Annotated in this window: 52 protein-coding genes (1 of these 52 running past the window's edge); 26 read left to right on the top strand and 26 right to left on the bottom strand. The window is 69.8% G+C overall.

Features of this window, described 5'->3' with window-relative positions:
* Positions 1 to 96 precede the first annotated feature (96 nt).
* Genes galT through ACWEPG_RS24255 form a run of 4 tightly spaced genes read left to right on the top strand, consistent with a single transcriptional unit; the run spans position 97 to position 6,595 of the window.
* Positions 97 to 1,251, top strand: a complete 1,155-nt coding sequence (gene galT / locus ACWEPG_RS24270; protein WP_452595520.1) for a galactose-1-phosphate uridylyltransferase — start codon at positions 97 to 99, stop codon at positions 1,249 to 1,251.
* A complete protein-coding gene (gene galK / locus ACWEPG_RS24265; protein WP_452595519.1) occupies positions 1,248 to 2,435 on the top strand; it encodes a galactokinase in 1,188 nt (395 codons plus the stop codon). Before galT ends, galK begins: the two co-directional genes overlap by 4 nt.
* Positions 2,436 to 2,492: 57 nt before the next feature.
* Entirely contained in the window at positions 2,493 to 3,806 is a 1,314-nt protein-coding gene (locus ACWEPG_RS24260) for an MFS transporter (RefSeq protein WP_450114630.1), read from the top strand.
* The gene (locus ACWEPG_RS24255; RefSeq protein ID WP_450114631.1) at positions 3,803 to 6,595 is read left to right on the top strand and encodes a DUF2804 family protein; all 2,793 of its coding nucleotides are present in this window, start codon (positions 3,803 to 3,805) and stop codon (positions 6,593 to 6,595) included. Before ACWEPG_RS24260 ends, ACWEPG_RS24255 begins: the two co-directional genes overlap by 4 nt.
* 47 nt (positions 6,596 to 6,642) lie before the next feature.
* Here the strand turns inward: ACWEPG_RS24255 and ACWEPG_RS24250 are convergent, their stop codons facing one another.
* The 4 genes from ACWEPG_RS24250 to ACWEPG_RS24235 form a co-directional block, all read right to left on the bottom strand.
* Positions 6,643 to 7,155, bottom strand: coding sequence for a hypothetical protein (locus ACWEPG_RS24250; protein ID WP_450114632.1), 513 nt, complete (start codon positions 7,153 to 7,155; stop codon positions 6,643 to 6,645).
* A gap of 197 nt (positions 7,156 to 7,352) precedes the next feature.
* Positions 7,353 to 8,609 carry an MFS transporter gene (locus ACWEPG_RS24245; protein WP_450114633.1) on the bottom strand — a complete coding sequence of 419 codons (1,257 nt, stop codon included), beginning with the start codon at positions 8,607 to 8,609 and terminating at the stop codon, positions 7,353 to 7,355.
* Positions 8,610 to 8,637: 28 nt separating this feature from the next.
* A complete protein-coding gene (locus ACWEPG_RS24240) occupies positions 8,638 to 9,111 on the bottom strand; it encodes a MarR family winged helix-turn-helix transcriptional regulator (RefSeq protein WP_450114634.1) in 474 nt (157 codons plus the stop codon).
* Between the two features lie 73 nt (positions 9,112 to 9,184).
* A complete protein-coding gene (locus ACWEPG_RS24235; protein ID WP_450114635.1) occupies positions 9,185 to 9,784 on the bottom strand; it encodes a phosphoribosylanthranilate isomerase in 600 nt (199 codons plus the stop codon).
* Between the two features lie 65 nt (positions 9,785 to 9,849).
* Between ACWEPG_RS24235 and ACWEPG_RS24230 the strand changes: the two genes are divergently transcribed.
* Positions 9,850 to 10,530 (top strand): lysoplasmalogenase, encoded by a 681-nt coding sequence (locus ACWEPG_RS24230; RefSeq protein WP_450114727.1) that lies wholly within the window; start codon positions 9,850 to 9,852, stop codon positions 10,528 to 10,530.
* On the opposite strand, the gene ACWEPG_RS24225 is transcribed toward ACWEPG_RS24230, so the two are convergent.
* Complete coding sequence (locus ACWEPG_RS24225) at positions 10,527 to 10,973, bottom strand: hypothetical protein (protein WP_450114636.1); 447 nt, start codon at positions 10,971 to 10,973, stop codon at positions 10,527 to 10,529. The genes ACWEPG_RS24230 and ACWEPG_RS24225 overlap by 4 nt on opposite strands.
* A gap of 45 nt (positions 10,974 to 11,018) precedes the next feature.
* Between ACWEPG_RS24225 and ACWEPG_RS24220 the strand changes: the two genes are divergently transcribed.
* The 5 genes from ACWEPG_RS24220 (at position 11,019) to ACWEPG_RS24200 (ending at position 14,753) form a co-directional block, all read left to right on the top strand.
* The gene (locus ACWEPG_RS24220; protein ID WP_450114637.1) at positions 11,019 to 11,807 is read left to right on the top strand and encodes an SDR family oxidoreductase; all 789 of its coding nucleotides are present in this window, start codon (positions 11,019 to 11,021) and stop codon (positions 11,805 to 11,807) included.
* A 68-nt stretch (positions 11,808 to 11,875) separates the two neighbouring features.
* Positions 11,876 to 12,457, top strand: coding sequence for a DUF6636 domain-containing protein (locus ACWEPG_RS24215; protein ID WP_452595518.1), 582 nt, complete (start codon positions 11,876 to 11,878; stop codon positions 12,455 to 12,457).
* Positions 12,458 to 12,592: 135 nt separating this feature from the next.
* Entirely contained in the window at positions 12,593 to 12,730 is a 138-nt protein-coding gene (locus ACWEPG_RS24210; RefSeq protein ID WP_450114639.1) for a hypothetical protein, read from the top strand.
* Positions 12,731 to 12,856: 126 nt separating this feature from the next.
* The gene (locus tag ACWEPG_RS24205) at positions 12,857 to 13,561 is read left to right on the top strand and encodes a TrmH family RNA methyltransferase (RefSeq protein ID WP_450114640.1); all 705 of its coding nucleotides are present in this window, start codon (positions 12,857 to 12,859) and stop codon (positions 13,559 to 13,561) included.
* A 34-nt stretch (positions 13,562 to 13,595) separates the two neighbouring features.
* Positions 13,596 to 14,753: a glycoside hydrolase family 76 protein gene (locus tag ACWEPG_RS24200; RefSeq protein WP_450114641.1), complete on the top strand. Its 1,158-nt coding sequence runs from the start codon at positions 13,596 to 13,598 to the stop codon at positions 14,751 to 14,753.
* 15 nt (positions 14,754 to 14,768) lie between these two features.
* Here the strand turns inward: ACWEPG_RS24200 and ACWEPG_RS24195 are convergent, their stop codons facing one another.
* Entirely contained in the window at positions 14,769 to 16,628 is a 1,860-nt protein-coding gene (locus ACWEPG_RS24195) for a glycoside hydrolase family 15 protein (protein WP_452595517.1), read from the bottom strand.
* 159 nt (positions 16,629 to 16,787) lie between these two features.
* On the opposite strand from ACWEPG_RS24195, the gene ACWEPG_RS24190 reads away from it, so the two are divergent.
* Both ACWEPG_RS24190 and ACWEPG_RS24185 read left to right on the top strand, forming a co-directional pair.
* Complete coding sequence (locus tag ACWEPG_RS24190) at positions 16,788 to 17,273, top strand: DUF6194 family protein (RefSeq protein ID WP_450114643.1); 486 nt, start codon at positions 16,788 to 16,790, stop codon at positions 17,271 to 17,273.
* On the top strand, positions 17,266 to 18,009 hold the full coding sequence (locus ACWEPG_RS24185; RefSeq protein ID WP_452595516.1) for a MerR family transcriptional regulator: 744 nt from the start codon (positions 17,266 to 17,268) through the stop codon (positions 18,007 to 18,009). Before ACWEPG_RS24190 ends, ACWEPG_RS24185 begins: the two co-directional genes overlap by 8 nt.
* Here the strand turns inward: ACWEPG_RS24185 and ACWEPG_RS24180 are convergent.
* Together ACWEPG_RS24180 and ACWEPG_RS24175 are read right to left on the bottom strand one after the other, a co-directional pair.
* Complete coding sequence (locus ACWEPG_RS24180; RefSeq protein ID WP_450114645.1) at positions 17,994 to 18,644, bottom strand: DedA family protein; 651 nt, start codon at positions 18,642 to 18,644, stop codon at positions 17,994 to 17,996. The genes ACWEPG_RS24185 and ACWEPG_RS24180 overlap by 16 nt on opposite strands.
* Positions 18,645 to 18,647: 3 nt before the next feature.
* A complete protein-coding gene (locus ACWEPG_RS24175; protein ID WP_450114646.1) occupies positions 18,648 to 19,397 on the bottom strand; it encodes a VTT domain-containing protein in 750 nt (249 codons plus the stop codon).
* Between the two features lie 154 nt (positions 19,398 to 19,551).
* Here ACWEPG_RS24175 and fbaA point away from each other — a divergent pair, with 154 nt between their 5' ends.
* Both fbaA and ACWEPG_RS24165 read left to right on the top strand, forming a co-directional pair.
* Positions 19,552 to 20,589 carry a class II fructose-bisphosphate aldolase gene (gene fbaA / locus ACWEPG_RS24170; protein ID WP_450114647.1) on the top strand — a complete coding sequence of 346 codons (1,038 nt, stop codon included), beginning with the start codon at positions 19,552 to 19,554 and terminating at the stop codon, positions 20,587 to 20,589.
* Positions 20,590 to 20,682: 93 nt separating this feature from the next.
* Complete coding sequence (locus tag ACWEPG_RS24165) at positions 20,683 to 21,525, top strand: NAD(P)H-binding protein (protein ID WP_450136382.1); 843 nt, start codon at positions 20,683 to 20,685, stop codon at positions 21,523 to 21,525.
* A 12-nt stretch (positions 21,526 to 21,537) separates the two neighbouring features.
* Here ACWEPG_RS24165 and ACWEPG_RS24160 read toward each other — a convergent pair whose 3' ends face one another.
* Positions 21,538 to 22,152, bottom strand: coding sequence for an Rv0361 family membrane protein (locus ACWEPG_RS24160; protein WP_452595515.1), 615 nt, complete (start codon positions 22,150 to 22,152; stop codon positions 21,538 to 21,540).
* Between the two features lie 148 nt (positions 22,153 to 22,300).
* Between ACWEPG_RS24160 and ACWEPG_RS24155 the strand changes: the two genes are divergently transcribed.
* The 3 genes from ACWEPG_RS24155 (at position 22,301) to ACWEPG_RS24145 (ending at position 24,860) form a co-directional block, all read left to right on the top strand.
* Positions 22,301 to 22,717 (top strand): DUF3151 domain-containing protein, encoded by a 417-nt coding sequence (locus tag ACWEPG_RS24155; RefSeq protein ID WP_450114650.1) that lies wholly within the window; start codon positions 22,301 to 22,303, stop codon positions 22,715 to 22,717.
* A 37-nt stretch (positions 22,718 to 22,754) separates the two neighbouring features.
* Positions 22,755 to 23,846 carry an FUSC family protein gene (locus tag ACWEPG_RS24150; RefSeq protein ID WP_450114728.1) on the top strand — a complete coding sequence of 364 codons (1,092 nt, stop codon included), beginning with the start codon at positions 22,755 to 22,757 and terminating at the stop codon, positions 23,844 to 23,846.
* Between the two features lie 84 nt (positions 23,847 to 23,930).
* Complete coding sequence (locus ACWEPG_RS24145) at positions 23,931 to 24,860, top strand: cation diffusion facilitator family transporter (protein ID WP_450114651.1); 930 nt, start codon at positions 23,931 to 23,933, stop codon at positions 24,858 to 24,860.
* 146 nt (positions 24,861 to 25,006) lie between these two features.
* Here ACWEPG_RS24145 and ACWEPG_RS24140 read toward each other — a convergent pair whose 3' ends face one another.
* The 8 genes from ACWEPG_RS24140 to ACWEPG_RS24105 form a co-directional block, all read right to left on the bottom strand.
* Complete coding sequence (locus ACWEPG_RS24140; RefSeq protein ID WP_450114652.1) at positions 25,007 to 26,824, bottom strand: sigma-54-dependent Fis family transcriptional regulator; 1,818 nt, start codon at positions 26,822 to 26,824, stop codon at positions 25,007 to 25,009.
* Positions 26,825 to 26,903: 79 nt separating this feature from the next.
* Positions 26,904 to 27,716, bottom strand: a complete 813-nt coding sequence (locus tag ACWEPG_RS24135; protein WP_452595514.1) for a hypothetical protein — start codon at positions 27,714 to 27,716, stop codon at positions 26,904 to 26,906.
* Positions 27,717 to 27,791: 75 nt separating this feature from the next.
* Entirely contained in the window at positions 27,792 to 30,113 is a 2,322-nt protein-coding gene (locus ACWEPG_RS24130; RefSeq protein WP_450114654.1) for a hydantoinase B/oxoprolinase family protein, read from the bottom strand.
* A 25-nt stretch (positions 30,114 to 30,138) separates the two neighbouring features.
* Positions 30,139 to 32,265: a hydantoinase/oxoprolinase family protein gene (locus ACWEPG_RS24125; protein WP_450114655.1), complete on the bottom strand. Its 2,127-nt coding sequence runs from the start codon at positions 32,263 to 32,265 to the stop codon at positions 30,139 to 30,141.
* A 30-nt stretch (positions 32,266 to 32,295) separates the two neighbouring features.
* A complete protein-coding gene (locus ACWEPG_RS24120) occupies positions 32,296 to 32,715 on the bottom strand; it encodes an acetone carboxylase subunit gamma (RefSeq protein ID WP_450114656.1) in 420 nt (139 codons plus the stop codon).
* 46 nt (positions 32,716 to 32,761) lie between these two features.
* Complete coding sequence (locus tag ACWEPG_RS24115; RefSeq protein WP_450114657.1) at positions 32,762 to 34,681, bottom strand: hydantoinase/oxoprolinase family protein; 1,920 nt, start codon at positions 34,679 to 34,681, stop codon at positions 32,762 to 32,764.
* A gap of 685 nt (positions 34,682 to 35,366) precedes the next feature.
* Positions 35,367 to 35,717, bottom strand: coding sequence for an enoyl-CoA hydratase-related protein (locus tag ACWEPG_RS24110; protein ID WP_452595513.1), 351 nt, complete (start codon positions 35,715 to 35,717; stop codon positions 35,367 to 35,369).
* Positions 35,623 to 35,880 (bottom strand): enoyl-CoA hydratase-related protein, encoded by a 258-nt coding sequence (locus tag ACWEPG_RS24105; protein ID WP_452595512.1) that lies wholly within the window; start codon positions 35,878 to 35,880, stop codon positions 35,623 to 35,625. The genes ACWEPG_RS24110 and ACWEPG_RS24105 overlap by 95 nt, the downstream gene beginning before the upstream one ends.
* A gap of 53 nt (positions 35,881 to 35,933) precedes the next feature.
* Between ACWEPG_RS24105 and ACWEPG_RS24100 the strand changes: the two genes are divergently transcribed.
* Complete coding sequence (locus tag ACWEPG_RS24100) at positions 35,934 to 36,083, top strand: hypothetical protein (RefSeq protein WP_450114660.1); 150 nt, start codon at positions 35,934 to 35,936, stop codon at positions 36,081 to 36,083.
* A gap of 93 nt (positions 36,084 to 36,176) precedes the next feature.
* Here the strand turns inward: ACWEPG_RS24100 and ACWEPG_RS24095 are convergent, their stop codons facing one another.
* On the bottom strand, positions 36,177 to 36,641 hold the full coding sequence (locus ACWEPG_RS24095) for a pyridoxamine 5'-phosphate oxidase family protein (protein ID WP_452595511.1): 465 nt from the start codon (positions 36,639 to 36,641) through the stop codon (positions 36,177 to 36,179).
* A gap of 63 nt (positions 36,642 to 36,704) precedes the next feature.
* Here ACWEPG_RS24095 and ACWEPG_RS24090 point away from each other — a divergent pair, with 63 nt between their 5' ends.
* Complete coding sequence (locus ACWEPG_RS24090; protein ID WP_452595510.1) at positions 36,705 to 37,661, top strand: helix-turn-helix transcriptional regulator; 957 nt, start codon at positions 36,705 to 36,707, stop codon at positions 37,659 to 37,661.
* Between the two features lie 4 nt (positions 37,662 to 37,665).
* Here ACWEPG_RS24090 and ACWEPG_RS24085 read toward each other — a convergent pair whose 3' ends face one another.
* Positions 37,666 to 38,628 (bottom strand): DUF389 domain-containing protein, encoded by a 963-nt coding sequence (locus tag ACWEPG_RS24085; RefSeq protein WP_450114663.1) that lies wholly within the window; start codon positions 38,626 to 38,628, stop codon positions 37,666 to 37,668.
* A 98-nt stretch (positions 38,629 to 38,726) separates the two neighbouring features.
* Between ACWEPG_RS24085 and ACWEPG_RS24080 the strand changes: the two genes are divergently transcribed.
* Together ACWEPG_RS24080 and ACWEPG_RS24075 are read left to right on the top strand one after the other, a co-directional pair.
* The gene (locus ACWEPG_RS24080; protein WP_452595509.1) at positions 38,727 to 39,638 is read left to right on the top strand and encodes an aminotransferase class IV; all 912 of its coding nucleotides are present in this window, start codon (positions 38,727 to 38,729) and stop codon (positions 39,636 to 39,638) included.
* A 131-nt stretch (positions 39,639 to 39,769) separates the two neighbouring features.
* The gene (locus ACWEPG_RS24075; protein WP_450114665.1) at positions 39,770 to 40,645 is read left to right on the top strand and encodes an alpha/beta fold hydrolase; all 876 of its coding nucleotides are present in this window, start codon (positions 39,770 to 39,772) and stop codon (positions 40,643 to 40,645) included.
* Positions 40,646 to 40,654: 9 nt separating this feature from the next.
* Here ACWEPG_RS24075 and ACWEPG_RS24070 read toward each other — a convergent pair whose 3' ends face one another.
* Positions 40,655 to 41,428 carry a site-2 protease family protein gene (locus tag ACWEPG_RS24070; protein ID WP_450114666.1) on the bottom strand — a complete coding sequence of 258 codons (774 nt, stop codon included), beginning with the start codon at positions 41,426 to 41,428 and terminating at the stop codon, positions 40,655 to 40,657.
* A 115-nt stretch (positions 41,429 to 41,543) separates the two neighbouring features.
* On the bottom strand, positions 41,544 to 42,272 hold the full coding sequence (locus tag ACWEPG_RS24065; RefSeq protein ID WP_450114667.1) for a hypothetical protein: 729 nt from the start codon (positions 42,270 to 42,272) through the stop codon (positions 41,544 to 41,546).
* A 126-nt stretch (positions 42,273 to 42,398) separates the two neighbouring features.
* Between ACWEPG_RS24065 and ACWEPG_RS24060 the strand changes: the two genes are divergently transcribed.
* The 3 genes from ACWEPG_RS24060 (at position 42,399) to ACWEPG_RS24050 (ending at position 44,715) form a co-directional block, all read left to right on the top strand.
* A complete protein-coding gene (locus ACWEPG_RS24060) occupies positions 42,399 to 42,899 on the top strand; it encodes a hypothetical protein (protein ID WP_450114668.1) in 501 nt (166 codons plus the stop codon).
* Between the two features lie 94 nt (positions 42,900 to 42,993).
* The gene (locus tag ACWEPG_RS24055) at positions 42,994 to 43,305 is read left to right on the top strand and encodes a hypothetical protein (protein ID WP_450114669.1); all 312 of its coding nucleotides are present in this window, start codon (positions 42,994 to 42,996) and stop codon (positions 43,303 to 43,305) included.
* A 120-nt stretch (positions 43,306 to 43,425) separates the two neighbouring features.
* A complete protein-coding gene (locus ACWEPG_RS24050; protein ID WP_450114670.1) occupies positions 43,426 to 44,715 on the top strand; it encodes an adenylosuccinate synthase in 1,290 nt (429 codons plus the stop codon).
* A gap of 33 nt (positions 44,716 to 44,748) precedes the next feature.
* On the opposite strand, the gene ACWEPG_RS24045 is transcribed toward ACWEPG_RS24050, so the two are convergent.
* The 3 genes from ACWEPG_RS24045 to ACWEPG_RS24035 are packed head-to-tail and all read right to left on the bottom strand — an operon-like array spanning position 44,749 to position 48,655.
* Positions 44,749 to 45,291: a DUF305 domain-containing protein gene (locus tag ACWEPG_RS24045; RefSeq protein ID WP_450114671.1), complete on the bottom strand. Its 543-nt coding sequence runs from the start codon at positions 45,289 to 45,291 to the stop codon at positions 44,749 to 44,751.
* A 38-nt stretch (positions 45,292 to 45,329) separates the two neighbouring features.
* Positions 45,330 to 46,856 (bottom strand): LVIVD repeat-containing protein, encoded by a 1,527-nt coding sequence (locus tag ACWEPG_RS24040; RefSeq protein WP_450114672.1) that lies wholly within the window; start codon positions 46,854 to 46,856, stop codon positions 45,330 to 45,332.
* Positions 46,857 to 46,876: 20 nt separating this feature from the next.
* On the bottom strand, positions 46,877 to 48,655 hold the full coding sequence (locus ACWEPG_RS24035) for an alpha/beta fold hydrolase (RefSeq protein WP_450114673.1): 1,779 nt from the start codon (positions 48,653 to 48,655) through the stop codon (positions 46,877 to 46,879).
* A gap of 44 nt (positions 48,656 to 48,699) precedes the next feature.
* Here ACWEPG_RS24035 and ACWEPG_RS24030 point away from each other — a divergent pair, with 44 nt between their 5' ends.
* A complete protein-coding gene (locus ACWEPG_RS24030) occupies positions 48,700 to 49,341 on the top strand; it encodes a TetR/AcrR family transcriptional regulator (RefSeq protein ID WP_450114674.1) in 642 nt (213 codons plus the stop codon).
* Between the two features lie 22 nt (positions 49,342 to 49,363).
* Here ACWEPG_RS24030 and ACWEPG_RS24025 read toward each other — a convergent pair whose 3' ends face one another.
* Complete coding sequence (locus ACWEPG_RS24025; RefSeq protein ID WP_450136366.1) at positions 49,364 to 49,897, bottom strand: methylated-DNA--[protein]-cysteine S-methyltransferase; 534 nt, start codon at positions 49,895 to 49,897, stop codon at positions 49,364 to 49,366.
* A gap of 55 nt (positions 49,898 to 49,952) precedes the next feature.
* On the bottom strand, positions 49,953 to 50,180 hold the full coding sequence (locus tag ACWEPG_RS24020; protein ID WP_450114676.1) for a hypothetical protein: 228 nt from the start codon (positions 50,178 to 50,180) through the stop codon (positions 49,953 to 49,955).
* 85 nt (positions 50,181 to 50,265) lie between these two features.
* Here ACWEPG_RS24020 and yczR point away from each other — a divergent pair, with 85 nt between their 5' ends.
* A protein-coding gene (yczR, locus tag ACWEPG_RS24015) for a MocR-like transcription factor YczR (protein WP_450114677.1) crosses the window boundary here: on the top strand, positions 50,266 to 51,043 show its 5' portion. 701 nt of this gene lie beyond the right edge of the window; 778 of the gene's 1,479 nt are visible here — the first part of the coding sequence; its start codon is at positions 50,266 to 50,268; the stop codon falls past the right edge of the window.

The following is a 51,043-nucleotide window of genomic DNA, read 5'->3' as shown; positions in this document are numbered from 1 at the left end:
GCTGTCCCCCGCCCGGGTTCGGGTGGGGTGTGGGGGGCCCGGCCGGCCCGCAAACCACGCACGAGCGCCGGAGGCGCCTATCGTGGGCCGGTGCCGATCCGGAAGACCACGACCACCCTCGCCGACGGGCGCGAGCTGATCTACTTCGACGACACCGAGCCGTATGCCGGTGGTGTCGCCACCCGCGAACTGCGTGACGGACGCGACCTCGCCCCGGTCGCGGCGACGTCCACGATGCGCTACGACGTGCTCACCGGCGAGTGGGTGACGCTCGCCTCGCACCGCAACAGCCGCACCTTCCTACCCTCCGTCGCCGAGTGCCCGCTGTGCCCGACCCGGCCCGGCGGGCCGGCGACCGAGATCCCCGCCGACGACTACGACGTCGCGGTGTTCGAGAACCGCTTCCCGTCGTTCGCGCGTACCGCCGAGCCGGTGACCGACCACGTCGACGGGATGGACCTGTGGCCGCAACGCCGCGCGGCGGGCCGGTGCGAGGTGGTGTGCTTCACCAGCCGCCACGACCTCGGCTTCGCGGACCTGCCCCTGTCCCGGGTGCGCACCGTGCTCGCGGCACAGGTGGACCGGACCCGCGCACTCTCCGCGCTGCCGGGCATCGCGCAGGTGTACTGCTTCGAGAACCGCGGCGAGGAGATCGGGGTGACCCTCGGCCATCCGCACGGCCAGATCTACGCCTACCCCGAGCTACCCGCGCGGACCGAGGCACTGCTGCGACAGTCGCGCGCCCATCACGCGCGCACCGGCCGGGTGCTGCTGCGCGACGTCCTCGACGCCGAACGCAAGGCCGGCACCCGGATGGTGATCGAGGCGCGCCACTGGAGCGCGTACGTCCCGGCAGCCGCCCGATGGCCGGTGGAACTGCACCTGGCCCCGCACCGCGACGTCGCCGACCTCACCGAACTGACCGAGGACGAACTCGACGAACTCGCCGTGGTGTACCGCGACATCCTGGCCCGGCTGGACCGGTTCTTCGAGGGGGTCGACAAGCTGCCCTACATCGCGGGCTGGCACCAGGCCCCGGTGGGGGAGGGCAGGGAGCTGGGACGGCTGCACCTGCAGGTGTTCTCTCTGATGCGCGGGCCGCACCGGATGAAGTTCCTTGCCGGCTCCGAATCCGGGATGGGGGCGTGGATCTCCGACGCCACGCCCGAGGCGGTCGCCGCCCGGTTCCGCGCGATCGCGCCCGGGGCGGCCGCGTCCGGAGCCGGCGCACGGGAAGCGGGGGAATCGTGATCGACTGGCTGACACCGGCTTCCGACGCCGAGCTGGCGGCGGCGGTCACCGCACGGTTCGATGCCGAGTTCGGCGGCCTGCCGGACGGGGTGTGGACGGCGCCCGGACGGGTGAACCTGATCGGCGAGCACGTCGACTACGCGGACGGGCTGTCGCTTCCGATCGCGTTGCCGCACCGCACCGCCGTCGCCGTCCGCGGTCGCGGTGACGGCAGGCTGCGGTTGCGGTCGGGGCTGGATCCGTGGGACGGCGCGGTCGCGGACGTGGCGCCCGGCGTACCGTCCGGCTGGGCGGCCTACCTCGCCGGGGTGGTGTGGGCCATGCGCCGCGACGGGCTGATCGGCGGCGAGTTCGGGGTCGACGTGGCCGTCGAGTCGTCGGTCCCGATCGGGGCCGGGCTGTCGAGTTCCGCGGCGCTCGAGTGCGCTCTGGCGATCGCGGTCGCGGACCTCGCAGGCCTGCCCACCGACGATCTCGGCCGGGCCCGGCTGGCGTCCTGCTGCGTGGCCGCGGAAAACGAGATCGCGCTCGCCCCGACCGGTGGGATGGACCAGGCGATCTCCCTGCGCGCCACGGCCGGTCACGCACTGCTCGTCGACTCGGCCGACGGCACGGCGGCGCCGATTCCGTTCGACCTCGCCGGCTCCGGGCTCGCGCTGCTGGTGATCGACACCCGCGCCCCGCACCAACTGGTGGACGGGCAGTACGCGCAGCGCCGGAAGTCGGTCGAGGCGGCGGCGGCGTCGCTGCGCGTTCCGTCCCTGCGGGTGGCCGCCGACGAGGGTCTCGAGATCGGCGGCCGCGGCGACCAGGAGCTGGTGCGCCGGGCCCGGCACGTCGTCACCGAGATCGGCCGGGTGCGAGAAGTGCTGCCGCTCCTGGAATCCGGACGGCTCCGCGAGATCGGTCCGCTGTTGACGGCCTCGCACCGGTCGCTGCGCGACGACTTCGAGGTGAGCTGCCCGGAACTGGACAGTGCCGTCGACGCCGCGCTGGCCGCGGGAGCACACGGCGCCCGGATGACCGGTGGTGGCTTCGGCGGCTCCGCGATCGCCCTGGTCGAGGCGCCCGAGGTGGACCGGGTTGCCGCAGAGGTGCTTTCGGAAGCCCGCTCGCGCGGGCTCGGCGACCCCGCCTTCCTGCGTGTCGACGCCGGCGGTGGTCCCGCCCGTCGCATCGGCTGATTCCGGGAAGTGGGAGTTCGGGCCACCGCCGTGGCACGCGCCACCTATTGTCGCGTGATGCACGAACGCCCGGCGGACCGCCGCCTCTGGACCTGGGTGGTCCTCCTCGGCCTGACCGGCCAGCTGGCCTGGACGGTCGAGAACATGTACCTCAACGTGTTCGTCTACGACACGATCACCGACTCGCCGACGGCGCTGGCGACCCTCGTCGCGACCAGTGCCGTCGCCGCGACGATCGCGACGTTGCTCGCCGGAGCCGCGTCGGACCGCACCGGCCGGCGCCGCGAGTTCATCGCGGCCGGCTATGTGCTGTGGGGCGCCTGCACCGCGGGATTCGGACTGGTCAGTGTCGACTCCGCCGCGTCGATGCTGCCGATGCTCGACGCCGTCGTTGTCGCGGTCGTCGCCATCGTGCTGCTCGACTGCGTGATGAGCGTCCTCGGGTCGACCGCGAACGACGCCGCCTTCAACGCGTGGGTCACCGACTCCACCCACCCCGGCAACCGGGGCAAGGTCGACGGCGTCCTCGCCACGATGCCGCTGCTCGCGATGCTGGTGGTCTTCGGGGCGCTCGACCCGATGACCCAGGACGGCCAGTGGAGCCTGTTCTTCGCGATCATCGGCGGCGTCACCGCCCTCGTCGGCGTCATCGCGTGGTTCGGACTGCGCGAGCCGCGGCACCCGAAACCCGGTGGCAGCTACCTGTCCTCGGTCGTGCACGGACTGCGGCCGAGCACCGTGCGCGACAACCCGCGCCTGTACGTGGCCCTGCTCGCCTGGGCCGTCCTCGGCACCAGCACCCAGGTGTTCCTGCCGTACCTGATCATCTACGTCCAGCGGTACCTCGACATCGACGGGTACGCGATCGTGCTCGCCTCGGTCCTGCTCGGCGCGGCCGTGATCAGCGTCGTCGGCGGGCGGGTGCTCGACAGGGTCGGTCCCTCGCGGGCGATCCTGCCGGTGGCGGTGATGTACGCCGTCGGGCTCCTCCTGATGTTTCCCGCGCGCGGCATGCTCACCGTCATCGTGGTGGGGATCGTGATGATGTCGGGGTTCATGCTCGGGGTGGCCGCCATCTCGGCGACCGTCCGCAACCTCACGCCGCCCGACCGGGCCGGGCAGGTGCAGGGTCTGCGGATGATCTTCGCCGTCCTCATCCCGATGGTGATCGGCCCGTTCCTCGGCGCCGCCGTGATCGCCGGCGCCGACGAGACCTACGTCGACCTCGGCGTCGTGAAGCAGGTGCCGACCCCGTGGATCTTCCCGGCCGCTGCCGTCGTGGTGGCGCTGATCGTCATCCCCGTCCTGCTGCTGCGGACGATGGGTACGGACCCGACCCCCGAGCCGAAGTCACTGGAGGCCACCTCGTGAAGACCGTGTGGGGCGACGCCCTCGACCCCGACAACGTCCTGCCCGAGTACCCGCGCCCGCAGCTGGTGCGCGACTCGTACCTCAACCTCAACGGCCGGTGGGAGCACGCCTTCACTTCGGTCGGGGTCACCGCGCCGCCCGGCCGGTGGGACGGCGAGATCGTGGTGCCGTTCTCACCCGAGGCGCCGCTGTCCGGCGTGAACCGCACCCTGCAGCCGGACGAGGCGCTCTGGTACCGCCGCACCGTCATCCTGCCCGACGGTTTCGTCCGCGACCGGGTGCTGCTGCACTTCGGCGCGGTCGACCAGGACTGCGAGATCTGGGTCGACGGCACGTCGGTCGGCGGGCACCAGGGCGGCTACCTGCCCTTCGCGCTCGACATCACCGACGCCCTCGACAGCGGCGACACCCACGAGCTGGTCGTCAGGGTCCGCGACGTCACCGACACGTCCTGGCGCAGCCGGGGAAAGCAGAAGCTCGATCGTGGGGGCATCTGGTACACGCCGCAGTCGGGGATCTGGCAGACCGTCTGGCTCGAGTCGGTCCCGGAGCGGTGGATCGACCGGCTCGAACTCGTCCCGCACCTGGAGACCGGTGAGGTCGAGGTCTGCGTGGTGGCCGGCGGGACAGGCGCATCCGTGGCCGAGGTCGCGGTCGGCGCCGGCGGGCGCGAGGTGGTCCGCGAGACCGTCGCGGTCGGTGCCCGGACCCGGCTGCGGCTCGGGGAGGACGTGCGCCGGTGGTCGCCGGACGACCCCTTCCTGTACGACGTGGAGGTGACGCTCGCCGCCGACCGCGTCTCGAGCTATGTCGGGATGCGTTCGTTCGGGCTCGGGCCCGACGCGTCCGGTCGCACGCGGCTGCTGCTCAACGGTGCGCCCTACCTGCACGCGGGCCTGCTCGATCAGGGCTACTGGCCCGACGGCCTGTACACCGCGCCGTCGGACGAAGCGTTCGTGCACGACATCCGGACGGCCAAGGAACTCGGTTTCACGATGCTGCGCAAGCACATCAAGATCGAGCCGATGCGCTGGTACCACCACTGCGACCGGCTCGGAATGCTCGTCTGGCAGGACATGGTCAACGGCGGCCGCAGCTACCGGACCGCCGTCGTGACCGCGCCCGTGCTCCTGCCGGTGAAACTGGACGACTCGCGGTACGCGCTGTTCGGACGGCAGGACGCCGCGGGCCGGGCCGAGTTCCTCGAGGAAGTCGACGCGACGGTTACACTGCTGCGCTCGGTTCCCAGCATCGCGGCATGGGTGCCGTTCAACGAGGGCTGGGGGCAGTTCGACGCCAACGCCACCACCGAGCGGGTCAAGGCGCTCGACGCGACCCGGCCCGTCGACCACGTCAGCGGCTGGCACGACCAGCGCGGCGGCGACATGGCCAGCCGGCACGTCTACTTCCGGCCCTACCGGCTCTCGCGCGCCGACGCCGAGGACGAGCGCGCCGCCGTGCTGTCGGAGTACGGCGGCTACTCCCACCGGGTGCCGGGACACGTGTGGAACGACAAGGAGTTCGGCTACCGCAAGTACGCCGACCGCGGGGCCTTCGAGCGCGCGTTCCTCCGGCTGCAGCACGCGCAGGTCGGGCGTGCCGTCGAAGAGGGCCTGACGGCCTTCGTCTACACCCAGCTCGCCGACGTGGAGGACGAGACCAACGGTCTGATGACCTACGACCGCCGGGTGCTGAAGGTCGACGCGGAGGCGGTCCGCGCCTCGAACCGGCGTCTGCGCCAGCGGCACGACCACGCGTCCGGCGGGCCGGCGCTCCCGCTCGCCGTGTCCGAACGCGAGATCACCGAGCCGGTCCCGCTGACCCTGCCCGACGGGCGCCTGAACCCCGACGCGGTCGGGTGGACGCGGACACCCCTGATCACCACGGACGGGATCGGCCGCGGCCGCGTGGGGAAGGGTCGCAACAAACGGTGGGAGTACTGGGCGGTGACCACGCCGACCCACGTCGTCGCGCTCGTGCTCTCCGACATCGACTACGCGGCCGTGCACGGCATCTGGCTGCTCGATCGGACCACCGGACAGGCGATCTCCTACGACGCGATCGGCGTGGGCGGACGCAGCGCCACCCTGCCCGGGACCCTCGGCGCCGGCCCGGCCCGCTCCCGCACCAAGAAGGTGCGGATCGACATCGACGAGGTCGACGGCGGGACCCGGCTGCGGGCCCGAGGCGAGCGGGTGGAGATCGACGTGATCGCCCACCGGCCCGACGGACACGAATGCCTCGGCGTGGTCGTCCCCTGGACCGAGCGGCTCTTCCAGTACACCGTCAAGGACGTCGCCCGGCCCGCGACGGGAAGCATTCGCGTCGACGGTGTCGCCCACGATGTGCCCGAGGGCGAGTCCTGGGCGACCCTCGACCACGGTCGGGGCCGCTGGCCGTATTCGGTGCGCTGGAACTGGGGTGCCGGATCGGGCCGCACCGACGGCCGGGTGATCGGCATCCAGGTGGGCGGCCAGTGGACCGACGGCACCGGATCGGTGGAGAACTCACTGCTCGTCGACGGACACCTGTCGAAGATCAGCGAGGAACTGGTCTGGACCTACGACCGGGGCGACTGGATGGCCCCGTGGCGAATCGCCGGGGAGACAGTCGATCTCACGTTCACCCCGTTTCACCTCAAGGAGTCCGTCACCGACCTCAAGGTCTTCGCGTCCAAGACACACCAGTGCTTCGGCCACTGGTCCGGGAAGGTGCGGGACGACTCGGGCGCCTGGGTGCGCGTCGAGGACGTCGTCGGCTGGGCAGAGGACGTCCACAACCGCTGGTGAGTCGCGTTCGGTAGCCGGCTCCGGCGTCTCGGCCGGAGACAGGGGAATCAGGGGATCATCAGGTTGCCCTTGACCGTGACACCGAATTGGGGTCGCAGCTGGGTCCAGCTCGCGTTGGTGAAGGTCGCCTGAACGGAGATCACGGCGAGTCCGGAACCGGGAACGACCTCGCTGCGCACCGTTTCTCCCGGCCTCTCACCGAAACGCAGGGGGACCGATGCGACCTGGGCGACGCCGAAGGCGGTTCCGTAGACGATTTCGGCATCCAAACGGCAGTACGGATCGGCCGCCCAGTCCGGGGTCAGGCCGTGCATGCCGCGCGAGGTGAACACGACGGTTGCGACACCCGGGCGGGCGGGGTCGGTTTCGATCGACGTGTCGATCAGCCCGTGGCAGAACGAGTTCTGGCCGATCGCCGCCAATGTCGGGCCGGCCAGCGTCGAGTACACGACCGGCGCGGGCGTCGGCGCGGCGGTCGCGGTGGCGCCGGCGCCCGTGAAAGCAGTGGCGGCGATGGCAGTGGCCCCGAACGCGCGCACGGCACAGCGACGGATGTTCATGGATTTCCCCCTGTATTCGTCTGTCGATTCCCCCGGCCGAGCGAGTGGACGAGTCGGTCCGCCGTCGGCGCCGGCTCATGCTGCCACACGTTCGATCGCAAGCCCAACCGGGCGGTGCACCGGGAAGAATGCGGAAGGGGAGGTCCGTGGCCGGGTTTCACGCGAAACCGGGCCGCGGACCTCCCCTCCACAGGCGGTCAGTCGGCGGCGCCGACGGCGACCGCGGTCGCCTCCTCGACGCTGTGTGGCGCGGGGTCGCGGTCGTCGACGTGCGCGAGGATCTTTCGACCGGTGGACAACACGAGGATCGCGGCCACCGTGCATGCCGCACCGACCCAGAACGGCAGGTTCGCGTGGTGCTCACCGAGCCTGCCCGCCACCCACGGGGCGGCGGCGCCGCCGACGAAGCGGACGAAACTGTAGGCCGCGGAGGCGGTGGACCTCTCGACCGGCGCGGAGATCATCACGGTCTCGGTGATCAGCGTGTTGTTCACGCCGAGGAACAGGCCGGCGAGGACGACGCACACGATCAACACGGCCTTCGTCTCGGTGAACATCGCCATCACCGCGAGGTCGGCGGCGAACAGTCCCAGCGCCACCATCATCATCGGGAGCGTGCCGAACCGGCGCTGCAGTCGCGGCGCCAGGAAGACGGACGAGATCGCCAGTGCCAGGCCCCATCCGAAGAAGATGAAACCGATCGGGTACGCACCCATGTCGAGCGGGAACGGCGTGTACGCGAGCAGGGTGAAGAAGCCGTAGTTGTACAGCAGTGAGGTGATGGCGACGGTCAGCAGTCCTCGGTGGCGCAGTGCGAGGAACGGCGCCGCGAGCGAGGTGTGCCCGGACTTGGGGACCGGGGTCGCCGGGAGCATCGCCACGATCAGGATGAACGCCACCGCCATCAACGCGGCGACGCCGAAGAACGGTGCACGCCAACTGATGTCGCCGAGCACGCCGCCGACCAGAGGGCCCACCGCGATGCCGACGCCGAGTGCCGCCTCGTACAGGATGATCGCCTTCCCGACACCGCCGGACGCGGCGCCGACGATCGTCGCGAGGGAGGTGGCGATGAACAGGGCGTTGCCCAGGCCCCAGCCGGCGCGGAAGCCGATGATGCCGCCGACGGTGTCCGAGGTGCCCGCCAGTGCGGCGAAGACGACGATGATCGCCAGACCGGACAGCAGCGTCCTCTTCGAGCCGATGCGACTGGAGATGGCGCCGGTGACCAGCATGGCGACGCCGGTGACGAGCATGTACGAGGTGAAGAGCAGTGAAACCTGGGACGGTGTGGCGTGCAGGTCCTCGCCGATCGGCTTGAGGATCGGGTCGACCAGACCGATGCCCATGAAGGCGATGACGCTGGCGAAGGCGACCGCCCACACCGCCTTCGATTGATGCAGGATGCTGGTGTCCTCCGCTTCGGATGCGGGGGCCGTGGCGGTGGTGGTCACGGACACCTCCTTTGTGTGAAATCGTGTGCTATTGCTGTTTTCTCGACTCCTTCACGACCTCGCGGAGATCGCGAAGGCTGAGGGAGAGTCGTTCGATCTGCCCGGCGTCGATGCCCGGCAGATGCTCGGCGAGGGTGGCGCCGATGTTGTCGCGTGCCTCGGCCAGCCATGCGCGTCCGGCATCGGTCATCTCGATCATCACGGCCCGGGAATCCTCGGGATCACGTTGCCGCCGAACCAGTCCCGCCGCGCCGAGTTGCTTGAGCAGGGCGGTCGCCGTCGGCTGCGAGGAACTGTCCAGTCGGGCGACCTCGCTGACGCGCAGCGCGCCGTACTCCTCGAGGAGGGACAGCGCGCGCATCCACGGCCGGGACCACGTGTCGGCGGACATGGACGAGGCGAGTCGGGTGAAGCGGGACGAGTTGGTCACCAGTTCCGCGAGCACTCGGCGCAGGTGGGCCTCGGTGTCGCTGACTGCCTCCGGGTCGCCTGTCGTCGCCATGAGTCAAGATTATTGCATAGGTAAACTATGTATGTAAACCGTGTGTGAGACCCAGAGCAGGGTCGGAAATGGGTCAGGTGCCGGAGCGGACCGCCGCCGCGAAGGCCGACATCAGCGCGGGATCCTTGACGCCACGGCTCGATTCGATGCCACTGGACACGTCGACCCCCCAGGCCCCGGACGTTGTCACCGCCCGCGCGACGTTCTCCGGGGTGAGTCCACCGGCCAGGATCCACCGGCCGGACGGCAGGGCACTGCGGTCCTGCCAGTCCCACGTCACCCCGGCACCCGCGACGGCGCCGTCCACCAGCAGCAGGTCCGCTCCGAGATCGTCGGCCAGATCCTCCGCGCCGCCGGTGTTGACCGCGCGGATCACCGTCAGCCCGGCGTCGTGCAGCGCCGACACATCCGCGGCCGAGCGCAGGTCGTGCACCTGCACGTGGTCCAGATCCGCGGCCGTGGCGGCGGCGACGATCTCGTCCAGGCCCATCCGGACGAACACCCCGACCGGGAGAACCGCCTCGGGAACCCGGATCCGCAGCTGCGCCGCCTGCTCCGGCGTCACCTTGCGGGGGCTGTCGGCGAAGACGAACCCGACGGCGTCGACCCCGAGCCCGACCGCCAGATCCACGGTGGCCTCGTCCCGGAGTCCGCACATCTTGATGAACGTCATGATCCGAGGATATGGCCATCGCCCGGCAGCTACCCTCACCGCAGTACCCGGATCCGGAGGTGGGGATGAAGCTCGAACATGCGGTGTTTCTCGGTGCGACCGCGGCGACGGTCGTCGGTGCGGTCGTCGAGAACGAGAAGCTGCAACTGGTCGCGAAGCCGTTGATCGCGCCGGCGCTGGCCGCGCGGGTGCTGCGCCGGCGCGGCAACATCGACCGCGTCGACACCGCCGTCCTGCTCGGCTCCCTGGCCGCGGCCACCGTCGGTGACGTGTTCATGATCGACCCCGACGACGACACCCGGCTGATGAACGGTGCGCGCTCGTTCGCGGTCATGCAGGTCGGGTACTCGACCGTGCTCGCTCGGCGGGGCGCCCGCCCGACCGCCCCGGCGCTGGTGCCGCGGCTGCTCGGGTGGCTCGGCGCCGCCGGGTTGCTGCGAGCGCGGGCGCGTCGGGTCGCGCCGACGCTGACCGCGTACGGCGCGGTGCTCGGCACCACGTCGACGCTGTCCGCGGATCCGTCGCTGGCTCCGGGCGCGCGAGTCGTCGCGGGCAACGTGGTCCCGAACGCGGACCCGCGCAGCCGGCTCGGTCTCGGCGGGCTGCTGTTCACCGGATCCGACGCGCTGATCGTGGTGCGGCGCCTCTTCGTGCGCGGGACCGCGGGCCGGCGCGCCGCCGAGGGCGTCATCCTAGCCAGCTATGCCGCAGCACAGGCACTGCTCGTCGAGGGGATGACGTCCTAGGGGAACAGGACGATGCGATCGCGGTCGCGGGGGTCGACGCGGATCGACACGACCTTGCCGGGGGCGAACCGCTTGTCCATGCCCTCGGGTACCTCGTAGACGATGCTTCCCGAGTACGACTGCTCGCCGGGCACCGTCAGCTGCAGGTGCAGAGAGGTGAGGTGCCCGTGGCGCGGCGTAACGGCGAGGAACCGGGAGCGGTCGATGGTCGCCCAGCCCTCCAGACCGCGACGCTCGATCCGGCGATCGGCGCGCGGTGGCCGATCCGCCCAGATCATGCCGAGACCGAGCGCCGAACCGTATGCGGCGAGCAGTCCGCAGAGCTGGAACGGGATCGTCGCCGGCGGGGTGTGCGGCAGCAGCCAGCCGAGCCAGAACCCGAGGATCACGAGATACCCGGCGGTGACGGCCAGCACCACGCGCGCGATCCGTTCGTGGAACATCGAATCCTCCACCTCCAGGGTAGGCGCGCGAACTACCCTCGCGACATGACGAAGCGAGCGGTGGTCATCACCGGTGCGGCAGCCGGTATCGGACGTGCGACGGCTCGACGATTCGCCCGCGACGGGTACCTCGTCGGGGCGTTCGACGTCGACCGACCGGGGTTGGCGGTGCTCGCCGACGAGATCCGCGCGCACGGTGGTGCGGTGCACACCGGCACCCTCGACGTCACCGATGCCGCGCAGTGGCGGCAGCGGCTCGCCGAGTTCACCGCGGACTCCGGAGGCCGGCTCGACGTCCTCGTCAACAACGCGGGCGTGCTGTCCTCGGGCCCGTTCGCGGAGACCGACCCGGCCGCGCACCGGGCGATGGTCGACGTCAACGTGGGAGGGGTGGTCGCGGGATGCGCGGCCGCCCACGAGTATCTCGCGGCAACGCCGGGCGCGGTCGTGGTCAACCTGTGCTCGGCTTCGGCGATCTACGGGCAACCCGAACTCGCCACGTACAGCGCGACCAAGTTCGCCATCCGCGGGTTGACCGAGGCCCTCGAATTGGAGTGGCGGGCATCGGGAATTCGGGTGCTCGCGATCTGGCCGCTGTTCGTGCGCACCGCGATGACCGACGACATGGACACGCGGGCGGTGGCCTCGCTCGGCATCCACCTGACCGCTGACGACGTCGCGGACGAGATCGCGTCCGCCGTGCGCCGACGGCCCCGGGTGTTGCCGAAGGTTCACTATCCCGTCGGGGCTCAGGCCCTCCTGATGCTGCTCGCGTCCCGGTTCGCGCCGGCATGGGCGAGCCGGGCCCTCAACCGCCGGATCACGCACACCTGACAGTGGGTTTCGCCCGACCGACGGCAGGCCGTAGGGTCGTTCGCGATCCGTACGGAAGGGGAGTGCTGGTGGGTTCGCGTCGAGTGCTGGCGGTACTGGGAACGGCGGCCGCGGCAATGGTGGTGACGGCCTGCGGCGCCTCCGATGCCGACGAGGCAGCGCCGACGACCACGACCACCGCGCCGGTGGCCACGGCCGCGCCGACAACGACCGCGGTACCGACCACGACGACCACCGTCACCACCGCGCCGCCGACCACCACCACCGCGCCGCCGACCACCACCTACCGGCGCAACGAGGCGGTCTACTTCACCGCCCCGGCCGGTGGATTTCAGTGCGGCATAATCGAATTGGCCACCCGCACGGAGGCGGGCTGTCAGGGGACCACCACTCCCGTCCCGCCGCGACCGGAGAACTGCATGGTGAACTGGGGCAGCGGCATCCGGGTGACCGGCACCGGCCCGGCCGAGTTCCTGTGCTCCGGCGGGCTCGTGTACACCTCCGGCGGCACCGACCCGGTGCTGCCGGTCGGGCAGACCGTGGCGTCGTTCGGATTCACCTGCGTGTCCGCGGCGGACGGGATCACCTGCCGCAAGGACGACACCGGGCACGGCTTCCGGATCTCGTCGAACTCCAACGAGACCTTCTGACCGACCGTGTGGGTCAACTCACCTTCGAGCGTGTTGAGGTAAGCCTATCCTTGCCCTTACTGTTCAACGCGTCGTCGTCGCCATCCGGTGATGCGAAACCTCCACGGCCCAGCCGTGCTGACGCGAAGGACGCTCATGGACATCGATCAGATCATCGGCCTGCTCTCCGCTCTCGGCGATTTCGGCAACCTGCTCACCGGTTTCGGTGACGCCGCCTCCGGCCTCGTCGAGCTGGGCGGCTCGGTCGCGAGCCTGTCCGCCGACGCCGCCTGAGACCAGGCCGGGTAACGCCCCCCTCTCGACTGTGGGCGGGTGTCGCGACTGCGCGGCACCCGCCCACAGTCGTGTCTCCGGGTGCCCGGACTTCGGCGGGTGCGAGGCGGGCGGGACAATGAACCCATGAGCACGAGCGGTTCCGACGGCGTCGACGGCAATCGGCCCGAACACGGCGACGAGCCCGGACCCACCGAATGGGGCGAGCACCCGCACGGTGTCGGACCGTGGCTGGTCGAACGCGGCGAGCCGCTGCCGGACGACCCTCGGTACGACCCCGAACTGCTGATCTCGGGGGACCGGCGAAACGTGGTCGACGCCTACCGGTACTGGAGCCGGGACGCGATCATGGCGGACATCGACACCCGGCGGCACCCGTTCCACGTCGCGATCGAGAACTTCGGGCACGACGCCAACATCGGCACGGTGGTCCGCACCGCCAACGCCTTCGCCGCGGCCGCCGTGCACATCGTCGGTCGGCGACGATGGAATCGGCGCGGCGCCATGGTCACCGACCGCTACCAACACATCGTCCACCACCCGACCGCCGAGGAACTGTTCGAGTACGCCGCCAGTTCGGACCTCGCCGTCGTGGCCGTCGACAACGTGCCCGGTTCGGTCCCGCTGGAGACGGCGAACCTGCCGCGCGAGTGCATCCTGCTGTTCGGGCAGGAAGGCCCGGGCGTCAGTGACCATGCGAAGCGGTCCGCCGCGATGACTGTCTCGATTGCGCAGTTCGGTTCCACCCGAAGCATCAACGCCGGGGTGGCCGCGGGGATCGCGATGCACGCCTGGATTCGGCAACACGCCGATCTCGGCCGGTCGTGGTAGCGAATCGTCCCTCGAATAGGCAAGATCGGTTGTCATGCAGCACGAGTGGTCGGCGCGGGCGGACGCCGCCGAGGAGGCGGTGGTCACCCGGCATCTCCGGCGACTGTGGGCGCTGCCCGGCACGAGTCTGGCGGTGGTCGCGTGGCCGCCGGTTCGCCGGGAGCGGTTGTTCTTCACCTGGCACTACTGGTGGCAGGCCCATCTGCTGGACTGCGTCATCGACGCCGCCGACCGGAACCCGACCTCGCGCCGTCGTCGCAGGATCACGAAAATCGGTCGTGCCCACCGGATCCGGAACATCACCGGGTGGACGAACCAGTACTACGACGACATGGCGTGGCTCGGTATCGCGCTGGAACGGGCGCAGCGGCTGCACCATCTCGACTTCCGGGTCGCGATCGGCGACCTCGAAACGCAGGTGTTCAGCGCGTGGGCGCCGGAGTCCGGGGGCGGCATCCCGTGGCGCACCCGCTCGGACTTCTACAACGCGCCGGCCAACGGTCCCGCCGCGATCCTGCTCGCCCGCACCGGTCGCCTGCTGCGGGCGCAGGCCATGGCCGACTGGATCGACGACACGCTCAAGGATCCCGCGACGGGCCTGATCCTCGACGGGATCCGGTTCCCCTCCGGCAGACCGGTGCCCGCCGGCGTCCTCGACCGCGCCGTCTACACGTACTGCCAGGGGGTCGCGCTCGGCATGGAAACCGAGCTGGCATTGCGTCTGGACGAGCCACGGCACCGGCGACGGGTACACGATCTCGTGGACGCGATCGACAAGCACCTGACCGTGGACGGGGTGATCGCCGGCGGTGGGGGCGGCGACGGCGGCCTCTTCGACGGCATCCTCGCCCGGTACCTCGCACACGTCGCCGCGCGGCTGCCCGGCGACAGCGAGCCCGACCAGCGGGCACGGCGCATCGCCGCCCAGATCGTCCTCGACTCCGCGGAAGCCGCGTGGGACAACCGGCTGCAGATCGAGGGCCAGCCCCTGTTCGGCTGCGACTGGACCCGAACGGCGCGGCTGCCCGGCCTCGGCGCCGGGATCGCGACCTTCTCCGGCGGAACCGTGCACGCCTCCGACATCGCCGAGCGGGACCTGTCCGTCCAGTTGGGCGGGTGGATGCTCATGGAGGCCGCGTACGTCGCGGCCGGCACGCTCGAGCCGCGGCCGACCCGCCGGTTCCGGGTCTGAGCAGCTCGGACCCGGTCACGCCTCGGCCCGGATCAGCCGGGTCACGGCCTCGATCAGCGCGAGGTGGGTGAACGCCTGGGGGAAGTTGCCGAGCTGTGCGCCGGTGAGCGGGTCGATTTCCTCGGCGTACAGCCCGAGCGGGCTGGCCAGGGACAGCAGTCGCGCACACAGCCGGTGCGCTCGCTCGGTCTCGCCGATCATCGTCAGCGTCGACACCAGCCAGAACGAACACATCGTGAAGGCTCCCTCCGGGTCCGTGAACCCGTCGTCGGTCCCCGCCCGGTAACGCAGCACGAGCCCGTCCGACGTCAGCTCCCGTTCGATCGCCGTCACCGTCGCCCGGACCCGCGCGTCCTCGGGCGGCAGAAACCCCATCAGCGGCACGAGCAGCGCGGACGCATCCAGCGCGGTGGCCCCGTAGTACTGGACGAACACGCCGCGGTCGTCGACGCCGTGCGCGCACACGTCGGCGTGGATCTCGTCGGCGATCGCGCGCCACCGCGCCGCATCGGTGGCGTCGCCGCGGTCGGCGGCGAGCCGGGCGCCCCGGTCCAGGGCCACCCAGCACATCACCTTCGACGCGGTGAAGTGGTGTGGCTCGCCCCGCATCTCCCAGATCCCGCGGTCGCGTTCCCGCCAGGCCGCGACCGCACCCTCCACCAGACTCGTCACCAGGGTCCAGGCGGGCGGACCGAGTCGGCTGGCGTGCCGGACGTGGGTGGCGATCGAGTCGAGCGTCAGACCCCACATGTCGTGCTGGCGCTGCGCGTAGGCGCCGTTGCCGACGCGGACGGGGCGGGCTCCGTCGTAGCCCCCGAGGTGGTCGAGGGTGCGTTCGGTCAGGTCCCGTTCGGTGTCGATGCCGTACATGATCTGCAGTGCGGCCCCGGATGAACCGTCGCCGGGCGAGCCGCCGGTGATCGCGTCCATCAGGAACTCGAAGTACTCGACCGCCTCCCAGTCGTGTCCGAGATCGAACAGTGCCCGCAGGAGGAACGACGAGTCGCGGATCCAGCAGAATCGGTAGTCCCAGTTGCGTTCTCCACCCGGAGCTTCCGGCAGGGACGTGGTCGCCGCGGCCATGATCGCGCCGGACGGCGCGTACGTCAGCCCCTTGAGGGTCATGACGCTGCGCTCGAGGTGCGGCCGCCACGGGTGATCGGGCAGCGCGGCGTGCCGCAACCACGCCCGGTGGAGTCGCCCGGTGGTCTCGATCCGCTCTTCCGCCTCCTCGAACGTCCGCGGCGGTGCCAGGTCGCCCCATGACAGCGCGACGAACGCGTGCTCTCCCGCCATCAGGTCGGTGCGCCCGCCCGCCCTGGCGCCGCCGATCGCGAACCGCAGGTTGCTCGTCAGCGTGAGCGTCGGGTCGGGCGCGGCGCCCACGGCACGGCACCGCAGGTGGCCGTAGCCCTCGTCGACGTACGCCCACGATCCGGCGTCGCGACCGTAGTCGAACAGGGGCAGGCAGTTCGCCGTGGTCTCGACCGTGCCCTCCACGCACTCCGCGGTGCGCACCATCATGCCGAGGGCGACGAAGTTGCCGGGCGGCCGCCGGTGCCCGGGGATCCGGCGCGCACCGGACCACGTCCCGATGGCGAGGGCGTCGCGGACCACCAGGCACCCCGTCGGCGTGCACCACGTCGTCTCGACCACGAGCGTCCCGGGCAGGTACCGGCGCTGCGACGGCACAGTCATGTTCGCCGGCGACAGCCTGAAGAACCCCGCGGATCGATCCAGCAGCGAGCCGAACACACTGGCCGAGTCGGGGCGGGGCAGGCACAGCCACTCGACGCTTCCGTCCGGGGCGAGTAGTGCGACGGTCCGGCAGTCGGACAGAAAGGCGTACTCCGCGATCGGCGGGAATTCGGACATCGGTGACGTCCCTTCGTGGTCTCGTCGTCGCGAGGAGACGGCGACCGGGAACCGTTGCCGGGGAAACCCTTGCTGCGCAGCCAGTTTATCGAGGGAGCCCGGGACCCGTCCCGGGAAACGCTTGCACCCCACGCAGCGTGAGGTTCTACCGTGGCCGGCATGAGCACATCGCAGAACACCTGGACACTCGACGAGGCCGTGGCCCGGGCGGCCGCGATGGACGGGGTCCGGATCCTGGTCGCGGGAGCGGAGAACGGCGCACCGGAGGTCGCGTGGGGGGACGTGTTCGTCTACGCCGATCGCGGACCGGCCGACGGAGCCCCCGACGACCGGTCCCCGTTCGCGACGATCGTCACCGGTGACTACCCCGGGTTCGACACCGCGTCCGACCTGGACCGCCCCGGCGTGTACCGGCTCAACGTCCACGTCGGCCGAGACCGGTTCCGGGACCTGCTCGGCCACGGACCGGAGGAGCACGCCGACCATCGCCGCGAGTACGACTACCGGGAGGCGGACCGGCTGCTGCCGCATCCGGTGTACGCCGCGCAGTCGTGGATCTCGATCCTGAACCCGGGTCCGCGGTGCGGGCAGCTCGCGGTGGACCTGCTCGCCGAGGCACTCGAGCGAGCCCGTCGCCGTGGGTGAGTACCCGGTCGGGCAGGTCGCGAAGCTGTCCGGGACGTCGGTGCGCACCCTGCACCACTACGACGAGATCGGGCTGCTGACTCCGCACGCGCGCACCTCGGCGGGCCACCGCCGCTACACCGACACCGACCTGGACCGGTTGCGGCGCATCCTCTACTACAGGGCGCTCGACTTTCCCCTCGACGCGATCGCCGCGCTGATCGACTACCCGGACCCGGACACCCACCTGCGCCGCCAGCACCGCCTGCTGCGACAGCGGCAGGCCCGGACCGCGCACCTGCTCACCGAACTGGAACGGGAGATCGAGGCCCGGCGCCTGGGCATTGCACTCTCACCGGCACAACAACTCGAGATCTTCGGCACCGACCGGTTCGCGGATCTGTTCGCCGCCGCCCGCGGCACCGGCGGCGAGTGGCGGGCCACATCGGCGTACACCGCCGAGGACTGGCACGAGATCAAGGCCGAGGCGGAGAGTGCCATCGCCGCGTTCGCCGAGGCGATGGCGGCCGGCGTGCCCGCCGACGGCGAGCAGGCGATGGACGCCGCCGAGCAGCATCGTCGGCACCTGGAACGCTGGTTCCACGACTGCGCCGCCGACCGTCACGTCGAAGTGGCGCGGGAGTACGTCGCCGACCCCGCCGTCGTCGATCAGTGGGACGGGATCGCACCCGGATTCGCGTGGTACGTCCACGACGCGATCCTCGCGAACACCCGGCGGGCTCACTCGACCGCGTAGTCCTCCGGCGGCTTCTCGAGTTCCTGGCGGTACTGCCGCACCCCGACGACCGTCCCGACGACGAGCGCGGTGACCAGCACCGCCAGCACCGCGGGCATCAGCCACGGCACCTGTTCGAGGAACTCGCCCGCGTAGAACCCGAGCAGCAACAGCACCGGCGCCCACGCGAGCGCCCCGAGCGTGCTCGCGACGGTATAGGCGCGGTGATTCATTCGGGCGGCGCCGGCCACGAGCGGGCACAGGGTCCGCACCCACGGGATCCACCGGGCGACGAGTACCGACCAGAACCCGTGCCGATCGAGCAGCGCGTTGACCTTGTGCAGGTTCGTGGTGTTGAGGTACTTGCCGTCACGGCGGGCCGCCAGGTGGTGTCCGCTGCGGTGCCCGATCACGTAGCCGACCTGATTGCCGGCGATCGCGGCCGCGGCCGCGCCGGCCGACAGCGACCACACGTGCGCCGTCCCCGCAGAGTGCCCGGCGAGCACGATCCCGGCCGTCAGCAGCATCGAGTCACCGGGCAGGAACAGTCCGACGATGAAGGCGCACTCGAGGAAAACGAAGGTCACGACGAGCAGCCACACCACGACCGGCCCGACACTGTCGAACGGTCCGAGGTCGGCGACGGCCAGCGGCATCGACTACGGCGTGCGTTCGTCGGCGACGGTGGTCGCCGGGGCGTCGGCGGCGGGGGCGCGACGCGACGCGAGGTAGCGCTTGCCGACCTCGACCGCGATCGGGATGACGGAGACGAGCACGATGACGATGAAGATCAGGTCCACGTTGTCGCGGATGAAGCCGATCTGGCCGAGCAGGTAGCCGAGCAGGGTGACGCCCGCGCCCCAGGCGATGCCGCCGACGATGTTGTAGGTGAGGAACACCGAGTACTTCATCTTCGACGCGCCCGCCACCAGCGGAGCGAAGGTGCGCACGATCGGCACGAAGCGGGCGAGGAGAATGGTGATCGGGCCGTGCTTCTCGAAGAACGCGTGCGACTCGTCGATGTAGCTCTTCTTGAAGAACTTCGCGTCGTCCGACTTGAACAGGGCGGCGCCGCCCTTCGCGCCGATCCAGTAGCCGACCTGGTCGCCGAGGATCGCGGCGATCGGGATCGTCACCAGCAGCACCCACAGCGGCGCGAACGGTTCCACCTCGGTGGACTTCGACGCGGCGATCAGGCCCGCGGTGAACAGCAACGAGTCACCCGGCAGCAGCGGGAACAGCAGGCCGGACTCGATGAACACCACCAGCAGCAGGCCGACCAGCACCCAGGTGCCGAACGAGTTCAGAAGGTTCACCGGATCCAGGAAGCCCGGCAGCAGTGCCAGGTTCGTCACGGAGTCCCGGCCATCGGTCACGAGGTCAGCGGCTGCCTGCACAATCACGCGCATCAGCGTACCGGCGGTGTCTGAGAGGGGGCTTAGTGCCCGATCTGCGGACTCGCACGAGACGTCGTGGGTCGCAGTTGCCATACTGCTAGGACCAGGTGCGCACCGACACGACCGACTGCGCCCATCCGACACGCCGACATGGAGGTCAGCTGCCGTGCCCATCGCAACTCCCGAGGTTTACGCCGAGATGCTCGGACGGGCCAAGGAGCACTCCTTCGCCTTCCCCGCCATCAACTGCACCTCGTCCGAGACGATCAACGCGGCCATCAAGGGCTTCGCGGACGCCGGCAGTGACGGCATCATCCAGTTCTCGACCGGCGGCGCGGAGTTCGGCTCGGGCCTCGGCGTCAAGGACATGGTGACCGGCGCGGTCGCACTCGCCGAGTTCGCGCACGTGATCGCCGCCAAGTACGACGTCACCATCGCGCTGCACACCGACCACTGCCCCAAGGACAAGCTGGACACCTTCGTCCGCCCGCTGCTGGCCATCTCGCAGGAGCGCGTCAACGCCGGCCGGAACCCGCTGTTCCAGTCGCACATGTGGGACGGCTCGGCCGTGCCGATCGACGAGAACCTGCAGATCGCGCAGGACCTGCTGAAGCTGTCGAAGGCCGCGAACATCATCCTCGAGGTCGAGATCGGCGTCGTCGGCGGCGAAGAGGACGGCGTCGAGGCCGAGATCAACGACAAGCTCTACACCTCCCGTGAGGACTTCGAGAAGACCGTCGACGCGCTCGGCGTCGGCGAGAACGGCAAGTACCTGCTGGCCGCCACGTTCGGCAACGTGCACGGCGTCTACAAGCCGGGCAACGTCGTCCTCAAGCCGGAGGTGCTCAAGGAGGGCCAGGAGGCCGCGACCGCCAAGCTCGGCCTGGCCGCCGGCTCCCAGCCGTTCGACTTCGTCTTCCACGGCGGCTCGGGCTCGCTGAAGTCGGAGATCGAGGACTCGCTGCGCTACGGCGTCGTGAAGATGAACGTCGACACCGACACCCAGTACGCGTTCTCCCGCCCGATCGCCGGCCACTTCTTCACCAACTACGACGGTGTCCTGAAGGTCGACGGCGAGGTCGGCAACAAGAAGGTCTACGACCCGCGCAGCTACCTGAAGAAGGCCGAGGCCGGCATGACCGCTCGCGTCATCGAGGCCTGCAACGACCTCAAGTCCGCGGGACGCTCGGTCTCCGCCGGATAGTTCTTCCCCCCGAAAGTGCAGTTCCCGTCGCGGCCACCCGGCCGATGCGACGGGAACTGCACTTTCGTCTTTTCGCGGCCGTAGGGTGGGGACATGAGCGAGCGGATCGCCGTCTCCGGGGCCGGCGGGCACATCGGTGGGGGAGTTGCGGATCTGCTCGCCGAGGCCGGGACGCAGGCCACGCTGATCACCCGCGACCCGTCCCGCCTCCACGGCAGGCAGGGCGCGACCGCGATCCGGGCGAGCTTCGGCGACCCGGCGCTCGTCGACGCGCTGCGCGGCGCGGACACCTTCTTCATGGTCTCGGCGACCGAGAGCCCCGACCGCGCCGACCTGCAGCGGCGGGCCGTCGACGCGGCGGTCGCCGCCGGGGTGCGGCGCATCGTCTACGTCTCGTTCGTCGGCGCCGCACCGGACTGCACGTTCACCTTCGGGCGCGACCACTGGCACACCGAGCAGGCCATCCGTGACAGCGGCCTGGTGTTCACGTTCCTGCGCGACAACCTGTATCTGGACCTGATGCCCGCGCTGGTCGGTCACGACGACCTCATCCGCGGTCCGGCCGGACACGGACGCGCCGCGATGGTCGCGCGCGCCGACGTGATCGAGGTGGCCGCCGCCGTGCTCGCCGGCGACCGCCACGACGGGCACACGCTGAACCTGACGGGCCCGGCGGCGCTGTCACTGGCCGACGTGGCGGAAGCGCTGACGGCGGCGCTGGGCCGGCCGATCCGCTACCACCGCGAGACGCTCGACGAGGCGTACGCCTCGCGTGCCCGTTACGGGGCGCAGCAGTGGGAGGTCGACGGCTGGGTCAGTTCCTACACCGCGATCGCGAACGGTGACCTGTCCCGGGTCAGTGGTGACGTGCGGCGGGTGCTCCATCGCGACCCGGCAGGTGTCGCTGCCGTCTTCCCTCCGCTGTCGGACCTGTGACGGCCCACGTTCTCAGCTGCACACCTTCCACACGCCGTCCTGCCGCTCGAGCGCGAACGAGCGCACCGAACTCGAGCCCGGATCGTTCGCGGTGTGGACGGTCACCTGGGCGAGGGCGGTGTCGTCGGTGACGGACACCGCGTCGATGCTCGTCACGACGGGGACCGCACGATCGGAGTTCGCCGACCGGTACACGTCCGCGAAGTCGGCGTCGGTGACCTGTCCGTAGTAGGCGGCGAGTTCGCCGCAGCTGCCCGCCCGCAGCGCCGCGAGGTCGCCGCGGTCGAGGGCGTCGACGAAATCGGTGATCGACGCTCGGACCGCGGTCTCGGTGCCGTCGCCGGAGACGCGGTTGTAGAGCAGTGCCGCGCCGGCCGCGAGCGCCCCGAGCGGCACGAGCACGCCGAGAACCAGCGGCCACCGGCGCCGCCGGGACGGTGCCGGTGGCGGTTCGGGGATCCGGGCCGCCACAGGCGCCCCGCCCGCGGCCGTTCCGGGGCCGACCCGGGTCGGCGTGGCGCGGGTCGCGTGCGGGATGACGGTGGTCGCGGCGTCGGACGGATCCGGGGCAGCCTCGTCGGGGGTGTCCGCCGGGTCCTGCCCGGACTCGGGTTCGTGGTTCGGCACGGCCTTCGCCCCCTGGTTCTGTGACGGTCTCGGGTGGCGCGGACCTCGCGCACGGTCAGCAGCCTACGACGTGAGCGACCCGGTCCGAGGCGTCGTACGCGGGGTGTCGGGGCGCAGCCGAAGTTGGGCTGCGCGCACAATGGTCGGCATGACCTCTTTCGGTGATCTGCTCGGCCCCCAGCCCACTCTGTTGCCCGGCGACGAGGACGCCGAGTCCGAACTCCTGAACAAGGCCGACCCCAAGCAGGTGGCCGCCGACCACCCGACCGCGTCGATCGCCTGGGCGTACCTGGCGGAGGCGGCGCTGGCGGACGGCGAGACGATCACGGCCTACGCCTACGCGCGCACCGGCTACCACCGCGGGCTCGACCAGTTGCGGCGCAACGGCTGGAAGGGCTTCGGTCCGGTTCCGTACAGCCACGAACCGAACCGCGGGTTCCTGCGCTGCGTCGCCGCCCTGGCCAGGGCCGCGCAGGTGATCGGCGAGTCCGACGAGCACGCCCGGTGCCTGGACCTGCTGGAGGACTGCGACCCGCGGGCTGCCGAAGCACTTGGCGTCGAATAGATTTCCCGTCTACAGCCGTGACCGGGCGCGGAAACGGCTGCGGGCCTCCGCTGCTCGTGTCCGCGCCTCCGCGTTCCCGGTGCTGCAGTGCGCGTTGGCGGCGGGCCTGGCCTGGTTCGTCGCCAACGACCTTTTCCACCACCACAATCCGTTCTTCGCGCCGATCGCCGCGGTGGTGTCCCTCGGGCTCTCGCTCGGGGCCCGGGTGCGGCGGTCGGCCGAGCTGATCGCAGGCGTCACCGTCGGTATCGGTGTCGGTGACACCCTGATCTCGATCATCGGCACCGGAGCCTGGCAGATCACCCTCGTCGTCGCCCTGGCGATGTCGACCGCGATCTTCCTCGACGGCGGCCCGATCATCTCCATGCAGGCCGGGACCTCCGCGGTGCTGGTGGCGACGTTGATCCCGCCACAGCAGGGCGGCGGGGCGGACCGGATGATCGACGCCCTGATCGGCGGCCTCGTCGGTTTCCTGGTCGTCACCCTCGTGCCGTCGCATCCGGTGCTGCGAGCCCGCAAGAACGCCGCGGACATCCTCGGCACCGCGTCCGAGGTGCTGCAGCTGGTCGCGGACGGACTCGTCGCCAACGATCCGAAACCGATCAAGGAGGGCTTGAAGAAGGCCCGTGCCACCCAGTCCTCCATCGAAGGGCTGCGGTCGAGTCTGAGCGGTGGGCGGGAGATCAGCCGGCTCTCGCCGCTGTACTGGAACTCGCGGTCCCGGTTCGACCGGCTCGCCGCGGCGGCGGACCCGATCGACAACGCGATGCGCAACATCCGCGTCCTCGCCCGCCGGTCGCTGACCCTGGTGCGGGACGACGAGATCCTCGACCCGCGGCTGGTGGACGAGGTGGAGAAGCTCTCGCACGCGGTCGACGTGCTGCGGCGGGTGGTGCTCGCCGACCCGGGGCAGCAGCCGGACCGGGCGGAGGCGGCGCGGGTGCTGCGCTCGGTCGCGGTCGGCGCGAAGGCGGAACTGGTGGAGAACGCGGGCATCTCGGCGACCGTGGTGTTCGCGCAGATCCGGTCCCTGATCGTGGACCTGCTTCAGGTGGCGGGGTTGAGCCGGATCTCCGCGATCGCGACCCTGCCGCCGACCGTGCCCAACCCCGCCTACCCGCCGGAGTAGCCCTTTCGATATATGCGAATATGTGCATATGATGGCTCCGGGTCCGGAGAACACGGGCCGACCGAACGAGCGAGGAGCCGGGTGATGGGCGTCGGACACGGACACGCGCACGGCCACGGCGCCGTCGAACCCGGCATCGCGGGACCGCCCGCGGCGCGAATCCGCCGGATGGTCCTCGCTCTCGGCATCCTCGTCGGATTCCTGGTGCTCGAGGTCGTCGTCGGTCTCGCCATCGGATCGCTGGCGCTGCTCGCCGACGCGGGCCACATGCTCACCGACGTGGTCGGCATGTCCATGGGTCTGGTCGCACTGCTGCTCGCGCGGCAGGGGTCCAAGGCCGCCGCCCGCACCTTCGGCTGGCACCGCGCCGAGGTCCTCACCGCGATGGCCAACGCGGTCCTCCTGCTCGCCGTCGCGGCGTGGGTGATGTACGAGGCGATCGGGCGGATCGGCGACGCCCCCGAGATCCCCGGGCTACCGCTGATGCTCACCGCCGCCGCCGGGCTGGCCGCGAACCTCGTGGTGATGTGGCTGCTGCGCGGCGACGCGGAGGACTCCCTCGCCGTCCGCGGCGCCTACCTCGAGGTGCTCGCCGACGCCGTCGGCAGCGTCGGCGTCCTGATCGCAGGCGCCCTGGTGTTCGCCTTCAACTGGACCTACGCCGACATCGTCGTCGGCGTGCTGATCTCGCTGTGGGTGGTGCCGCGGGCCGTCAAACTGGCCGCCGCCGCCCTCCGCATCCTCACCCAGGCGTCACCCGCGAACGTCGATGTCGACGCCGTGCGCGCCGACCTCCTCGCCCTACCCGGGGTCACCGACCTGCACGACCTGCACGTGTGGACGCTCACCACCGGCATGGACGTGGCGACCGTGCACCTGACCACCGACACCGACACCCAGTCCGTGCTGCGGGCAGCGAAGACGGTCCTCGACGGTCACGGGCTCGGGCACGCCACCGTGCAGGTGGAGTCCGCCGCCGACGGCAGCCGCTGCGCGGAGAACCTCACCTGGTGACACGGGCGGCGGACGACCGAGCCGAAGTGGGTCAAAATTCGGCCACCTCGACGTCGCCGTGGACAACATCAAACCGGACACCGATCGTCCCGACAGATCGCCGACACACACCCGGAACCGGGCACTGCCCGCTCCCGGAAACGTCTTCACCCGATGGGGTCGGCCCCGTCCGCGAGCCCGAACTTCGTCAGCTTCCGATACAAAGACGATCGTGAAATTCCGAGCGCACGAGCAGTTTTCGCCCTGTTCCCGCCGGTTCCTCGCAGTGCTTTGGTCACCACGTCACGCTCGGCCGCTTCGACGGCGCTCAGTTGGCGTCGCGGCCCGTGGTGACACCATTCGGGCAGATCGTCCCGCGTGATGCGTCCAGCCGGTCGTAGCGCGACGGCACTGCGTAGCGCAGCCTCGAGCTCGTGGATGTTGCGCGGCCACGGGTAGCTCACGAGCAGGCGCATCGCGTCGGGCGTGAGCTCGCGGCTCGACGATCCGGTGATCACCCGAAGCACCTGCTCGGCCACCACGGGGATGTCGTCGGTGCGGTGCCGCAGCGCGGGCACGTGCACGGTCCGTTCAAGCGCGTCGAGCAACGGCACGAGGAACTCCGGCGCTGGATCATCCGAATCCTGCATGGTGGCAACAACGAACACGTGGTCGGGACCGGGCTGAGCCAACACCGCCGCCAGGGTCGCCACAACCGGCTCGGGCATGGATCGAAGGTTGCGCAGCACGTACAGAGTTGGCGTCGCGGAGTCGACGGCGAGCCCGGAGAGGTCGGCGCCGCTGCCGTCCACGAGGATGCTGCGCCCGCCCGGCACCACCGAATGGAAGATCTCCGATGCCAGCGACGCCTTGCCCGTGCCCGGCTCCCCGGTGACCAGAATCCGTTCCCCCGCGCGCACCGCGTCCTCGATCTCGCTACAGGCCCGGGTCCAGAGGGCCGAGCCGCCGCCGGCCCGCAGCGTGTCGGTTCCTGCGGCGGCCAGGCCGGCAAGATACGGGCGCATCCGGGGCGAAGCGACGGGGCGGACCGCAGCCGGGATCGTGGCCGCCGCGGCGGTCGATTCGGACACGTCGATCAGGTATCCGGCGGTGTCCTCTCCGGCTCGGATCCGGGTGGCCCGCACCCGGACGAAGACGCCGTCGGGCAGTTCGACATTCTCGTCGATACGGTCGCGATGCCCGATCATGTAGTCGACGTGCTCGCCCACGCGGCGCTGGTTCGCCGGCCCCAGGATTGCGTGGGCGAGGGGATTCGCCAGCGACATCGCGCTGCCCGTGGCGAGCAGCGCCGTCTCACCCCGCGCGTCGGCGCGCACGAACGCATCGAACAGCGCGTGCTGGCGGGCACTGCGGTCACGGAACAGGTTGAGTTCGATCTCGGATGCGGCGCTGCGCACGACGCTCGCGAGCAGCGGCGAGGAATGCTCGGCGAGACAGCTCAGGTCGACGACACCCGCGATACGACCGCTGAAGGGGTCACGGATCGGGGCACCGGAACACGCGAACGGTTGGAATCGGTCGTGGAAGTGCTCGGCGCCCTCGATCTGGACGGCCTGTCCGGATTCGAGCACGGTGCCCACGCCGTTGGTGCCGATCTCGCCCTCGCGATAGTCGAAACCGGGGGCGAGTGAAACCCGATCGAGGAGACGCCCGATACTTCGGGCACCGTCGATCCTCATCAGCACCTGCGCCTTGGCGTCGGTCAGTGCGATGCTGACGGGAACGTCGACGATGTCCGCCGCGAGTTTGTCGAAAACGGACATCGCACATTGCACCAGCCGGGATTCGCGATTCACATCACCGACGAAGCCGACGTCCCCGCCGGAAGGCTGCACCCCGGCCGCCTGCGACCGCTGCCACGACGCGGACACGACCGAAGACACCAGAGAGTCGTCCGACTCCCCGGATTCGAGGAACCCGGCACGGGCGACGGCCACCTGCAGCCGTCGGTCTGCATTCTTCATCGCGTTCCCCTCGCCCGTACCGTTGTGGCCCGACTCACACGAGGGTATCCCGCGGGGTCCGCGGGATACCGGGCCGTGGTCACACCGTCGCGGTCCCGTCACCGACCCGGTCGAGGTCGGACAGCCTGGCCAGCACCGTTTCGGGCACCGCTTCCGCGGGGAGCCGGGCGAGCCGGAACGTCCCGGACGCTGCGGGCACGGCGGCGTTGTCGGCGAGCCAAAAGCCTGCGCCGAGCACGTCCCCGCCGTGTTCACCGAACGTCACGCTCGGGTCATCGCGCAACCCGAGCTCCCACCGGTAGTGCACGGCGACGTTGGCGATCGGCGCATAGGCGTCGGCGGGCACGTCGGGCACACCTCCGGCCATACGCTCGTCGAGCAGCAGCGCCGCGACGGGCACGTCGGCGAACCCGCGAAGCCAGTCCGCGACGTAGATCGCCGCGTTCTCCACCCGGTCGGCGTCGAGATCGTCCGTCGTTCCCGGGTGCGTCTGCTCCAGCCATGCCCGCGGAGACGGGATCTGCAGGACGAGCGGCAGCCGTGTCGTACCTGCCACGGTGGCAACCAGCGTCACCGCCGCCCGGCCGGCGTCCGCGTCACCGAGCAGTACGCGCAGCGCGTATCCGGGACGCGACCGTGCGGTCATCGCCTCATGCAGACGCAGCTCCCGAGCGAGGATCCGGTAGTAGGCGCCGAGGTCGAGCAGAGTGACGTCCGGGCGCAGCAACCCGTGTGCCTGGTTGAGCAGGTTCGACAATGCAGTGGGGTCGTCCCAGGGAATCGGGTTGCCTCGCAACAGGACCTGCCGACTGTAGTCGAGATGATCGACGATCAAGGGGGTCCTGCGCCCCGAGGCCGGTGCATCGAGAAACTCGGGCTTCGAAGTGGTCATCGTGTCGTCTCCGGGTTGAAGGGGTGCCCGCACTCACAGAGTGCGGGCACCCGGGCGGACGGGTCAGAGGGGTGATCAGGACTTGCGGTGGACCACCTCGCCGTGCTTGGCCTCGAGTTCCTTCACCCGCGCGGTCAGCTCGGCAATCTTCAGTTCGCGACGATCGGGCATCATGATGATCGGCATCTTGTCGATCGTGGTGGTGACCCGCTGCGCACCGTGGACGGTGAAGTGGGTAGCGGTCAGTTCCTCGGTGTCACCCCAGGCGCCGTAGTAGAGCAGTTCCTTCGGAGGTTCCGGGGTGACGAACTGCTCGACGAACTGCGCATAGGGAACGCCGCGGGCGATCCGCGCACGGCGCATCGAGGCTCGCAACTCCTCAGTGGCCGCGACGTCGACGACGAAAGTCTGCGGCTCGTACACGACGCCGTAGATGTCGTGGGCCACCTTCCCCGAGATGCGGTCGATCTCGAGATCGGCCACCACATCCTCCGGGGCTCGTTCGAGCGGGTCTCCGTATCCGCCGCCGGTGCCCTGCGACATCATGTACAGCTCACCGTCCTTGGCCACGTCGAACTGCAGACCCATGTGGCTCGTGATGTACTCGGCCCCCTCGAACGGTTGCTCGTTCATCACCTTCTCGATGGACAGGTCGAATCGTTCAGGATTGCGCCGCAGCTCGTCGTAGACGTTGACGCCCTTGACCATCGCCAGCGGGTAGGTGTTGCAGCCGTAACCACCGAACTGTCCGGAGACGGACGAGAACTTCGCCCCCGAGGTGACGGTCATGAAGCCCCACAACGGGGTGCCTTCCGCCGCCACGATCATCTCGTAGCCCATGCCGCCGCGGTGCTTGCCGAAGCCCTGGTTGTCGCGGACGATCCGCTTGCTCACCAGCTGCATGAAGGGCACCTCCTCCTCCATGACCTCCTGCTCGGCGGTGTCGGCCATCGCGCAGAACAGGGGCGATACGGCGTCCTCACCGTCCCGGAACGCCTTGGCGCCGCCACCCATGCCGTTGAGGTCGGCGCACAGGTTGCCGACCTGGTCACCGTGCTGGGTGACCCCGCCCCACAGGAAGGTGTTGATCTGGTTGAACCACGGGGCGATGACGTTGGAGAACTTCTCCGGGTTGGAGAACTGCAGCTTCGCCCACGGGTTCTGCAGGGCCGAGAATCCGCGGAACGAAGCCTGCAGGGACTGACCCATCGGAGCGTCGTAGCCGGCATCGGACCAGGTGTGCTCGTCGGAGATGATGTCGATCGGACTCATCGCAGACGTGCAGCGCGGCAGATCCGGCCACCAGAACGCGAGGATGGCCTGCATCATCATCGACTTGACCGAACACAGAGGCGAATTGATGGCCCGGTTGAGGATTTCGGGTCCGCTTCCGCGCAGATCGATCGTCATCTTGTCGCCCTGGACGGTGATCGCACAGGAGAGCTTGATGAGGATGTTCTCCTTGAGCGTCGAGTCCATGAACTGGTTGAACCGGACGGTGCCGTCGGGCAGCTCGCGGATGCGGCGACGCACCTCGGCCTCGACGTCCTCGACGGTGGTGCGCAGTGCGGCGACGAAGGTGTCCACCCCGACCTCGTCGATGATCGCGTCGATGCGTTCCTGGATGCGTTGTACCGCACCGATCTTCACCTTCAGGTCGGCGAGCTGGAGCTTCGGATCGCGCACCGAGTGCTGCAGGAAGGTGAGCAGGTCGCGGCGTAGCTCGCCCCGCTCGACGATCTTGAACGGGCTCATTCGCAGGCCGTCGTCGAATGGAGTCTCCGAGCCGGAGGGCATGCCGCCGGGCTCGCAAGCGCCGTTCTCGCCCTCGTGGATGGTGGCGGCCACCCACGCGATGATCCGGTCCTCGCGGATGATCGGCATGATCATCGACTGGTCGGTGTTGTGGACGTTGCCGAATCGGGCGTCGTTGTGGATGAAGCCGTCGCCCGGGTGGATGCCGACGGTCGGTTCGTCCTTCCAGTACTTCATGATGTAGCGGATCGGGTGGTGCAGGATCGCCGAGAACGCGATCACGCCGTGGCAGGACAAATAGGTCACGTCGCCGGCGGCGGTGTAGATGGCGGTGGTGAGGTCCCCCCATTTGGCGCCCGGTGCCGCCCCCATCGCCTCACACATCTCGAAGCCCTCGTCGAGGGCGCCGGAAAGGCGCTTGCGGATGCGATCCACCTGGAGCGGGTCGACGCCCTTGGCGATGCACTCCTCCTCCAGCTCGCTTCGGGAGGTGATGTGGTGCGAACGCATGATCTCCCGGTCGGGGCCGAGGAACAGCGTGGTCTCGTCCATGAATTCGTCGACCCACCGCTGTTCCTGCTCGTCGAGCGACGCGAGGCGTTCGGCGGCGGCGTGGGCGAGGTCGTCGTGCACTGTGGTCATGACATTGTCTCCTGGTGTTTCTGCGCTAGTCCTTCAGGAACCAGACGGCACCCTGCGGGGAGGGTTCGAGGCGCCAGCCCGGCTCGACGAGATAGGTCGTGTTCTCGGTGGTGACGATCGCCGGGCCAGGGATGACATGCCGGGCGTCGAGGGCCTCGGCGTCGTAGACCGCGGTGCTGATCTCCCGCTGGTGCCCGACGAAGTGCACTTCCCGATGCTCGATCGGGACGGGCAGCGTCCGCTCCCCGTCGTGGTGCAGGGAGTCGAACTCCACCGTGTCGCCGTTGACGTACGACGCGACGCGGATGGTCTGCACGCGGATCCCCGCCTCGGGTGCGGCCGACCCCTGCCCGTACCGCTGCGAGTAGATGTCGGAGAAGGTGCGGATCAGGTGTAGAACGTCCCCGACCCCGTGGATCCGGTTGATGTCGAAGGACACCGCGGTCGTCACCAGCTGATTGCCGTACCGCAGGTCCATCTCGAGGCGATGCTCGATCACGTCGTCGGCGATGCCCTGCCGACGCAGATCCTCCGCGCCGCGTACCTCCAGCGCGGTGACGATGTCGTTGAACTCCTCGTAGCGGTCGTAGAGTCCGCGCGTGGTGGCGTTGTAGAGAACCACGTGCACGCCGCGTTCGTGGATGTGCAGCTGCTTCATGTTGCCGGCGCCGCACGCGGAGAACACCGACGAGAACGGCGGCGCGAGGATCCGGCGGATGCCCGCGTGGTCGGCGATACCGCACGCGTGCAGCGGGCCGTTGCCGCCGTAGGCGAGCATCGTGAAGTCCTCGGGCAGGTAGCCGCGCACCCGCAGTTCCTTGGCGATACCGATCGCCATCTGCTCGTCGACGGAACTCTTGATGACCTTGGCGACGTCGATGACGTCGAGGTCCAGTTCGTCACACAGGTTCTCCTCGACGGCAAACGCCGCGCGCTTGCGGTTTAGCTTGATGAAGCCGTTCGCGTAGTTGTCGGGGTCGAGGTAACCGAGCAGCAGGTCGGCGTCGGTCACCGTCGGGCGCAGACCGCCGCGGTCATAGCACGCCGGGCCCGGGTCCGATCCCGCAGACTCGGGGCCGAGCCGCACGGACTGGTGGATCCGGTCGTAGCTGGCAATGGAACCTCCTCCGGCGCCGAGGGTTTCGAGGTGAATCATCGGCACGGACACCAGCCACCGGTCGATGGTGGGTTGGAAGTCGTAATGCCTTACACCGCCGGCAGGCACCAGACCGATGTCGAAGGAGGTACCGCCCATGTCGGTGGTGATGATGTTGCCGATGCCCGACGACTCCGACAGGTGTTCGGCGGCACTGACCCCCGCGACCGGACCCGAATGGATGGTCTGCAACGCATCGGTCGAGTTCATCTGCGCCATGCCGCCGGAGTTGTGAATGATGAGCATCGGCTTGTCGTAGCCGGAATCGCGCAGGTTGTTCGCCAGCTGACTCATCGCGTGGAACATGATGTCGTGCAGGAAACCGTCGACGATGGTGGAGGTGGCCCGCACGTACTCGCCTTTGCGGCCGGACACCTGGTGGCCGAGCAACACCGGGATCGCGCCGAGCTGATGCTCGGGGTACTCCTCCTGGATGATCTCCATGATCCGCAGCTCGTGCGCCGGGTTCTCGGTCGAGTTGACCAGCGACACCACAAGCGCCTGAGCGCCGGCGTCGACGAGTTCGCGCACCATCTCGCGAACGTTCTGTTCGACGAGCGGTACGACGATGGTGCCGGCCGAGTTGACTCGCTCCTGCACAGAACGGATCAGGCTGCGGTGCACCAGCGGCTCGGGTCGTTCGGCGGCGGGCAGGTTCTGCTGCATCGACGGGTCCAGGCCCTCTCCGTAGCCGCGACCGCGGGAGAGCGGGATGGTGTCCTCGAAGCCGTGGGTGACGATGGCGCCGACCCGCGGTCCCTTGCGTTCGATGAGCGCGTTGGTGCCGAGGGTCGTGGCGTAGCGCACCGAATCCACTTGGGAAAGAACATCATCACGGTCGAGATCGGCGCGCCGGCAGGCGAGGTCGAGTGCCTCGTTGAAGCCCTGCGCAAGGTTGTGGTGGGTGGTGAGGGCCTTGGCCTCGACGTACTTGTCGTCCCAGGCGAAGAAGCAGTCGGTGAAGGTGCCGCCGATGTCGACGGATATGCGTTTCATGGTGACGGGAATCCTTGCGGTCGAGGTGATTCAGTGGTGGTTGCGACGGCCTTCGAACTCGCCCTCTGCGTCCTGCCCGGGGCCGTAGGTGATGACCTGTTCCGGGTCGGTGCCGCGTTCGAGCCACTGGGCGCGCAGGGCGTCGATGTCCCATTCCATGTCGACGGTCGGCGGATGACCCGGCGGGATGTACTCGGTCTCCATCTGCGTGCCGCACCCCGGGCAGTAGTACTCGAGAATCCGGCAGTAGTCCGGGTCCGGGGAGAAGGTGAACTCGTACCGGTCCGGGTCGATGATCGGCTGATGGATCTCGCGCGGGTCGCGGTCGTAAACCAGGGTTCCTTCCTTGTAATTGCCGCGGGCGCTGCCGAGTTCGTGGCGGCACACCCGGCACACCCACAGTTCGGTCTCGAGGTCGATGACCAGGTATTCGGTCATGGGAATTCGCATGTCGTGCATCCTTCGAAGCGGTCGGAGCAGGCGTCGCGCCTGCCGATCAGTGGGTGTCGGTGAGCAGCAGGTCACCGCCGGCGGTGACGTGGAAGGTCCAGCCGTCCTGCACCCGGGCGGTGAAGAAGGGGCCTTCGACGATGGCGGGGCCTGCGGCCGTGGCACCCGGCCGCTGATCGGTGAGCGTGTACACCGGAACCGCGGCGCGTCCGGCGGCGCCGAGCACGGTGCGAGCGCCGGTCTGCTCCGGTTCGCGGGCTTCGGCGAACGAGCCGTTGGGCAGCGCGATCCGGTTCATCCTGCGGGTGACGACGAGGGTCAGCGCGGTGGAGGCGCCGGCGACGACTGTCACGGGCTCGCCGGGCCGGTAAGCAGCCTCGTCGACGGTGATCCCGCGCTCGTCCTCTGTGGTGACGGTCCACGACAGCGCGCATTCGCCGAGGGCGTGGCCCTCCTGGAACATGTCGCGTTCCGCCTTGGCGAGCAAATCCGCCGCGGCGGCGCCGAGGGTTGCGTCGGTGGTGTCCGTGAGATCGGCTTCGTAGCTCTGCCCGATGTCCGAGAAGCCGATGCCGAACGCCGAGAACACCGCGGCCAGCTTGGGGATCAGCACGCTGCGCACCCCTGCAACGCGGGCCGCGCCGCAGGCGCTCATGGGACCGGCGCCGCCGAAGGCCGCGATCGTGGTCTGGTCGCTGTCCCCGACCGCGGGCGCGACGGCGGTACCCATGGCCGTGAAGTAGGCCTGTTCCATCGCCAGCAACGCCTCGTCGAGGGTGAGACCGAGCGGTTCCGCGACGGTAGCAGTGACGACCGCGCGGGCCCGGTCCGCGTCGAGGGAGAAGCCGCCGTCGAGGTAGGTGGCCGGATCGAGGACACCGAGCAGCAGGTTGACGTCGGTGATCGTGGCGGAGGTGCCACCGAAGCCGAAGCAGGCGGGACCCGGTGCCGCGCCGACGCTCTCCGGGCCGACAGTGATGACGCCGTCGGTGACCGCGATGACGGAACTTCCTCCGATGCCGGCGGATTCGACGTTCGACATCGGGAACGAGATGGGGATCCCTGCGATGGATCCGCGTCGATCGGTGAGGATTTCCCCTCCGGTGACAGTACCGATGTCGGTGGTGGTGCCACCGACATCGATCATGAGGACGTGCTTGAGTCCGTAGATCTCGGCGAGCGCCCGGGTGCCTTCGAGACCGCCGCGCGGTCCCGACGAGTAGGTTTTGAGGGCAACGGATTTCGCGACTCGTGAGGAGGCACCGTCGTTGCGATAGATCAGCAGCGGATTGCGGACGCGATAGTCGCGCAGCCGGTGCTCGGCGTTGTACAGGAATCTCTCCATCGTCGGATGCAGGAACGTGTTGATCACCGCCGACCAGATGCGCCGGGCCCGGGTGCGGTCGGTTGTGAAGTCCCACGAGTACAGGAACGGCACCGACCCGAGCAGGTGCCGCGGAAACCTGCGCAACAGGACCCTGCGGACCTCCCGTTCGCGGCCGTCGTTGGTGTCACCGATCGCGACGACGATGCGGGCCGCGCCGTCGGTGATGAGCCGATTGACCTTCACCACGAGCTCACCGTCGAGGTCGTCCGCGGCGGTGTCGATCACCGCGACCCTGGCGCCGACGAGGTCGTCGAAGAGGGCGCGCTGCTCGGGGCTACGGCGCAGCTCGTCGGCAGTGTCGGGTGAGTCGGTGATGATGCCGACACGGGGACCCTTGCGCTCGACGAGTGCATTCGTGCCCTGCGTGGTCGAGTATCGGATGTGCGCGGTCGAGTGCAGCAGCTCGGGCAGCTTCTCGGTACCGTAGATCTCCCTCGACACCTTGGTCAGGCCGTCGAACAGGCACTGAGACAGGTCGAACGGGGTGGTGAGCGTCTTGGTGAAGCTGAAATCGTGGCCGTCCCACGCGCAGATGTCGGTGAGGGTACCGCCGTTGTCTATGTTGATCAGTCTGTCCATGGTGTCCTCGGTCCAATGCGGTGTAGCGATGCGGATAAGAAGATCCTGAGACCAACGGCGAGATGTGAAGTGTGTCACTTGCGCACACCCGGTGTGATGGATGACTCAACCAGGTGTTTTGGTATGTCGGATACCTCGCGAGGGGCGAGCGCGACCTGTGCCGGCGGCGTGTCGGCCGCCGCCCGCGCGAACGACATTTCCGCAGGGAAGAGCCCCGGGCAACGCGGTGGTGACGCCCCGCCGGAGAGAATGTGTCCGGATTCGGGACACTGCGGGCGCGGTCGTAACCCGCCGCTGCAAACTGCCAAAGAGAGTCACACTGGCCGGCCGAGCACCGCGCTTGGTTGGTAGCTGCCGACGACCATGGGAAGCGCATCGGCTAGATCGCCGCCACCGCACGTGGAGGCGTCGATGCTCTTCGACCCTCAACGCTCCAAATCAGCGGGGATGCCTGAATACCCCGCCCGCTTGCATCGTTCTCGCCCTTCGCGAAAGGCGAAGGCTCGGCAGCCGAACTCCTGTGGACCGGCGGGCCACCCTTCCGCCCGCAGGGGTGCTCAAGTAGCCTGCGAATCAAGCGCCAGTCCGGTGAACTCGTACATGACCTGATCAACCAGCATGGGATCGGTCCGGCTGTCGACAAGCTCGAACCCGACATCGAGCCAACCTTCGCCTCGAGGCGAGTTCAGTTTCCTGACCACTGTGCCCTCTCCTTTCTCAGGAACGCAGATACCCCGGCCCGGAAGTCGTTGCTGCCGTACACGTGACGGACGGTGTCGGCTGATTCAGGCAACTCGGTGTTACGGATCCGCCGGAGCACTTCACGGGTAGCGGATATCGTCAAGGGTGCGGCTGCGAGGAGATCTCTCACCGCCTGCTCTTCCAGGATGTTGACGTTGTCGCGCTCCGCCACCTCTGTGACGAAGCCGATTTCAGCCGCCTCAGTGGCACCGAGCATCCGTGCTCGCGCCACCATGGACGTGAGCCGCGAGGATCCGATTCGGTCGGCGAGTAGGGCAAGAGGATATGTGGACATTGCATTGCCCAGTTCGTGCGGTCGGCAGCCCGAAGGATGAGGCTGGCGTCGGGATCCGGACGTCGCACGCGGCCGCCAACAATAGCCCCGATCCTGCGCAGGCGCCGTCGATCACCGCGAGTGTCGGTACTCGTACCCTCTCCAGTGTTTCGAGGACCGGCACGAATTGATCCTCGTATGCCAGCCCGTCTTCGCCGGTTGCGAAGGACCGGGAAGATGTCCAGCATCGTCTCCGACCGCAGCCAACCCGGCGTCACCGCGACCGCCGAGCCCCCGCGCGGCGCCAGTTCGTACTCCTGCGCCGTGGTCATCCGCTGCACCGCGGCCTTGACCAGGTCGTACCAGAAGCCGACCTGGTGCCGGTAGACGACGTTGGAGTCCGCGGTGCCGTCGGTCATCTCGACTACCAGCCCGCCCGGCCTGCTGATCAGCAGGGGGAGCGTGAGGTGGCTGGTGCGCTCACCGGCTGCGCCTGGTGACGCCGGCGCCGGGCAGCCACAGGTCGACGTGCAACTTGTCGTCCGACACGGTGGTCAACACCACCGAGTCGATGTCGAGTTCGAAGAACTGGGCATCGCCGCCCGGATCGTCCGGGTAGCAGTCACGGATCGCCTGCTTCTCCTCCCCGACGAGTTCGCGGGCACGCCCCGAGATCTTGGCGTCTCCGCCCTCCATCGAGTGGTGGCCAGGGTTCGAGTGCAACGCGTAGCGCGGGTCGCGCCGCAGGTCCAAGACCTTGCGGGCGTTCGGCATCGAGCCGAGCACGAGCAGCCCGAGGAATGTCTCCACCTCGGTGCCGCTGACCCGCGGCGACCCGTCGGCCCGCAGGGTCGCCAGTACGTGGTGTTTGTGTGCGGTCAGGCGGGCCCGGATCGCGTCGGCCAGGTCGGGTGCCTCGTCGGAGAACTGCTGCCAGGTCGTCATAGCGTCCAGTCTGCGGGACAATTCCTGACATCTTCTGTCATGAATTGTTCGTAGACTCCGCCCGTGCGATCCAGCAGACTGCTCGACCTGATGCTGCGCCTCCAGGGTGGGCCCGGCAGCACCGCCAACCGGCTGGCCGAGCAACTGGGTGTCTCGGTGCGCACCGTCTACCGCGACGTCGCCGCGCTGCAGGCCGCCGGGGTGCCGCTCTACACCGAGACCGGGCCCGGCGGGGGCATCAGACTGCTCGACGGCTGGCAGTCCAAGCTCAGCGGGATGACCGCAGCCGAGACGTCCGCGCTGATGCTGCTCGGCATCCCGGCGCTCGCCGCGGACCTCGGGCTGGGGGAGCAGACCGCGTCCGCGGAGGCGAAGTTGCTCGGGGCCATGCCGCTCCCGCTGCGCGCCGGGGCGCAGCTGTGGCGGTCCCGGTTGCACGTCGACGCACCCGGCTGGTTCGGGACCCCCGATCGGACAGCGAATCTCGCGGTGGTGGCCCGGGCCGTGCTGGACGGGACGCGCCTGCGGATCGGCTACCGCAAGGGAACCCGCACCACCACCCGTACCCTCGACCCGCTCGGCCTGGTCGCCAAGGCCGGCGTCTGGTACCTGGTCGCGGCCCACCGAGGCAGGGTCCTGTCGTTCCGGGTCGAGCGGATCACCGACGCAACGATTCTCGACGGCCGTGCGCACCGCCCCGACGGCTTCGACCTGGCAGCCTGGTGGGCGTCGTCGGCCGCCGAGTTCGACCGCTCCCTGCTGCGCTACCCGTGCCGGGTGCGGTTGTCCCCGGCCGCGTGGCGATCGTTGCCCGCGGTGGTCGGGGCCGAGGCCGCCCGGGTGACACCCGGTCCCGCGGACGCGGACGGCTGGGTGGAGGTGGACCTGCGGCTGGAGGCGGAAGACGTTGCCGTGCAGCAGCTCACCGCGCTCGGAGACGGTGTCGAGGTGCTGGCGCCCGCGGCGCTGCGCGCCGGACTCCGCGCGATCGGCGAGGCGCTGGCCCGGCGCAACCGCTGAGCCGTCACAACATCCGGCGTCGCCGGTCCAGCGCGGAGGCGCGGCGCACCGCCACCCGAGACCACACGGCCTGCTGGATCGCCAGGGTCGCCCACCCCGCCAGGGCCATCCCGGTCAGGTTCAGCAGCAACTGCTGGGTGCTGCCCCAGATCTCGTGGCCGGCGCCGAACGCGATCCCGAGACCGACGTTGCCCGCCGCGGGCACCGTGGTCACCGAGATGAACACCCCGGACAGCCCGCCCAGCTTCGATGACGTGAGCGACAGCACACCGGCCGCCGCGGCGATCACCGCGACGATGAACGACCACTTGTCCGGGGTGTAGATGAACGCCGTGTCCGGGCGCGGGCCGGTCACGTCCTCGAGCGTGACCCAGCCCAGCGCCCGACCTGCCAGCGCCGCCAGCGCGGTCGCCACGATCGCGACCACGAACCCGACGGCCAGGGTGCGCACCGCCGTCGCCAGCAGCACGTACCGGCGCCTGACCAGGGCGACCCCGAGCGCGGCGATCGCACCGAATTCCGGCCCGAGCACCATCGCGCCGATCACCAGGATCTGCGAGTCGGTGATGATCGCGATCCCGGCCAGCAGCGTGGCGAGGGTCATGAAGCTGAGGTACGTCCAGTTGAGCTCGACGTCCTCGTAGGAACGTTGCGCGACCTCCGCCCACACCACGGTGTCGGCGCTGCTGCCCGGGCTGCGCAGTTCGGCGTCGAGCCCGTCGCGGGACAGCCACGCGTGCACCGGCTCGATCTCGATGCTGCCGCGGTGGTGCAGACCGGTGCCGCGCAGCGCCTCGATCACCTCGTTGGCGACCTCGCGGGCGATATCCGCGTGCACGATGTCGCCGACCGGGCGCACCGCCACACCGCGCAGCACCGCGAGGCCACTGACCCCGGGTTCGTCCTCGAGTATCCGTACCGCCTCGTCCGTCAGATCGGACGGAGTCAGGATCCGCAGATGCAGCATGCGGTCAGTGTGCCGCTCGGGGCGGCCCGGGTGCGGGATGCGGCGCCGCGCCGGAATTCGCTTCCCGCGCGGGGGTGCGCTCGCTAGCATTCCCCGCCATGGCTACCCCACATCCTCGCGTGTACTTCGGTGACCGGATCGTCGACGCCTCGGAGGCGGCCCTGGGCGTGGCGACGTCGGCGCTGCTCTACGGCCTGAGCGTGTACACCGTCTTCCCGGTGCACGTGGACGGGGACCGGCGCACCGCGTTCCGGCTGCCCGACCACTTCCGGCGCATGGTCGAGTCCTGCAAGATCATCGGGATGGACGGCTTCGCCGCCGACTGGGACTACGACCGGTTCGTGTCGGCGGCAACCGAACTCGTCGCGGAGAACGCACCCACCGAGGACGTGTTCGTGCGGGCGAGCGTGCACGTCGACGAGCCCATCCCCGGCACGCGGGTCCGGGGCTGCCACACCACCGTCAGCATGTTCGTCTACGACGCCGTCCCGATCGTGCCGCAGAACGGCATGCGCCTGAAGACCAGTCAGTGGCGCCGCATCCCGGATTCGGCGATCCCGTCCCGCGCGAAGGTCAACGGCGCGTACGTGAACTCCGTACTCGCCAAGCAGGACGCCATCGACGCCGGCTACGACGACGCGGTCTTCCTCGACGGCAACGGGCACGTGTGCGAGGTCAGCGCCGCCAACATCTTCCTGGTCCGCGGCGGCACCCTGATCACCCCGGACCCGTCCTGCGACATCCTCGACGGCATCAACCGGCGTACCCTGCTCACCCTCGCCGCCGAGGACGGCATCCCGGTCGTCGAGCGCACCGTCGACCTCACCGAGCTGTACATCGCCGACGAGGTGTTCGTCACCGGCACCTCCGCCGGCGTCGCCCCCGTCCTCGAGGTCGACGGTCGCGTCGTCGGCACCGGCCGGCCGGGCGCGATCGGCGAGGCGCTGCGCAAGCGGCACGCCGCCGCCCTGCGCACCGACACCCTGCACGGCTGGGTCACCGAGCTGTAGGCAGCTCCGTCCCCCGCAAGCGGGAGGTGCACCCAGCCCGTGCGCACTTTTGGTGGTGGGAGCCACCAGAAGTGCGCACAGGTGGCGCAGCCGCCTGCGACGGATCGGGGTGGACGAAGTAACTTCGGATGATGAGCATCGTCAACGAGTCGGCCCCGAAATGGTTCGTCGACGCCCTCGCCGCCCCGGTCGAGACCGGCCACGTCACCGTTGCAGGCGCGTCGATCGCCTACCGCGCCTGGGGTGAGGAGAACCGGCCCGGCATCGTGCTGGTGCACGGCGGCATGGCACATTCGCGCTGGTGGGATCACGTCGCGCCGCAACTCGCGGTCGGTCGTCGCGTCGTCGCACTGGACCTGTCCGGCCACGGCGACAGCGACCACCGGCAGGACTACACCCTCGACCTCTGGGCGGAAGAGGTGCTCGCGGTGGCAGTCGCGGGCGGGATCACCGGGCGCCCCACACTCATCGGCCACAGCATGGGCGGGATCGTCTCGTACCACGCGTCGACCCGCTACGGCGATCGACTCGACGGGGTCATGATCCTCGACTCCCCGATCCGCGATCTCACACCCGAGGAACAGGAGATGCGCAGCCAGCGGCTGACCGCGAAGACGAAGGTCTACCCCAGCGTCGACGCCGCCGTGGCCCGGTTCCGGTTGGTGCCGCCGCAGGACACCGCCGAGCCGTACGTCTTCGACCACATCGCCCGGACCTCGTTGAAGGAGGTCGACGGCGGCTGGAGCTGGAAGTTCGACGGCAGCCGGATCGGCAAGGGCGGACGCAGCAGCCTCGACGGAACCACCGCCGGATGCCGTGTCGCCTACTTCCGCAGCGAGAACGGCATCATCACCCACGAACTGCTCGACCAGATGCGCCCCATGTTCGGGCCGGACGCGTTGGTGGTGGAGCTGCCCGCAGCCGGACACCACCCGGTGTTCGACCAGCCCGTCGCGGTGGTCACGGCCGCGCGGATCGTCCTCGACGCCTGGAGCCGATCCGCCTGACAGGTGCGGTCACAACCAGAAGCGCATCAGGTAGTTGCCGTACTGGGCCCACACACCCGGCACCCCGGACAGCTCGAACAGTCCGTAGACGGCGTCGAAGAAGACCCGGTTGATCGACGGCACGAACAGCAGCGCGATCAACGCCAGCATGCCAAGGCCCTTGTACTGCTCGAGGGCGTGGCGGGTCTTCGGCGACAGTGACGGCTCCAGTGCGGCATAGCCGTCCAGCCCCGGGATCGGGACCAGGTTCAGCACCGTCGCCATCACCTGCAGGAACGCGAGGAAGCTGAGTCCCCACCAGAACACCGGGTGGCTCTCGGTGTCGGCGAACAACCTGATCACGGTCAGCAGCAGCACCGCGGCGAGCGCATTCACCGCCGGCCCCGCCAGCGAAATCCGGCGGGCCGCCCCGGGCGGCAGCAGGTCGGTGCGCAGGTACACCGCCCCACCGGGCAGGCCGATGCCGCCGAGCGCGATGAACAGCACCGGCAAACCGATCGAGAGCAGCGGATGGCTGTACTTGAGCGGGTTCAGCGTCAGGTAGCCGCGGGCCGCGACCTCGTGGTCGCCGTACCGCCACGCCGTGTACGCATGGCCGAACTCGTGCAGGCAGACGGTGACCACCCAGCCTGCGACGACGAGCAGGAACACCCCGACACTCGCGGCCGTCGACTTCGGTGCCGCGCGCCACGCCACCACTCCGCCCGCGACCGCGACGGCCAGCACCGCCAGGAACACCGGGCTGGGCCGGACCCGCGCACGGCGGGTGTCGGGAAACGTCATGACCCCAGTATCGCCGCGGCGCCGACGGCACCGCCGTCAGCCGTGGATCGACGGCACCGCCGTCAGCTGCGGATCGACGGCACCGCCGTCAGCGGACCAATCTACGGCACCGCCGTCAGCGGACCAGCAGCCACTCCCGGGTGTCCCGATAGAAGCTGCACCGCTTGAGCGCGCGCGGGGTGGTGACGCCGTCCCGGGTCACGACCGCGCCGACCGCGCCGAGCTGCACCGCCCGGGCGGGCAGCCAGTGCTGCCGCAGCAGGCGTTTGCCCGCGCTCGCCCGCACCCCGGGCAGTTCGACGGTCGGGGTCACGCGCAGCACCGGGATCTCCCCGGAGAACACGCGTTCCGAATCGGCGTACGCCTCGCCGACGAGCGCGCCGCCGTCGGGCCCGGTGATCGTCGCCTCGCCGACGAGCGCGGTGCCCGAGTCGTCGCGGATCAACGGCAACGCGGCCGCCGCGCCGTCCAACGCCAGGCGCGCCGCCCGCTCGCCGGTGGGCAGCCCGTACAACCGGGTGCCGGGGGTTCGCTCGGCGGCGACGTACGCAACCTCGACCTGCAGTCGCTCGCTGCGCATCAGCCGGGTCAGCGTCGCGGCGAGGGCGCCGTCGTTCCCGACGACGACGAGCCGGGCATCCGGGTCGTCGTCGAGAACCGGTAGCAGAGCGTCGAAGTCGGGCTTGGCGGGGACGGCCGGTGCGGCCGTGAATGGCAGCGACGCCAGGGGCGCGGGCACCGCCGGATCACCACAGGCGAGTACGTGAAGGGTCAAGGTCAGCTCCGGTCGGTCCGCGGCGTCGGTCGCCCCCGACGATACGAACGCCGCCGCGACGGTCTCCATCCGGTGGTCCGATGGTTGCCGAATTGCCGGTGTGTTCGAGACCTGGCGGTTCTATCCTGATAGGTGCGGCCGGACCCCTTGCCACAGCGGCAGACCGGCTGCAACAGCCGACAATCGGAGCATCCGATGCTGACCACCGACGCGACCCGCCGCTCTCCCACCCGTGTCACCCGGTTCTGCCGATCCGGGCTCACCTCGGTGGTGAGCGAGATGCGAAGAGGCGGCACCGCCGAATCCTCGGCGGACCTGCGTGCCGCCGAGGATCTGCTCGAACTGGGCATCGGGCAGATGTCCACGCCCACCACCGCTCTCAGTCACCCGTTCCAGGTTCAGCCGGCGATCGGCTCCCACGTCGTGCATGCCGACGTCGAGCGGTCCACCGTCGAACCGGACGTGGTGCACGTCACCGCGGACCTGCCCGCCGACTCGCCGCCGGGGCCGGTGCGGGTGGTGTGGTTCAACATGCTCTCCCTGGTCGGCGGGACCGCAACCGTGGAACCGCGGCCGGGTCCGGAGGGGACGTACCGGGTGGACGGTGCCGTCCGCTCGGGTCCCGGGGTGGTGATCGCAGGCATCGTGCCCGGCGACAACGACGGACGACCCGGGTTCGCGTTGGTCGCCGAGTGACCGTGTCCGCGCCGGGCGGTCGAACGTTCGGTGCCCCCAGATCGTGAGAATCAGTGTGTGACCCAACCGGACGACCCATCCGAGGTGAGATCCGATGACAGCCGTCAGCGTCACCATGGTCAACACGACGAACGAGGAACTGGTCCTCGACCCGGAGGAATCGGCTCAGGCCGACGACGTGCCAGGCGCCCCATCGCGGATCGCCGCGCACGGGACGGGCAGGTTCCGGATGAACGCCTGTATCAGCTATCTGCTCGGCGGTGACCCGGACCGCCCGATCTATGTGCAGCCCGACGGGGCGGTGTGGGCGCCGCCGACCTGCGTCGTGCGGTCCGCCACCGACGAGGCGGGGTTGGCCGTCCAGGTCAGTCCGGCGCCGTGGCTGCACGAACACTCCGCGGCCTGAACCCGGATGTGATGCGCGCGTCCCGAACCCGCTGGGCTAAACTGTCGTCCCGGCCACTGTCCACGGACGGCTGGCCTCTGCGCTGAGATGCGCAGATGTCTGTCGACTCTAGGAGACGTCATGCCGGCAATCGTCCTCATCGGAGCCCAGTGGGGCGACGAGGGTAAGGGCAAAGCTACCGATCTACTGGGCGGCAGCCTGCAGTGGGTCGTGCGGTACCAGGGTGGCAACAACGCCGGCCACACCGTGGTCCTGCCGAACGGCGACAAGTTCGCGCTGCACCTGATTCCGTCCGGCATCCTCACCCCGGGCGTGACGAACGTGATCGGCAACGGTGTCGTCGTGGACCCGGGAGTGCTGCTCGAGGAACTCGCAGGTCTGGAGGAGCGGGGCGTCGACACCTCGAAGCTGCTGCTCTCGGCCGACGCGCACCTGATCATGCCGTACCACGTGGCCATCGACAAGGTCACCGAGCGCTACCTCGGCGCCAGGAAGATCGGCACCACCGGCCGCGGAATCGGCCCCTGCTACCAGGACAAGATCGCCCGCGTCGGTGTCCGTGCCGCCGACGTGCTCGACGAGAAGATCCTCACCCAGAAGGTCGAGGCCGCACTGGAATTCAAGAACCAGGTGCTGGCGAAGATCTACAACCGGAAGGCCCTCGACCCACAGCAGGTCGTCGAGGAGGTGCTGACGCAGGCGGAGGGCTTCAAGCACCGGATCACCGACACCCGGCTCGAGCTGAACCGTGCCCTCGAGCGTGGCGAGACGGTGTTGCTGGAGGGATCGCAGGGCACCCTGCTCGACGTCGACCACGGCACCTACCCGTACGTGACCTCCTCGAACCCGACCTCGGGTGGCGCCGCCGTCGGCTCCGGCATCGGCCCGACGCGGATCACCACGGTGCTCGGCATCCTCAAGGCGTACACCACCCGCGTCGGCTCCGGTCCGTTCCCGACCGAGCTGTTCGACAACCACGGCGAGTACCTGGCCAAGCAGGGCGGCGAGGTCGGCGTGACCACCGGCCGCGCCCGCCGCACCGGCTGGTTCGACGCGGTGATCGCCCGCTACGCGACCCGCGTCAACGGCATCACCGACTACTTCCTCACCAAGCTCGACGTGCTCTCCACCCTGGACACGGTGCCGATCTGCGTCGCCTACGACGTGGACGGGGTCCGCTACGACGAGATGCCGATGTCGCAGACCGAGATCCACCACGCCAAGCCGATCTACGAGGAGATGCCGGGCTGGTGGGAGGACATCTCGCACTGCCGCACCTTCGAGGAGCTGCCGGTCAACGCGCAGAACTACGTGCTGCGGCTCGAGGAGCTCTCCGGTGCGCGCATCTCCTGCATCGGTGTCGGCCCCGGTCGTGACGAGACGATCGTCCGGCACGACGTGCTCGCCTGATCGACCGACCCGGTCGTCGCGTCGGTGTGGCCGTCAGGGGTACGGCAACACCGACGCGGCGCGCGCGTTCAACGACACGGTCATCAGGGTGAGCTCCTGACGCTGGTCCTCGATCATCGCCACCGCCCGGGTACGTACGGCGGGGAGGTCCGTGGTCCGCGCAGTCTCCGCCGCCATCTCGATTCCGCCCTGATGGTGGCGGATCATCAGTTGTAGGAACAGCACGTCGCGCTCGACTCCGGCGGAGCCGGCGAGGCGGGTCAGCTCCTCGCCGGTGGCCATGCCGCCCGTTCCCTCGTGCCGGTGGCCGTCGGACTCCGGAGACTGCGGTGTTCCGGCCAGCTCCAGCCAGCCTGTCAGGGTTCCGATCTCGCGCCACTGCGCAGACCGGATCTGTTCGGCGAGTGCTCGTACGTCGGGTGCGGCCTCCGGGCCGAGCATCTGCACCATCGTGATCGCCTGCTGGTGGTGCGCCGACATCTGTTGGGCGAACGCGGCGTCCTCCTCGCCGAGCACGGGCAGCGGTGTCGGCTCCGGTTCGTCGCCACCGACGGCGACGCCGACGGCGAATCCCACTGCGGAGCACAGTACTGCTGCGACGATCGCCCGGGCACTCATCGCGGGTAGACCGCGCGATCCAGTTCCAACGCCATGAACCCGTTGTCCATGCAGGCGACGTAGAGCAGGTTGCCGTGGAACTCGGGCGGGGACAGACACCAGTCGGCCGACAGGTCGGCACCCACCAACCGGCTCTGGTCGTTGACGATCCCGTCGGTACCCGTCTGGCCCTGGATGACGGCCCGGGCCGTCGCCAGGGTGCCGATCATCGGCGGACCGAGGATGGCGCCGAGCGTCGCGTGCAGCGAGTTCGGCAGCTCACGATGCCGCCCCGTCTGGGCGGGTGGGTTGAAGTACGCGATCTCCCGGAAACGGTCCGGGTCGCGCACGTCGAACACTCGGATGCCCGACTGGATCCAGCTGCACGCCAACGTGGTCGGATCGTCGACCCGGTCCACCGAACAGTAGTGGGCGTCGTATCCGAACAGGCCGTTGCCCGCGGCGCTCGCCGCCCAACGATCCTGATGCTCAGGAAGATTGATCGCGAGTTTGGCACTGGTGCGCCACCTCGGGGTGGCCGGGTCCGCGATGTCGAACAGCTTGACCCCGCCGGATCCTCCCTCGTCGACGGCGAACAGGTGCGGCCGGCCGTCGTAGGTGACGTGGATGCTGTGCTGACTGATCTGCCCGTCGGTCCAGAACTTCTGCCCGAGATGGGGGAGCGGATGGCCGATCACGGTCCGGGGTGCGCGGTTCTGCACCGCGGAGACGTCGATCACGGACAGGCCCGCCAGGTTCGACAGGAACATCGTGTTGCCGTCCGGTGTGAACCCCATCCCGTGCGCGGCGACCCCGGTGAGCCCGCCCCATACGACCATGGGCTGTGCGGGGTCGGTCAGATCGACGGCGCTGACCCACCCCGGTGCGATGCCGGACGCCCAGTAGGTGTTGCCGTCCGGCGAGAACGCCCCCTCATGGGTGGTGATCGCGATCGGCATGTTCGGCAGCGACCCGGTCGTGGTGTTCAGCAGCCTCGGGTGGGCGCAGTCCTGGGAGATGTCGTACACGGAGATGAATCCCCCGCCTTCGATCAACCCGACACCGGTGCCCACCAGCAGCCCGCGTCCTTCGTGCACTTTGAGCGATTCCCACGTGCCGCCGAGCATCGCGGGTTCCGTGAGCACGGCCGTGCGGCGTGGAGCGGTCGGATCGCTCACGTCGACGACGTGCACGCCCGCGTCGGGGCCGAGCAGATTGGTCGGGAACGTCGACGCGATGTACGAGCAGTGCCGGTAGCTGGGGCTGACCGGCCCGGCGCCAACGCCCTGGTACTGCCCGACGAGGTCGATGTTGCAGCCGTAGCCTTCGCGGCTGCGGCCGGATACCCGGTCGGCGAGCGGAACCTCGCCCTGGATGCCGGTCTCGACAGGGTCCCCGGGGCGGCAGGTCGCGGGGTCGACCGCTGTCGGCCACACACCGGTGAAGTCGTCGAATCCTTCCGGCGGTGCCGCGTGTACCGGCGTCGCCCCCAGGACGGCGATCGCCAACGCCATCGCGGACACGATACGGGTCGCCCGGAACATGGTGTGCCTCCTGGTTCGGATCATCGGGCTGCCTCGGCGACCGATGCGGGCGTGGCGAGGTCGCGGAGGGCGGCTGTCACCACGTCCGGCCGTTCGAGCGGTGCGCAGTGCCCGCTGTCGACCTCGTGCAGTTCGAGTAGGGCGGGCAGCCGTTCGGCGATGTACCGGGACCGGGGGAGTGGGGCGATCCGGTCGTGCCGCCCGGCGATCACGACCGTCGGCACCGTGACTGCCGCTGGGTCGAGGCTGTCGACCAGGTCGACCAGCATCGTCCCGTAGCCGCGTCGGCCACGGGCGGGAGTAGCTCCGATGACGCGGTCGAGCCGGCGCCCGACGGTGGCGTCCGCACCCGCGGCGACGGAGACACGGGCCACCAGCTGTCGGCGGAGCGGAATCCGTTCGGGCAGGGGAAGGCCGGCAAGGGGTGCGGCCACGTGTGCGACCCGGCGGCGGGTGCCGCTCAACACATGCGGGCCTCGAAGGAACCGCACGTGGTCGAGGATCTCGCCGGGCGTGGTGTTGACCAGGGCGACTGCGTGGGTCTTCGCGGAGACGTCCTCCGGATAGCGCGCCGCCCAGTGCATGACGGCGATGCCGCCCATGGAATGCCCTGCGACGATGGCGGTCTCGCCGTCGGGAACGGTGGCTGCGAGCACCGCGTGCAGGTCGGCGGCCAGATGGTCCAGGCTGTAGTGTCCGTGCTTCGGCGCCTCGCTGCGTCCGTGGCCGCGGTGGTCGTAGGCGACCACCCGGAAGTCGTCGGCCAGGTCGCGAATCTGGTTGTGCCAGAACTCGGTCGAGCACAGGACGCCGTGGGCCAGGACGACGGTCGGTCCGGTGTCGTTGCCGTGGATCTCGGTGTGCAGGCGGGTTCCGTCGGCGCTACGGATCGACAGCACCTCGTACGGAGTCGCGCCGGTGTGGGGAAGGTCGGCCGAGCGTGCCGCTGTCACGGCTTTGCGCGCCTGCGGCACCAGGCGCAGTGTTCGTGGCAGCCGCGGGAGCACGGTGCGGGAGACGGCGGCGACGGCCGTGAACGCCAGGTGGTGTCCGCGGGTCCACCGAAGCCCGAACAGCTCCCGGAGTTCGGGTGTCAGCAGCCCGGCGGTGACCAGGGTGAGGACCGCCCCCGCGATCGGACGGACGGTGTGGTTCCACAGGACCGGCAGCCGCAGCACCGGAATCGGGGGTGGTGACGGCGAGCCGGCCACGGCGAGCACCTGATCGGTGACGTCGGAGCGTTCGAGGCGGGACGCGGTCATCTCGCCGAACCAGGCCAGGAAGCTCGGCCAGTCGGCGGGCATGTCCCGTTCGCGGATCCCGTACATCCGGCCGACCCGACGCATCTCGAGGTAGAACTGCTCGGCCTCGCCCGGTCGCCAGCCACGGCCCAGCACCCGCTGCTGGACGTGAACGCCGTGGACCAGGCTGGCATGCACCCAGTGGAACGCCTCGGCGTCGAGCGAACTCCATCGTCTGCCGTCGGGACCGCGGCCTTTGATGTCGCGGTGCCGTTCCCTGAGCGCCCGCGCCGCGGCCAGCGCATCCTCGCGGCCGTAGACGACCCCCATGATCATGTCGAGGGTGCGCTGCGCACGTCCGTAGGGGTCGGTCGCGAACACCGAGAACTCGCGGACACCGGTCGCGACGGTCGGGTGGGCGACGTCGACGAGCAGTCGGTGGGTCGCACCGAGGACGAAGGTCAGGTCGCCGAACACCGACCAGGCGACCGAATCGGGGCCGAGTGGTGCTGTGTCGCTCGGGATCTCACGGTCAGTGGCGGCCGATCCTGCTGTCATGCGACTATTGATAGCATAATAGTCGCATGGTCGATACTGGTCGCGTGACTCGTCCCGGTGCCTCGCTTCCCCGTCTGTTCGAGCGTGCGATCGGGCATGCGGGATCGCCGGAACCGTCGGAGTTGGAGGACGTCGCCGTGTACGACGCCGCGCTCGGAGTACTCGCCGAGCAGGGCACGCGGGCGGCCACGATGGACGATGTCGCCGCGCGGTCCGGAATCAGCCGCGCCACCCTGTTCCGCCGATTCGGTGGCAAGGATTCGCTGTTCGAGGCGGCCGTGGCCCACGCGTTGCGGGCCTTCCTCGACCGGATCACCGACACGTTCACGTCAGTCACCGACCCGACGGAGCGGATCGCGGAGGCATTCCTGGCCTGTCTGCGGTTGCGGCGGCGCTTCGTGGTGCGTGGGGTCGACCGTGGCGGGGAGTTGCTGGCGATGCTGTCGACCGGAACCCCGTCCGCGCTCGAGATCGGACATCGATTCATCGCGGCCCGCATCGTCGCGGCCCAGCAGGAAGGCCGGCTGCCCGGCGGCGACGCCAACCTGCGTGCCGAGGCGGTCATCCGGGTGACGTTGGGCTATCTGCTGGTACCGAGCACCCACCTGGACCTCGACGACGACGCGGCCGCCCGGGATCTGGCGCGGCGGGTCATTGCGCCACTCGTCACGGGCGCGATGACCTGACCGCTACCGGTTCGACCGCGGATCAGAACAGGGTGGGGTCGTCGAAGCCGGGGGTGTGCTCGGCGGCGAGCAGGGCGCGTTTGGTGATCGTGCCGCCGGCCGCGGAGAACCCGCCCACCGCCCCGTGCGCGGCGAGCACCCGGTGGCACGGCACCAGGATCGGAATCGGGTTGCGTCCCAACGCCTGCCCGACGGCCTGCGCGGCGCCGGGGCTGCCGATCGCGGCCGCGACCTCCCCGTAGGTCATGGTGCGGCCGGGGCCGATGGTGCGGGTGACGGCGTAGACCCGGCGGTCGAAGTCGGGGACGGCGGCCAGGTCGACGTCGACGTCTGCGAGCGGGTCCGGCTCGCCGGCGAGGAGCGCGGTGATGCCGGTGACGGCCCGGCGGGCGGGAGCGTCGGGTTCGTCCGGAGTCGCGTCGGGGAAGCAGTCGCAGAGGCGGGCGACGGTGGCCGTGTCGGAACCCTCCGGCAGCTGTACCCCGACCACACCGGTCTCGCGCCACACCACGGCGCAGCGGCCCAGGGCGGTGTCGAAGAGCGCATAGCGGGTCACCGGTCCAGTATGCGGCTCGGGTCCGACAGGTCCAGTTGTCGACAACTGGACTGGTTCAGTGTCGGGCAGCGACACGGGAGGCGGGTGCCTCCCGGTGCGAGCGGGCGGCGTCGAGGTCGCGGACGGCGCGGTCCGCGTCTCGGTCCTCCGGAATCCGTCCCACCAGCGGAGCGGCCGGTGCGAACTGGTCGATCCGGAAGACGTTGCGGCCGCGGCGGCGCGCGATCTGGCACCCGCAGGCGAGGAGGGTCAGGACTGCGACGAAGGTGAGTGCGGGCAACATGCGTCCACTCTGCGCCGCAACTGGTCTTGAAAGACAGGTCCAGTTTGCGAATACTGGCTCTCATGACGCGACACGGAGGTTTCCCATGCGGGTGATCGGCGCGAGCTCCCTGGCCCGCGACCTCGGCCGGTGGCAGTCCGACGAGACGGTGGGCCGGACCGGGCGCCGCCCCGCCTACCGCGCCCTCGCCGACGCGATCCGGCTGCTGGTCGCCGATGGCCGGATCCCGCTGGGGGTCGCGCTGCCCAGCGAGCGGGACCTGTCCGCCGCCCTCGCCCTCAGCCGCACCACGATCACCTCCGCATACGCGGTGCTGCGCGAGGACGGCTACCTGGCGAGCAGGCAGGGCTCGCGCAGCACCGTTGCGATGCCGGACGGCGCGGCCTCGCCGCGCACCGGCCGGGTCGCACCGCCGCGGGGCGGCCCGGCGCCGGGCCGGGTCCTCGACCTGACCTGCGCCGCGATGTCCGCGCCCGCAGACGCGATCCGCGACGCCTACGCCGCGGCCCTCGACCGGCTCCCCGGACAGCTCGGCACCCACGGCCTCGAACCACACGGGCTGCCCTCGTTGCGGGAGGCGGTCGCGCAGCGCTACCGGGACCGCGGCGTCCCCACCGATCCCGAGCAGATCATGATCACCACGGGTGCCCAGCAGGCGTTGGTGCTGCTCCTGGGGCTGCTCACCGGGCCGGGGGAGCGGGTACTGATCGACCATCCGACCTACACCAACGCCATCGAAGCGATCGTCCGGCGCGGGGCGCGACCGGTTCCGGTGCCTCTGCTGCTCGAGGCTCGGGGCTGGGACCTCGACGGTCTGCGCACCGCGGCCCGTCAGACCGCGGCGAAACTCGCGTATCTCGTCC

The sequence above is a fragment of the Rhodococcus sp. NPDC004095 genome, from assembly GCF_053604015.1.
The sequence above is the reverse complement of the archived record's forward strand: the minus strand, read 5'-3'. Positions and strand labels throughout refer to the sequence as shown.

What these genes read in the sequence shown, in the direction of transcription:
- ACWEPG_RS24260 (WP_450114630.1), top strand. Translation starts at nt 2,493, where the DNA reads ATGCACGAACGCCCGGCGGACCGCCGCCTCTGGACCTGGGTGGTCCTC.
- ACWEPG_RS24250 (WP_450114632.1), bottom strand. Translation starts at nt 7,155, where the DNA reads ATGAACATCCGTCGCTGTGCCGTGCGCGCGTTCGGGGCCACTGCCATC.
- ACWEPG_RS24240 (WP_450114634.1), bottom strand. Translation starts at nt 9,111, where the DNA reads ATGGCGACGACAGGCGACCCGGAGGCAGTCAGCGACACCGAGGCCCAC.
- ACWEPG_RS24235 (WP_450114635.1), bottom strand. Translation starts at nt 9,784, where the DNA reads ATGACGTTCATCAAGATGTGCGGACTCCGGGACGAGGCCACCGTGGAT.
- ACWEPG_RS24230 (WP_450114727.1), top strand. Translation starts at nt 9,850, where the DNA reads ATGAAGCTCGAACATGCGGTGTTTCTCGGTGCGACCGCGGCGACGGTC.
- ACWEPG_RS24225 (WP_450114636.1), bottom strand. Translation starts at nt 10,973, where the DNA reads ATGTTCCACGAACGGATCGCGCGCGTGGTGCTGGCCGTCACCGCCGGG.
- ACWEPG_RS24220 (WP_450114637.1), top strand. Translation starts at nt 11,019, where the DNA reads ATGACGAAGCGAGCGGTGGTCATCACCGGTGCGGCAGCCGGTATCGGA.
- ACWEPG_RS24210 (WP_450114639.1), top strand. Translation starts at nt 12,593, where the DNA reads ATGGACATCGATCAGATCATCGGCCTGCTCTCCGCTCTCGGCGATTTC.
- ACWEPG_RS24205 (WP_450114640.1), top strand. Translation starts at nt 12,857, where the DNA reads ATGAGCACGAGCGGTTCCGACGGCGTCGACGGCAATCGGCCCGAACAC.
- ACWEPG_RS24200 (WP_450114641.1), top strand. Translation starts at nt 13,596, where the DNA reads ATGCAGCACGAGTGGTCGGCGCGGGCGGACGCCGCCGAGGAGGCGGTG.
- ACWEPG_RS24195 (WP_452595517.1), bottom strand. Translation starts at nt 16,628, where the DNA reads ATGTCCGAATTCCCGCCGATCGCGGAGTACGCCTTTCTGTCCGACTGC.
- ACWEPG_RS24190 (WP_450114643.1), top strand. Translation starts at nt 16,788, where the DNA reads ATGAGCACATCGCAGAACACCTGGACACTCGACGAGGCCGTGGCCCGG.
- ACWEPG_RS24180 (WP_450114645.1), bottom strand. Translation starts at nt 18,644, where the DNA reads ATGCCGCTGGCCGTCGCCGACCTCGGACCGTTCGACAGTGTCGGGCCG.
- ACWEPG_RS24175 (WP_450114646.1), bottom strand. Translation starts at nt 19,397, where the DNA reads ATGCGCGTGATTGTGCAGGCAGCCGCTGACCTCGTGACCGATGGCCGG.
- ACWEPG_RS24165 (WP_450136382.1), top strand. Translation starts at nt 20,683, where the DNA reads ATGAGCGAGCGGATCGCCGTCTCCGGGGCCGGCGGGCACATCGGTGGG.
- ACWEPG_RS24155 (WP_450114650.1), top strand. Translation starts at nt 22,301, where the DNA reads ATGACCTCTTTCGGTGATCTGCTCGGCCCCCAGCCCACTCTGTTGCCC.
- ACWEPG_RS24145 (WP_450114651.1), top strand. Translation starts at nt 23,931, where the DNA reads ATGGGCGTCGGACACGGACACGCGCACGGCCACGGCGCCGTCGAACCC.
- ACWEPG_RS24140 (WP_450114652.1), bottom strand. Translation starts at nt 26,824, where the DNA reads ATGAAGAATGCAGACCGACGGCTGCAGGTGGCCGTCGCCCGTGCCGGG.
- ACWEPG_RS24135 (WP_452595514.1), bottom strand. Translation starts at nt 27,716, where the DNA reads ATGACCACTTCGAAGCCCGAGTTTCTCGATGCACCGGCCTCGGGGCGC.
- ACWEPG_RS24130 (WP_450114654.1), bottom strand. Translation starts at nt 30,113, where the DNA reads ATGACCACAGTGCACGACGACCTCGCCCACGCCGCCGCCGAACGCCTC.
- ACWEPG_RS24125 (WP_450114655.1), bottom strand. Translation starts at nt 32,265, where the DNA reads ATGAAACGCATATCCGTCGACATCGGCGGCACCTTCACCGACTGCTTC.
- ACWEPG_RS24120 (WP_450114656.1), bottom strand. Translation starts at nt 32,715, where the DNA reads ATGCGAATTCCCATGACCGAATACCTGGTCATCGACCTCGAGACCGAA.
- ACWEPG_RS24115 (WP_450114657.1), bottom strand. Translation starts at nt 34,681, where the DNA reads ATGGACAGACTGATCAACATAGACAACGGCGGTACCCTCACCGACATC.
- ACWEPG_RS24110 (WP_452595513.1), bottom strand. Translation starts at nt 35,717, where the DNA reads ATGTCCACATATCCTCTTGCCCTACTCGCCGACCGAATCGGATCCTCG.
- ACWEPG_RS24100 (WP_450114660.1), top strand. Translation starts at nt 35,934, where the DNA reads ATGTCCAGCATCGTCTCCGACCGCAGCCAACCCGGCGTCACCGCGACC.
- ACWEPG_RS24095 (WP_452595511.1), bottom strand. Translation starts at nt 36,641, where the DNA reads ATGACGACCTGGCAGCAGTTCTCCGACGAGGCACCCGACCTGGCCGAC.
- ACWEPG_RS24085 (WP_450114663.1), bottom strand. Translation starts at nt 38,628, where the DNA reads ATGCTGCATCTGCGGATCCTGACTCCGTCCGATCTGACGGACGAGGCG.
- ACWEPG_RS24080 (WP_452595509.1), top strand. Translation starts at nt 38,727, where the DNA reads ATGGCTACCCCACATCCTCGCGTGTACTTCGGTGACCGGATCGTCGAC.
- ACWEPG_RS24075 (WP_450114665.1), top strand. Translation starts at nt 39,770, where the DNA reads ATGAGCATCGTCAACGAGTCGGCCCCGAAATGGTTCGTCGACGCCCTC.
- ACWEPG_RS24070 (WP_450114666.1), bottom strand. Translation starts at nt 41,428, where the DNA reads ATGACGTTTCCCGACACCCGCCGTGCGCGGGTCCGGCCCAGCCCGGTG.
- ACWEPG_RS24065 (WP_450114667.1), bottom strand. Translation starts at nt 42,272, where the DNA reads ATGGAGACCGTCGCGGCGGCGTTCGTATCGTCGGGGGCGACCGACGCC.
- ACWEPG_RS24060 (WP_450114668.1), top strand. Translation starts at nt 42,399, where the DNA reads ATGCTGACCACCGACGCGACCCGCCGCTCTCCCACCCGTGTCACCCGG.
- ACWEPG_RS24055 (WP_450114669.1), top strand. Translation starts at nt 42,994, where the DNA reads ATGACAGCCGTCAGCGTCACCATGGTCAACACGACGAACGAGGAACTG.
- ACWEPG_RS24050 (WP_450114670.1), top strand. Translation starts at nt 43,426, where the DNA reads ATGCCGGCAATCGTCCTCATCGGAGCCCAGTGGGGCGACGAGGGTAAG.
- ACWEPG_RS24040 (WP_450114672.1), bottom strand. Translation starts at nt 46,856, where the DNA reads ATGTTCCGGGCGACCCGTATCGTGTCCGCGATGGCGTTGGCGATCGCC.
- ACWEPG_RS24035 (WP_450114673.1), bottom strand. Translation starts at nt 48,655, where the DNA reads ATGACAGCAGGATCGGCCGCCACTGACCGTGAGATCCCGAGCGACACA.
- ACWEPG_RS24020 (WP_450114676.1), bottom strand. Translation starts at nt 50,180, where the DNA reads ATGTTGCCCGCACTCACCTTCGTCGCAGTCCTGACCCTCCTCGCCTGC.